Origin of the sequence: Microcystis aeruginosa NIES-4325 (assembly GCF_008974145.1) — a bacterium.
In the GTDB taxonomy this organism is placed as follows: domain Bacteria; phylum Cyanobacteriota; class Cyanobacteriia; order Cyanobacteriales; family Microcystaceae; genus Microcystis; species Microcystis aeruginosa_G.
This window is the reverse complement of the sequence record NZ_BJKP01000012.1, coordinates 1-57,671: the sequence shown is the minus strand read 5'-3', so window position 1 is coordinate 57,671 and position 57,671 is coordinate 1. Positions and strand designations below refer to the sequence as shown.

The following is a 57,671-nucleotide window of genomic DNA, read 5'->3' as shown; positions in this document are numbered from 1 at the left end:
TCAAGTCTTTGTTCAAGACCCACCCCCGCCCATTTTGTCAAGGTTTTTGTTATTTATATTTCTTATGCTTTATCTAGCTATTGATTACTCGATTGGGGATTGAGGGCGATCTCCCAGAGATGCGCGAAGGGGTGCGCTTTTCTGGGGTGCGGGAGGCGATCGGTCAAATTGACATATACTATAATTATTAGAGTGATCAATGTTTATCTGGGTTAAAGAGAACAATAAAACTAGCGATCGATGCGCGTGATCAGTAAAGTCAAATTACGAGAGTTTTGGCAACGCCACTCGGACGCGGAAGACGCTCTTAGCGATTGGTATAACTTCGCTAGTAAGGCTAACTGGAAAAATTTAGTAGAGGTTCAAGGTCGCTACCCGAAAGCGGAGGCGGTGGGAAATTTTACAGTTTTTAATATCAAGGGAAACAAATACCGTTTAATCGCTGACATCAATTATTCTCGTCAAACCATTTTCGTTAAATATATTCTAAGTCACGCTGAATACAATAAGGAGAACTGGAAAAATGATCCCTACTTCTAATCCATTAACCTATGGTGATTTACTCTTGCAGTATCAACCGAAACCGATTAATAACTCGCAAGAATACGAGCGATTTTTAAGCATAATTGAAGGGATGATGTCACGGGAGTTAAGCAATGACGAAGGACTATTATTTGATTTATTGGTGTTATTAGTGGAAGAATACGAGCGGAAACATTATCCGATCGCCCGAACAAATCCTACCGCTACGTTAGAATCTTTACTGCATGAATTCGATATCGATAGGGAGTGTCTTATCGATATTTTCGGTGATCGGGATAGGGTAGAATCGGTGATGCTGGGGAAACAGGCGATCGCTCCCCCTCAAGCCGAGTCTCTAGCCGAATTTTTTAATCGTTTAAGTGCGAAACTGGCGTTAAGCGCCCGTGATTTTCTCTTGTAGCCTCGCTTTTCCTTCGGGGACTGAGGGGGGAAGACCATATAACAAATCCTTACTTTCTTCATAACTTTAGATTAATTAAGGTAATGTTACAAAACTTTATGAAAAAGCCGTAGTATGATAATTTACGCCAGTAAAGCGAACACAATAAGGAGCAACACCCATAATGCAGTCGGCCGAGATGTTGCTGACAGTCCCCAAAGAGTATTTAAAAGCACCGGGGGGCTTCAACCCAAACGTTACCATGTTTTTTAGTGCCTTGAGCCTAATAACCCTATCTACCTGTGGCTATTGGCTATGGTCCTGGCCCGACTGGATTTGTTTTAGTGCTAATGTCCTCGCTTTACATTTATCGGGGACAGTTATCCATGATGCCTCTCATAATTCTGCCCATAGCAATCGGGTATTTAATGCTATTTTAGGTCATGGCAGTGCTTTAATGCTCGGTTTTGCCTTTCCCGTCTTCACAAGAGTCCATCTACAGCACCATGCTCACGTTAACGATCCCGAAAATGATCCGGATCATTTTGTCTCCACTGGTGGACCGTTGTGGATGATTGCGGCCAGATTTTTTTATCACGAAATCTTCTTTTTTAAGCGGCAACTCTGGCGAAAATATGAACTGCTGGAATGGTTCCTCAGTCGTCTTTTTGTTGCTACCATAGTCATCGTCGCCTGTCAATACGGTTTTATTGGCTATGTGATGAATTTTTGGTTTGTTCCCGCTTTAGTGGTGGGAATTGCCCTCGGTTTATTTTTTGATTATCTCCCCCATCGTCCTTTCCAAGAGCGCGATCGTTGGAAAAATGCCCGCGTTTACCCCAGTCCCCTGTTAAATCTGCTGATTTTAGGGCAGAATTATCATCTCGTGCATCATCTCTGGCCCTCGATTCCCTGGTACAAATACCAACCGGCATACTATGCCACTAAACCGCTTTTAGACGCAAAAGAGTGTGAACAGTCTTTAGGTTTACTGCAAGGTAAGAATTTCTGGAGTTTCCTCTACGATGTCTTCCTAGGTATTCGCTTTCACTCCCATTCTTCTAAAACTTCTTGATCTCACTTATCGTAATGATGAGGTACAAAGTTTTCATTTTAGGGAGTCAGTGGTCGATTTTATGAGAAACTCTCTATCTGTAGATGAGGTACAAAGTTTTCATTTTAGGGAGTCATTGGTCGATTTTATGAGAAACTCTCTATCTGTAGGGGTTTCGTTGTCAACCTGATTTTTTGAAGGAGGATTTTATGGGTAAACATTGGGGAAAAGCCTTAATTTTAACAACAACTTTCTTGACAATTAACATCGATTATGCTAAGTCTTTAACCTTTGGTGAGGCTGTTGGTATTGGAGCGGGGGCCTTGTTAATCAATCGAGTGGTACAGGATAATAGACAACGTTATCGATTTGTGCCACCAGAACAAGAATTTCAGCGCGGACTAGAGGACGGTTTTAACTTTGCCCGCTATGATAATCCGCGCAATTCCAGAGACTACGATGACGGTTTTATCGAGGGACGAAGACGGCGGGAGTCGGGTTGGTCTAGTCCTAACCAGAGAAACTAATTATTTTTTTGGTCTGCGTCCCACTTCGGCGGTTTCTTGAATGGAAAAGATCCTCAATTTGCCGTCGATGGGAGCGACTTTAGCGACTGCTGCCGATGCCACTATATAGTTATCACCCTCGGTGTTGGTAATATTGACTACCCGCTCGCGAGTGATAATCGCCATCTCGTCATTAGCAAGAATATCCACGTCCCAATTCTCAGAAAGAACCTCTATACTTTTAATATTTTTGTAGGATTCCTCTAAAAATCTTTTATGTTCCGTGATGCCTTCTAACTCAAAAATTTCGGTACTAGCATCGGTTTTAATGGTCAATTGCGAGGAAATAAACGGGGCATAGTGTTTGAGGATTAGGGCGATATTTTTATCTTTAATAGCGGTTTCAATGTCTTGAATCATTGCTTTAATTTCCGCTTCACTGATTTTTTGTCCCCCATCGCGATTACTCGATTGTTTCACTGGCACTATCGAGGGATTAGCATGGACAAAAGGGGGAGAGATGCCGGGGAGAAGGGATAAACCGAGCAATAGAACAATTAATTGGGGAGAACGCATAATTTAATAAACTTGGTAAATTCAACCCGAATCATAGCATTTTCTCGTTACTGAATAAATCCTCAAGGTGAAAGTCCCTAGTTAGGGAAGCTAAGAGAGCAAAATTCTGGCTGTGCAAAGTCTAGGTTGATCCTTTAGCTATTTTTGCTTGATATTTCCAGAATCACAGGGGTATGATCGCTGGGTTTTTCTTGTTTTCTGGGTTCTCGATCGATTAGACAATTAACGGCCTTTTCGTATAGCTGAGGAGTTAAATAAAGATGATCGATTCGCCAACCTCGGTTACGAGTAAAACCACCGCTGCGATAATCCCACCAACTATAATGTCCCGCTGCTGAGGTGAATTTTCTAAAGGCATCTTGTAAACCAATTTCTAAGACTTTTTCTAAAGCTTCTCTTTCTTTAGCTGAAGACATAATATGATTTTCTTTGCCTTTGGGATCATAAATATCTTTATCTTCTAAGGCAATATTAAAATCACCACAGATACATAATTCTTGGGGTTGAGAATTAATTATTCTATCTAGATATTTCCTGAGAGTTGCTAACCATTTAAGCTTATAAATATACTTGTCACTCTCTAGAGAAGAACCATTAGGAACATAGAGATTAATAATCCTAATATCGTCGATTACTCCAGTAATTAGCCGTTTTTGTTCGTCTAGTTCTCCCGTTACATTTTCACCGATAATGGGACTAAATCCCATAGTGATATCGTCCATGGGTTTTTGGCTAAAAATCGCTACACCATTATAGGCTTTTTGTCCAGAAATATAGAGATGATAACCCAAAGATTCAAAAGCTTCTCTGGGAAAATCTCGATCGATTACCTTGGTTTCTTGCAAGCACAAAACCTCAACGGGATTGAGTTGTAACCAGTTAATTACCTGCTCTTGTCGGCTGCGAATCGAGTTGACATTCCATGTGGCGATTTTCATAGCTAAAAACCGAGAATTTTTCTCACACTTCCTCAGCAAAACTACTGCGACGCACAAACTCAAAGGGACCGGCGATCGAACCCCAGACTAATTGATCGGTTTCCGTATCTAAACCGCGATCAACGCTAATCAATCCCTGTTCACTAATTTCAAAACTATTATCTAAATAAGTCATTTTATCTTTGCGAAAGACTAAACATTGTTTCCCCGGTTTCACCACCCCTTTAAAACTGTTACCTGTCCAGGTGACATTCATATCACAACCCGGCATCGGTTCTAATAGATCTGATCTGAGATTTTTGAGACGCTGGGGTTCTCTAGAAGCACCAAAAAAGTTAGCTTCCTCTTTTACTTTAAAGTTTTCTAGTTCAATATGATCATCGACTACCGACAATTTAAATACTCGTAAACGATAGGGAGTATTGAGCATAAAATCGTAGGCCTGCTCTAAAAATAAACTGGTTCCCTTGAGTAATTCATCGGGTAAAGGACGCATACACACGCGAATATGGGCAAAAAAAGGCGGATTAGCAAAAGCTTGTTCTTGATTACTAAAATCCGCCGCCATCCAGCGTGCTAGGGTTTTTATATCCGTGGAATGAGTCATAGTTTTTGAGATATGAATGGCTATTAGCTATCAGCCATCAGCTAGTTAATGGCTCTGATAAGTTTTCACTGATTACTGATAACTATGGCCCAATAATTGTTATTGTGCAATTACTTTAATTTCGATATCGGCACTAACTTCGGGATGGAGTTTGACTTGTACTTTATAGACTCCCAATTGACCGATATCGGGGACGGTAATACCACGGCGATCAATTTCTAATTTAGCATTTTCTAGAATAACCGTAGCTACATCTTGACTGGTGACAGTACCGAAAATTGCCTCGTTTTCACCCACCTGTTTAGGGATGCTGTAGGGACTGCGTTTTTCGATCGCAGTTTTTCTGGTTTCCGCTTCTTGTTTTTCAGCGAGGAGACGTTGACGCTCTTTTTCTTTCCTAAATTCTGCCTGTTTCATCGCGCCTTTGGTGGCTAAAACGGCGACACCTTGGGGGATAAGGTAATTGCGTGCATAACCGGGGGCCACTTCCACCACATCGCCATTTTCACCTAATTTGCTGACTTTTTGATTGAGGATAACCTGCATTCGTTTCGCCATGATCTTGACCTAAAACAATAGTTCCAAAACCTCTATCATACCATGGAATCGTCAAATCTTGATCACAAGTTAGTTATTGCCGGCGGCAATGATCTGGGTTAATAGGGGACCGATTGCCTGAAAGGCCGAGGGTAAAACCGCTACGGTGGCGGCTGCGATAATAATGGTCGTGGCTAATCTCAGCACTTTCTCGGAGGCTTTTTCGTAGGTGTCAAATTTATAGTCGAGTTTGTCTAATCTTTGGTCTATTTCCTGAAAGCGTTGCCCCATAGCATCAAAACGTTGGTCTATTTCCTGAAAGCGTTGCCCCATAGCATCAAAACGTTGGTCTATTTCCTCAAAACGTTGGTCTATAGCTTCAAAACGTTGATTTACTGCTGTTTGGAAGCTTTTCAATTCGTTGAGAACATCGGTTAGGGTGGGTTCTTGAGTGGACATGGTGACACCTAGGGGAATTTGATCGCCTAGCACAATTATAACCTTAAGTCAAGCTTTTTTGATAAAAATTAACTTTTTTGTCGGTAATATTTTGACCTTGTTCCGGTGTTGGAGACAACCAGTATTTCTATTCTAATAAGGTCTCTTTAATTGTTGTTAAAACTTTGCTATCTTTGACCATCCAAGCATGAAGCAATACGGGAATGGAAATTTCTTTGCCCACCGATAAACGGGAACTATGGGCAGGAAATATCATTAAATCGTAGGGAGTCCAGATAATTGTGGTTTTAATTTTATTTAAAATTTGTTGACAATCTTGATTTAAATCCTCTAGAAATTGACTACCCGGCTGCATTTGTCTAATCCCATCTAAGGGTAAACTATACGCGGTTAAAGTGCCTCGATTCGGGGCAGAAATATTTAGGTAACGTTGCACTCTTGCCACTCCTCCCAATCTTTGCAGGTAGTAGCGGGTAATTAGTCCTCCCATACTAAACCCAATCAGATCTACTTTCTGCTCTTTAGCAAAGTTTTTTTCGATATAATTGTCCACCTGACCCGCTAAAACTTCTAACTTTTCGTAACCATGATTGGGAATTAGATTAAAACTATGAACCTGCCAACCATAATAGTTTAAATACTCACTCATCGGTTTAAAAACAGCAGTAGTGTCCAGAAAACCATGCACCAAAACAACGGGATTCATAGATGAGGTTTTATCCTTGAATTCTGAATCTATTCTAACGGATGATCGGGGTAATGAGCGAAATTTTTTGGGGAGAGCCTATCTACTAGGTACGGCTACCGGCAGCTTCTAAGGATTAGGGAAAAAACCAAAAAGTTTAGCGGCACCTCCTAAAATAGCGACTACCAATGCTATCAGAATCCCTCGATTGGTGAATTCCTGATAGGCAACCCTTGCAGTTAATCCCTCGATTTTTGTGCTTAGTCGTTCATCCAGAGCTTTGATTTCTCCCTTGAGTTCGGCCTGTCCTATTTCTACTTTAGTTAACCGGTCTTCTATCTTGTCAAATCTCTCATCAATACGTTGTTCAAGAGAGTCGATTTTCTCGTCAAGGCGTTTTTCCAGAGAGTCGATTTTCCCCTCAATCCTTGTCAGGACAGCTTCTAGGGAATAAGTGACAGTTTCGTTAGACATTTTAAGCAACTCCAAAAGTCAAATCTTCAGGGCTAAATGCTGGAGGCTATATCTTACCGAAAAATCAGGAGTCTATAGGCGGACACGGACTACCATTATAATAAAATTATAATTCAAGACTTGAGTTTTTGTCAAGCTTTTTGTGACGGCAATCAATGGCCAGAATTTCGGAGAATTATTTAGCCACCGATTCCTAAACGTCCTGCTAAACTAGGGCTTAAAGGAATCAGAGTTGCTAACATTAAAAAGAGCAGTAATAAACCCCAACCGGCGCGGGTGTCATCGGGTTCAGTTAACTCGTTTAAACTAGGTCTTTCCAACTCTCTTTGTAAAAAAGCGACTAAAATTGTCCAATAGAGAGGAATGGGATTGCTAGAATTAACTAAGGAAATAATGCCCAAAATGACCAAAGTGGCCACAGTGGTACGGCGGGCAATTTTGCGACCATAAATAGCCTGAACAATTCTGCCACCATCTAACTGTCCTGCGGGCAGTAAATTAAGGGCAGTAATCACCAATCCTAACCAACCGATAACAGTTAAAGGATGGACGTAGATAACCGCATTTTGTAACTCGTCACCCAAAACTATCCGCGCTAAAGAACCCACTAAAATTGAACTTTGGAAAAAGGTACTAGGGATTTGAAAAAGGCTGGCAGAATTAGATAAAGTCAGTCCAACAATTAACAGGATTAAAGAAACCAAACCTCCCAAAGCGGGGCCAGCGAAAGCTATATCAAATAGGATACTGCGGTTAGGCAATAAAGATTCAAAACGAGTAATCGCCCCAAAAGAACCAATCTGCCAAGTGGGAAGAAAATAGGGTAAGCTGAGACGAACATTATGGCGTTTAGCGATAATTAGATGACCAATTTCGTGGGCAATTAATACCGACCATAAACCCAAACTCAGGGGAATTGCTTCTCTATATCTCTGCCAATTACTAAACAAATCAAAACCCAATAAAATTCCCGCCGCTTCTAAGCTGGTGACAATGGTGGCTACTAACAAAACTAAAGAGAGATTTTTTTGAGCAAGAGTCGCAGGACTAGGATCATTAGTTTTGGGAAGGATAATTACCACCGGTTTTTCCTCGGTTCCTTCCACTAGAAATAAACGATATTTATCGCCAAAATTATCACTTAATTTCTGGGTTAAGCGAGAGTGAACTATATCTGGTTCTCCCCGTAAATTGCCTTTAAAAATTGCCCCTTCCTGAAAAGAAATAGTCTCGGTGGCAAAAAAAGTATCTATCCCAAAAATACTCTGAATAACTTTTAAATCCTGTTCGGAAATTGGCATCACATCCGGCACAATTGCTGTCACCGCTGCCGGGGTTTCTAGAGGAGTAACGGACTGGCTAACTGCTGGGTTAACTTTCGGTTCAATTATCTGATTAGTTTTCAGTAAGCGTAAACGGTTGCCTAAATAAATATAGATAATTGTGGCGGCAACCAGTAAAAAGAGAATTACCGCTAGATTGAGATCAATTCCCGCAGCAAATAGGCCGAAAAAAATTAACCAAGGAGCGATTAGTACCAAGGATTGTAACCAAGCTAAAATTCCCTGTTGGCCGTAGGGTTTAGACCGATAAAAACTCCAAGTCAAGATAGCACCAGCGACGAGGAAAATAACAGCGATTGCAGCAATTTCCAAAGAAATATTAACCATAGGAAAGTCAAAATCAATAGGTTTTTATCAATCAATTTGATTATAAGCTTGCAGAGCGGCCTGTAATTGACCCCGATGCTTTTGTAACAATTCTTGTCCTGCGGCCGCCGAAAGTCCCGTTTTCTGCATTAACAAAGCCAGTTTAACCCGGCGGCCACTTTTTTCCAGTAAAATTGCCGCCTCTTCGCGACTAATATCGCTAAGGTTGCAGATAATCCGCAGGGCGCGGTCATGGAGTTTATGATTAGTAACAGCCACATCGACCATCTGGTTGCCATAAACCTTGCCTAACATTACCATTGTCCCTGTGGAAAGGATATTTAAAGCCATTTTCGTCACCGTTCCCGCTTTCAGTCGGGTGGAGCCGGCCAGAAGTTCTGGTCCAGTCAATAAGCGGATATCCACATCCACAGGGATATCCACTTGTTCGGCGGGGACACAACTAATGGCAATCGTCGTCGCACCTCGCTGTTTTGCCGCCTGTAAAGCCCCGTGAACGTAGGGGGTTGTTCCCCCGGCGGTAATCCCCACTACCACGTCTAATTCGTGAATTTCTCGCTGGGCAATAATCGCCGCCCCATCTTCCGCTTTATCCTCCAAATCTTCGGAACTACGCACCAGTGCCGCTGCCCCACCGGCAATAATTCCCTGTACCAATTCCGGGGGAGTGCAGAAGGTGGGAGGACATTCGGCTGCGTCCAAAACCCCCAGCCGGCCACTGGTTCCCGCCCCAATGTAAAAGAGCCTACCACCTTTAGCCAAGGCTTGACCGGTCAGGGAGATCGCCAGAGCTAATTCTTGTCGGGCCATGGCGATCGCTTTTAGGGTTTGGGCATCCTCGCGATTGAAGAGATCCACCAATTCGAGCGGGTTTAATTGGTCTAAATTTAGGCTGTTTGGGTTAATTTGTTCGGTTAACAGGTGTCCTCTGCTTTCCCACTGTTCCATAACGGTTTAATTGAGCTTTTCGTAAGATTATTTTTAGTATATAGCGAATCGGTGGGCTAAAAGCTTGACAATTGCCACCCGAATATTAGATGATAGTGAATTGTGTCAATTCCTGCTCGGATCAGGTGAAGACATTAGCACAAAAGCTGGAATTTTTTTCAGCTACCTGTACGGCAAAACGAGCGCAGAAAATTCATGAGTTACGCAATTATTGAGACCGGTGGCAAACAGATTCGGGTAGAACCCGGTCGCTATTACGATATCGAACTTCTTCCCGTCGATGAACAAAGTACCCATACCATCGACAAAGTGCTATTAATCCATGATGAGGATGATATTAGCATCGGTCAGCCCTTTATCGAAGGAGCCACCGTGGAAGGGACTGTCATGCAACATCGTCGGGGCAAAAAAGTTATTGTCTATAAAATGCGCCCGAAAAAGAAAACCCGTAAAAAACGCGGTCATCGTCAAGAAATTACCCGTTTTATGATTGATTCAATCAATTATAACGGTAAGACCCTAACTGCTGCCGCTGTTACCTCCGGCGCTGAAGTTGTGGAAGATAGTAGCGACGAAGAAGAATAACTTTTAGAATCAAAAAAGCATTTGGAGAGAAATTATGGCTCATAAGAAAGGTACGGGTAGTACCCGCAACGGACGCGATTCTCGTTCCCAACGCCTAGGCGTTAAGCGCTACGGTGGTCAAGTAGTAAAAGCGGGAAATATTCTCATCCGTCAACGGGGTACTAAAGTTCATCCGGGTAAAAATGTTGGTCGTGGTGGCGATGATACTTTATTCGCTTTAATTGATGGTGTGGTCAAATTTGAATACAAGGATAAAAGTCGCCGTCAAGTTAGCGTTTATCCCGCTGAAGTTAGTGCTAGTTAATCCCATCAACCCTGGTTAATTTTTTACCTATAACCTCCTAATTCATCCTAGGGGGTTTTTAAGATAATTTATATCTGTTGACAGCTTAAATCGATCGCTCATGGATTAAAATAGTCCGAAAGTAGCTCGGAAAAGATGAACTCACCATGATTCTTAAAATTGCCGATATCTTAAAAAATTTGCCCTGGTCTTTCGATTCTACTGCCGAATTACCCTGGTTGGATCGATCGCGAGCCGAAAAATCCCTGCAAAAAGCTCGTCAACAACAGCGAATTTCCGCACGAGAATATCAACTCCTTGACCATTGGCGAGAATTGGGTTATTGTATTGTCAAAGATTTAATTCCCCCAACAGCGATCGATAATTTAGTAGCGGAATTAGCCAATTTATTTTTCCTAGAATCGGCGATTCCTGGATTAAGAATTGAAGGCATTCAAGCAGAAAATCTACCGGCGAGTTTGAATCACGAGCAAGTTTTAGCTCTAGATATGGAGCAAAGAAAAGCCTTAGTTAATTCTATTTGGCGACTCCATGCCTTTCATGAGATTTCCACCGCAGCTCAAGCAATTTTTGACAATCAAAATCTGAGAGATTTAGTTAATTTAATTATTGGCAAATCCTGCGAACCGAGATATTCTATTAACTTTCTGCACGGCACAGAGCAAGGACTGCACGAGGATATGGCAGTTTTTTATGTTCATCCTGCTAATCATTTAGTCGGTGTTTGGATTGCATTGGAAGATATTTCCGCAGATGCTGGCCCACTAATTTTTTATCCTAAATCTCATAAAAATATCAAAGTAACTGACTTTTTTCCAGACTATCCCGCCATCAATCTTAAAAATATTACTCCCGATAAAATTCCCCAATACCAAGATTATGTTAACCAACGCGCCCAGAATTATGACTGTCAATCATTTACTGCTAAAAAAGGAGAGATTCTTCTCTGGCACGGAATGTTAATTCACGGTGGTGGGAAGATTAATAATACCCTGCTAACCCGTAAATCGATGGTCATTCATTTTATTGCCGAAGGTGGCGATTACAACGATCGGGCTTTAGGGCCTTTTAATTGGTAAGATTAATTTACCACTCCTTCTAAAAAGGAAAAAGAGAGCCAACCAGGTGCCACGGATGCCACTTATTCCTAGGCATAACACCCGTGGATGCCATTGCACTTTTGCCCGGGAAAAATCGGGGAAATACGACGTTGGCTAAAACCGATCCGGAAGAAGACCGATCCCGATTAAATCGATTGAAGCTCTAGTTAATTGTCGCAGGATTAGGGTTGCCCTGGTATTTCCAACCAGACTAGAATATTTTTACTGGTTGAAATTGTTCGCCTTCGTCCAGTTGCCAAGCTTGTAAATCGATCGCTCGTCCTGAAACTACGGAGACAATTAAATAAGTATATCCTGACCAGGCTAATTGGCGATCGATTTCCGAGGGAATGGCGGCATGATCGGGATGGGAATGATAGATACCAATAATTTCTAGCTGATTTTCCCGCGCCGATTTTTGAGCTTGTAAAAGCACTTTTGGGGCAATACTAAAGCGGTTTCTCCTATTACCTGACCAATTATTTTCTGTGGCTTGGATGCTGATAACTTCGGCTGCTGTCTCGGTCATTTTTCCCAAGAGTAACCCACAACATTCTTCGGGATAGGTGGATTCTGCGTGGGTAAAAATAGACTGGTAAATTTGGTCTGTAATCAGGATCATAATCGAAAATACCAAACCTATTGATGTTAGTTTGTTTTGGCTATAGGGAACTTTAAAACTAGACCTAGAAGCAATTGTATCTCAATCCCTGAAAATCAATTACTTGCCCAGACTCCGAGGAGAAAAAACGTGAATACAGTATTTATAGCGTTTCCTAAGCTAGTGAGGTACACCTATTTTTCTTCCCTTTTGCCTTTTGCCTCTTGCCTTTTGCCTAAAACCCATAACTTTTGTACCTCAGCAGACTGAAAAACGCTATATCTGATTATGATATAGCGTTTCTGATTCACACGAGGTACATTCTCGATCCTGAACAGCTTAATCAGCAAAGGTTTAAGTGTGCCGCACAGATGGGAGAACCGCTATCAATATCGTAACTCCCTAACGGACGCTAAAACAGGATTCACCTATGGGGATTTTGGGGATGATGGCTAAAGTCCACTTATCCCCTATAATTAGCACCTTTTTTTGCTTCTAGCTGGCTATTTTGTCACCCGCCAACTGAGTTTAAGATTAACCCAAAAGTTCCAAACCGTGACGATAGCAATGGCAATAAAGTTAGCTAGATAGCGATTGATTCCTAAACCATTAAAGAGAAGGTTGAGCAGCAAGACGTTTAAGATTAAACCGGCTAAACAGATCAAATTGAACTTGAAAAATCTTTTCCAGCGTTTATTCCAACCCCGTTGACGAGCGGATAAATCGCCAAAAGTCCAGAGATCATTCCAGATAAAATTATTAATAATTGCTAATTCGGCGGCGATGATTTTACTGCGGGTTAATCCCCAACCCAAAGCGGCGGGATCACTGAGAAGATAGAGAAAGGCCATATCGACAAAAACCCCGGTTAATCCCACTAAACCGAAGCGAATAAATCTATCTAAAGGTAGATTGACAATTGCATCTAAAAACCTTAATGGCTTTTGAGAGCGCAAACGCAGCAGATGGAAGATATATTCTAGCCATTGTTTCCAAGTTACCTTACTTTCCCCCTCCTGTCGCTCTTGGAAGACATAACCCACTTCTCCGATGGTTTCAATGCGGCCTTTGCCGATGACTTCTAGTAAAATTTTGTAACCGGTGGGATTGAGAATCGGACCGGCGATCGCTTGACGGCGGACCATAAAGTAACCGCTCATGGGATCGGAGACGCGACCGACCACCTCTGGCAGTAGAATTAAACCAAGAATTTGGGCGCCGCGGGAGAGAAATCGTCGTAGCAGACTCCACTCGCTCACTCCTCCCCCTTCAACGTGACGACTAGCAAGAGCTAAATCGGCTCCTTTTTCGATAGTTTCGAGGAGATTATAGAGAATTTCGGGAGGATGTTGCAAATCTCCATCGATTACTCCTAGTATCTCACCCCTTGACCCTTGCCAACCCCGCACCACTGCCGACGCTAATCCTTTTTCTCCCTGACGACGCATCACCCGTAGTTGCGGGTAATCCGAGGTTAATTTGCCGGCTAATTCCCACGTGCGATCGGGACTGTCATCATCGACGATAATTAGTTCATACTGATCGGGAATTTTTCGATCGAGTAATTGACTGAGATTCTCGACTAGGGGAATAACGTTATCTCGCTCGTTATAAGTGGGAATAACTAGAGATAATTTGAGTAAGTGGGGTTCATCCTTGAAAATATAACTATTATTGCTAATAATTCCTTCAATTTGCTCTAAAAAAGGAATTTGCAAAGAGCCGACGGGGGTGGTTAAAAAGGGATAGGGTGGAGAGTTGGTCACTCGCTTACACTCACAGACTAAAACAGGTTTAGAGACGCACAATTCACCGGCAAAGTTGTTGAAACCAGAATTTTGAGCTAACTACTGGCGATGCGGAATCCTAATACACTATAGCGATTATCGGGGCTAAATTGGCCCCGACTAGCGGAGCGACATTCCCTCAATTCTGTCCCCCAACCACCTCCGCGCAGGACGCGATAACGATTGCCGGTGGTATCAGGATCGGCCGGCCATACTTGGTCATCGCTGGGAGCATTGTTATAATTGCGATGCCAAGGATCGGCACACCATTCGTATAAACCGCCGTGTAAATCGTATAATCCGAAGGCATTTGGGGGAAAACTGCCGACAGGGGTGGTTTTAGCTCGAAATTCGCTCTCTCTTTCCACTGCGTAGGGAAATTTAAGGGCATAGTAGTTAGCGAATTCACTGGTAAGGGTGGCACCAAAATAAAAGGGTGTGGTAGTGCCGGCACGACAAGCATATTCCCATTGTGCCTCGCTTGGGAGTCGATAGTTTCTCCCGGTGGCCTTGGCAAGTCGATCGCAAAACTCGATCGCATCATACCAAGAGATGCTATCGACGGGTAAGTTATCTCCTTGGAAGTGGGAGGGATTGGGGTTTAAATCGCGGTTAATTTTGGGCAGATTAGCGACAATTTGCCATTGTTTTTGGGTTATCGGGTATTTACTCAGGTAAAAACTGTTCACCTTGACTGAGCGCTGGGGTTTATCACTACCGGTAAAGTCTCCTTTTTCTCCGTCCGGTGTCCCCATGATAAAAGTGCCAGCAGGGATAGCAATCATCTCTAATCCCGCCAGGGTTTCGCTGTAGTATTCGGCACTGCGGGAATTGCGCTCGATCACGAAACCGTTAGGATCGAGAGTGACGGTTTCAAAGGAAAAGCTTTGTCGGGGGGGGAAAGAGGAATTTTGGGGAGGTTGCGGGGGGATGATTGCTGTAGCGGTGGAGGGGGAAAAAATATTTTTTCTGTCTAGAATCGCTGCCAGGCCGACTCCTGCACCGATCAGACTGATCCACTGGCCAAATTTACGTCTGTTTACTTTAATCATCCCGATTTTTCTGTCATTATCACCCCATCTATTATACCATAAAATTCTGACTCTTATTTGGTCACTGCCACTTATCCTTAATAATCGATGCCCAGCTTTTTGACTGTCCATAAATATTGGTTGATTGCAGCAATTATCACCTGCTTAGGTGCTTTTTTGCGAATCTATAATTATGATTCTTTGCCTCCGGATAATTGGACTGCTGACGAATATGCTTTTGCTTGGAGTGGCATGAGTTTATTACAAACGGGTATCCCCACCAGTTGGTCATGGTTGAGTCCGACGGATAATTTTCCTACGGTGGTTTGGGAAGCGAAAAATCTCCGTTATCGTTTGGTAACTCCCTGGTTTGATCATCCTCCTTTATTTGGTTTATTGGTGGGTTTATTTGCTCTTTTAGGAGGAGCAAAGACTTTTTTTGATTGCAGTTTAACTATTATTAGAGTCCCTTCTTTACTCTTAGGTATTGCCTCGATAGTTTTAGTATATTTACTGGCTCTGAAGTTGAGTAATTTATCGATCGCTATTATCGCTAGTTTAATTTATGCCACCAATCCCAATACAGTTTTTCTCTCTCGGTTAGCTATTAGTGAAAATTTAATGATTGTTTTATGCTTGTTGGTCGTCTTACTTTATTGGCAATACTATCAAACTAAGCAGAAAAAATATCTATACATCGCCGCTTGTTTAGCTGGTTTAGCCTGTTTAGTCAAGGTAACGGCTATTTATTTAGTAGTATTATTAATTGTCCTCTTGATTTACGAAAAGCAAGGACGAGAGGCCATTTATGTGACTGTGATCGGTGCTTTCTTTTTTTCTCTCTATTTTCTCTACGGTGCTATCTATGACTACGATTTCTTTCGTAAAATATTTCAAGAACAATCCCTGCGCTTCGAGGACTTTAACTTTGTCAAATATCTAATCACTCCCACGGTATTTTTTGAGGATGGTTGGTTAATTTTTAGCTGGTTAACCCTCTTACCCTTTCTCAGAAAAAATCCCGCTAGTCCCCAAGTTAGATTACTCGCTTTACCAGTAATCCTCTACACCTTAATTTTAGTTTCCACAGGAGCGCAAAGTCACTTTTTTACTTGGTATATGATTCCTTTTTATCCGTTTATGTTTATTATTTTAGGCATCTTTCTCGATGATTTTCGCCAAGAAACGGACGGATTAACTGCCTCAATTATTTTTATCTTTCTGGGAGTTTGGTCGATTCATCTCAATCTGACAGCATGGATTTTAGCCTCTCCCTACGGTCGCTATTATTTTATGATCGGTACGGCAGCCATTCTGGGAGTATTCTATCTCAAGGATATCTTTGGTCTCTTTAAAAAATTCTGGATCGATCGCTTTACTTTCCTGCTCTTCTTGGCCCTGCTGGCAGCTAATATTAATGTGGTATTAACCTATAAGTTTTCTGGTTAAAACTTAGCAATAAGGGAACCGGAAAAGGGATAAATTGGACTGGGAATCGAGAGTAAACTTAACTAGGATCACTGAATCAGGAATAACTTATTCTTGGCCAGTTCCGGTCAATGTTAAATTTATTAATAGACTCTTTAACTTATTGTCCCCTAACCTTTGCACTGAACTGATAAATGTCGATCGATTTTCGCAATCTTAATACACTTTGGGGTTCTATTTTAGTCGAAACATTAGCCCGTTTGGGATTGAAGATAGGGGTGGTTTCTCCCGGATCGCGATCGACTCCTTTAACGGTAGCCTTGGCAAGACATCCCCAGATTGAAGCTATTCCCATCCTAGACGAGCGCTCGGCCGCCTTTTTTGCCCTAGGATTAGCCAAACAATTATATCAACCGGTGGTTTTAGTCTGCACTTCTGGGACCGCCACGGCTAATTTTTATCCCGCAGTCATTGAAGCAAAAGAAAGTCATGTCCCCTTATTAATTCTAACCGCCGATCGCCCCCCAGAATTGCGTCATGCTCATGCCGGCCAAACGATCGATCAAGTCAAACTCTACGGTAATTATCCCAACTGGCAAGCGGAAATTAGCTGTCCTAGTGCCAATATCGAGCGTTTACGCTATCTACGTCAAACCATCATCCACGCGTGGTTGCGCTGTCTCGATCCTGTCCCCGGAGTGGTGCATCTCAACTTACCATTTCGGGATCCCCTCGCACCAACTCCCGATCTAGAAATCAGCAATTTAGAGGCTAATTTTGACCAAGAGGCTTTTTTTAGCCATATATATCGGCAAAATATCTCAATTAACCCCTCAATTCTCGAAATTCCTTCTTTACCCTGCCAAGGAATTATCATCGCCGGATTAGCTTCCCCGCAAAACCCCGAAAGTTACTGTCAGGCGATCGCTAACTTAGCTCGATCGCAACAATATCCCGTCTTAGCGGAAGCTTTATCTCCTCTGCGAAACTATGCAGGCTTAAATCCCCATCTCATCACCACCTATGATTTATTATTGCGGAATCCTGCCCTTAGAACCCAATTAACCCCCGATGTTGTCCTGCAAATTGGGGAATTACCCACCAGCAAAGAATTACGGACCTGGTTAGAAGAAATCGACTGTCCGCGCTGGATTATCGATCCCCATCCCGATAATTACGATCCTCTACAGGGAAAAACCAGACATCTCAGGGGAAATATCGAGCAATTAGGGCATTTATTCCCAGAAAACACCGATAATAACCAAGAATATCGGCAATTATGGCAAAAATTTGACCAGCAAGCTAGATTAACCATCGATCGCCTTTTGGCAGCAGAAACTAAACTGATTGAAGGAAAAATCCCCTGGCTGCTCTCCCAATACCTCCCCCCCCGCACCCCGATCTTTATCTCTAATAGTATGCCTGTTCGCTATGCCGAATTTTTTAACCCGCCTAGCGATCGTCAAATTCGTCCCTATTTTAATCGCGGGGCCAATGGCATCGACGGCAACCTCTCCACTGCCATGGGAATAGCTTATAAAAATCTCCCCAGTCTGCTATTAACGGGAGATTTAGCCCTATTACACGATACAAATGGTTTTTTAATCAAAAAATATTTTGTTGGCTCCTTGACCATAATTTTAATCAATAACAAGGGGGGAGGCATTTTCCAGATGTTGCCGATCGCCAAATTTGACCCTCCCTTTGAAGAATTTTTTGCCACTCCCCAAAATATCGACTTTTGCCAACTCTGTCACACCTACGGTATCGATTACCATTTAATCAGCGATTGGACTGATTTTCAGCAAAAAATCGCAGTTTTACCGGAATCAGGACTAAGATTACTAGAAATATCCTGCGATCGAGCTTTTAATACTCAATGGTTCCTCAGTAATTATGTGTAGAGTGTGGGGTTTTGTGGAACGAACCACAAAAACACAAAGGACACAAAGATTGATCGCTCCTATATAAGTTAAACTGATCGCACAAAGAATAAGAGAGTCCTAAATTTTTCCCCCGACCACTCCAAGGGTCGGTATTTTTTGATTTCCCAAAAGTCTAAAGGTCTTATCCAACAAAGTTTTTAGATTTATTTAGCGGGCCCTAGTTAATTCCCTTTTTCGAGAAAGTGAATACAATGGGTGGAAAGAGTTAAAAGAGTCCGATGAATCGACAAAGACGGCAAAAATTAAGACAATTTTCTTCCCCCAGATATTCTATCTTTCCCCGGGAGCAATGGCGATGGGGAGTGACTTCTCTGGTGATTAGTTTGGTCTTGTCCCTACTGATTTTAAAACTGAATACCTCTAGTCTCTCCACTACAACCATAAATATTTTTAATCCCTCCACTGTCCGGGAGAATTTAGCCGATAAGAGTCTAGATGAGTTAGAAAACCAGAAAATAAATATTTTTAATCCCTCCACTGTGGGGGAGAATTTAGCAGGTAAGAGCCTAGATGAGTTAGAAAACCAGAAAATCGCCGAATTTTTGCAAATTGCTCCGCCAGAAACCCCATTAAACCTCGATCGCACTCCTTTGTTTATTCTCCACGATACAGCTTGGAGTATGACTGCGGGTAACATCGAGGAACAGAAAAAATATGCTCGCGGTCCGATGAAATTGGGTCCCAATGTTTACATCCCCCGCAAACCCCATTCCAGGGATAGAGATATTTTAGACTCGATCGCCCGGCCTTTTTTTGAGCGTCACCGTCCCACGGCCACTTTTTACGAACAAGCGGCCGAAATGCTGCCCGCAGACACCAGGGATCAATTAGTGCGTCAACTGTGGCAAATTACCCCAGAAACTGTCCGCATCAAGGGTTTTGCACTTGCTTTAGAGGGTGTTCCCTTGAGTACGCGATCAGCCCCTGAGTTAGAAAAAAGAGCGAGAATTTGGTTAAATACGCCTTCAGAAGCCGTTTTTAGGCGTTTAGTGAAAAAATATCCCACAAATTACTTTGATGGGGCAAAAAGCACCGCATTATGGGCAACGGAAGCGATTTGTCAGCAGCTATCTCACCCTAATTGCGATCGCTTGCAGCCGGTTTTTGCCGAAAGAAATCGTCGGGTCATCTCCAGTGTTAACATTGAACTGGTACAAGCACCGGGATCCCACTGTTTGACCAAAGGACGCTTGCAACCCCTCCCCGGTTACAGCGATTTTCAATACCAACAAACGGCGAAATATTATCTCCTCGCAGCCCTACAAACGGGACAATTACCGCAAATTGTCAGCCATTTTGCCGTCGATAGTTTTCTGATTAATCAAGGAAAATACCCCCATTGTGACCCCCGGGGTTTTGATCTACAACGTCTCTACAATCTAATCAGTGAAGCTTTAGGTTATGACCCCGGCACTGTTTATGGTATCGTTCCCCGTTACGGTACAAATATTATAGCTGGTGATAATATTTGGTGGCATAATCGAGTTTTTGAGGCGGCCAATTTACCCACAACTTTAAATTAGACCTTATCATTTAAAAATATCCACTTCTCCCAAAGCTTCTAGATAGGCGATCGCCGCTTCTAAAGGAGAATCGTAGCCATAGGAAAACTCCTCAAACCAGCGTCCTTCCTCCGATTTAGCATCCAACTTATCTAACCATTGCTTTGCCTTTCTAGTTAAAGCTTCTCGCTTACGCTGCTTTTTTAATGCCGCCGCTTTTTCTTTTTCCGCTGCCTCCTGTTGTTCCCTTTCTTGGTTTTCTAAGGCTAAAGCTTTTAAAAGCGCATCGGTAGAAGAATCGCCAGCATAATTAACCTTAAATTCGTCTGGGGAACGATCTTTTTCTTGGCGAGAAGAAGGGGACGGCATCGGTTTTTCCTGATCCCGTTTCTGGTATTCTGCCTTCATTTGTGCCAGTAAATCTTCTATTTCTCCCATAATGATCAAGTTAGAAAGTAAAAAGTCAAAAAGCGGGTTCCCTTATTTTTCCAAACGGACCACATACCATTGTAGATAACCCTCCTCACCCAGGTCTAACTCGCAATAATTATCGCGCAGATAGAGAGCTTTTTCCTCAAAACTAGAGAATTTCGTCAATTGTCGGGGACAAATCTCCGGTTTTGCGGTGATTAAATCTTTTAACTTATCCCGTAACTGGTCGGGAGTCTGGAATTGTTCAGGTTGATCGACCTCAAGGACAAGAAAATAGTCCCCTTGATACATAATAGAATCGGGCATCGCTGTTTGATTGTCTCAGTAGGAAAATTTTTTGGCTATCTTTATCACATTATCGCCTCAAAGCTCGATCGACACCACCACTATGACAGACCATCTCACCAATCCCTTTCTCAGTCTCCCTTACGAAAGCGCCATGCAGGACTTGGGGGACCAATACTATGATCAAGTTGCGGCTGCGGATTTTCCCCGTTATACTCTTCGTTTTCGCAATAATGCTTTATTACCTTTGGTGGGAATCCAGCCAGAATTAACCTTAGATGAGCATTTTATCGAGGCTTTTGGTAAATTTCAATCCCTGACCCCTTTTTTAGCCCTGCGTTACCACGGTTATCAATTTGGCGAGTATAATCCTTTCTTGGGAGATGGTCGCGGTTTTCTCTACGGTCAAGTTAGGGGTATTGATGGCAAATTATACGATTTTGGTACGAAAGGATCGGGACGGACCCCCTATTCTCGTCATGCGGACGGTAGGTTAACTCTCAAGGGTGGAGTTAGAGAAGTCTTAGCTGGGGAAGCTTTACGCAGTTTAGGGGTGAATACCTCTCGCTGTCTCAGTTTGGTGGAAACGGGGGAATCCCTCTGGCGCGGTGATGAACCTTCCCCGACGCGATCTTCGGTGATGATTCGAGTTAGTAATTCTCATATTCGTTTCGGGACTTTTGAGCGTTTATTTCATATTAAACGTAGTGATTTAATTAAAAGACTCCTCGATCATGTGATTATTTATTATTATCCTGAAATCGACCCTCAAGATAGCGAGCGCTATTTAAAATTTTACGCCGCTTTGATTGAAAGAACCGCTAAATTAGCAGCCCAATGGATGGCCGCAGGTTTTTGTCATGGGGTTCTCAATACCGATAATATGTCAATTACTGGGGAAAGTTTCGATTATGGTCCCTACGCTTTTATTCCTTCCTATAATCCCCAATTTACGGCGGCTTATTTCGACTACGGCGGCCGTTATAGTTATGGTAATCAGCCTTTTATCTGTCGTTTAAATCTAGAGTTACTGCAATCTCCCCTAGCCATGGTTGTCTCCTTGTTAGAGTTAGATATGGCTTTGGCTAACTATGACCAGCATTACAATTTTTATTATCAAAAAATGATGCTTAAAAAGTTAGGTTTTGAGGATATTTTTACTCCCGAATCTGCTTTACTGGTCAGCAAAACCGTGGAAGTTCTCCAAGAAACTGGCCTCGGTTATCACGAATTTTTCTATCAATTCAGTGAACAATTTAATTACGGTTGGCGAGAAAATAGTTCTCTAATTATTGAAAATATGGATTTACCGAAAGCTGATTGGCAACGTTGGCGAGAATTATATAGTTTGGTCTTAAATCAATTACCCTCAGATTCTTTGGCTCAAATTGGCGATACCTTAACGCATTATAATCCTAAGACCGCTTTACTTAGACCGCTAATCGAATCGGTTTGGGAAGCCATTACATATAAAGACGATTGGCAACCTTTCCACGAATTAGTGATAAAATTACAAAATAGACAGTAATTAAGTAATAAGTAGTGGTGCAAAATTAATTTCTTGGTTAGAATAGGCAACAGGTCGTTAAATATGTGTAATTAATTATGTCTAGCTACTTATTTAGGTCGTTTCCTGAAATGCGTTGGACAAAAATTGACCAGACTTCGCGATCAATGTTTCCCTTCTAACCATTAAGAGTGTCAAAATAATAGTAAAATTTTGTGACAAAGTGCAGTCATATCTAAGAATCTTTGCTAAAATTCTGGAAGGATTCTGTGATCAGTATCCTTAAAGGAGGCTGTTTGCAGTAAGCTAATCTGGCTAACAGGTTTTTGGGCGTAATATAGGGAAAGTTTCTGGCGATTGCGCCTAAATAGAGTGACATACAAAAAGTTGACCCATATCGTTACCCCAGAGAGTGTTATATAGAAAGTTTCCGTGTAATCAATAGTTGTGCTGCTTAGGTTAAGGGTAGCGTTTAGCCAATTGAAAACCTGCCGAATATGATTAATCACGTCAGCCCAAAATCTTGCTCTGTATAAAATCCATGTCCAGTATTTACGACAATATCGAGCAACCCATCCTGCCTGAGTTGCAACATTACCTGAAGCAAGCCTACCGTGCTGATTTCTGTGTGGGCTATTTTAATTTGCGGGGATGGCGACAAATTGATGCCGATATTGAGCGGTTTGAGGGTAGTGAGGGGCAGGCTTGTCGATTGCTGGTGGGGATGTACCGTTTGCCGAAGGAGGAATTACGGCAAGCGGTAGCAATCGGGGTTGAGTCAGATCGGATTGATCAGGGGCAGGCGATTCGGTTACAAACCTTGATGGCACAGGAGTTCCGCGAGCAACTAACCTATGGTGCTCCCAGTGCCGCTGATGAGGAGGGTTTGCATCGGTTGCGATCGCAACTCTTCGCCCACAAATTGCAGGTCAAGTTGTTTTTGCGGCATCCCCTCCATGCCAAGCTGTATCTGATTTATCGCCGAGATCGCGCCACGCCCATCATTGGCTATGTGGGCAGCAGTAATTTGACCCTTTCTGGACTGAGATCTCAGGGTGAGCTAAATGTGGAAGTGGTGGATCGGGATGATACAAGTAAGCTGGAGCAGTGGTTTGAAGAGCGTTGGGATGATCGCTTTTGCTTGGATATTACGGAGCAATTAGCGGAAATTATCGATGAAAGCTGGGCTGGGCGATCGCTCAAACCCTATTTGGTCTATCTAAAAATGGCGTATCACCTGTCCCAGGAAGCACGAGATGGGTTGAGTCAGTATCGCGCTCCTGCCAGTTTTGGACTTTTGCCCTTTCAGGAAGCGGCAGTGCAGATTGCGGCACACCATGTCAGTAAGCGGAATGGGGTGATCATTGGCGATGTGGTGGGGTTGGGTAAAACCTTGGTGGGAACCGCAATCGCCCATCTCTGCGAGGAAGACTACGGCACCAGTACGCTGATTATCTGCCCCAAGAACCTGGAAAAAATGTGGCAGGGTTACATCGATCGCTACGGGTTGCGGGGTAAGGTGGTTCCCATAAGCCGCGTTGAAAAAGAATTGCCCAATGTCCCAGCGCGGTTTCGGTTGGTGTTGATTGATGAAAGTCACAATCTGCGAAACAAAGAGGGCAAGCGGTATCAAGCCATCAAGGATTACATTGAGCAGAGCGGCAGTCGATGTATTTTGTTGACAGCAACCCCCTACAACAAGACCTATCTGGACTTGTCGGCTCAGTTGCAGTTATTTTTGCGTCCCGATGCCGATTTAGGCATTAAGCCAGAAGCTTACATTCGCAGCATTGGCGGTGAGATGCAGTTTCGCCGCAGGCATAACACCAGCCCGGTGCGATCGCTCTTGGCATTTGAGCAAAGTCCAGAGCCGGAGGACTGGCAGCAGTTGATGAGTCGCTACATGGTGCGGCGAACCCGCAGTTTTATCAAAAATACCTATGCCAGACAGGATGGGGAACGGTACTATCTGGAATTTGCCGATGGGCGGCGATCCTATTTCCCGAACCGTCGTCCTCAGACGGTTCGATTCATCATTGGAGAACCCCAGAGCGATCCCTATGCCAGGCTATATGCCGATCGCGTGGTGGATATCATCAACGCTCTCAATTTGCCCCGCTATGGATTGGGGTTATACATTGCGCCCCTAGCCAGTCCGATTGCTAGTGCTGAGGAAGAGCAATTGTTAGCCAATCTTTCCCATGCGGGGCAGCGATTGATGGGCTTTTGCCGCACGAATTTGTTCAAGCGATTAGAGAGTAGCGGTGCTGCCTTTATCCAGTCGTTGGAACGACACATTCTGCGGAATTATGTCTATCTCCATGCGATCGCCCACGATCTTCCTCTGCCGATTGGCACCCAAGATGCCGCATTGCTGGACGAGGTGGGAAACGATGAAGAGGTCGATTCGCTCCTGAATCAGGACTGGGAAAGTTCTGAAGAGACAACTGAGGCTGTGGATGAAGAAGACATTGACCCGCAGCAGAGTTTTACTCAACGGGCAGCGGAGATCTATCGCTTATACCGAGATCAATACCCGCGTCGGTTTAAGTGGATTCGTGCCAATCTGTTTAGTCCAGAGTTGCAGCAGCATCTTGCTGAAGATGCTGCTGCTTTGATTGGAATTTTGCAACTGGCGGGTAGTTGGAACCCAGTTGAGGATGGCAAGCTGGTAGCATTGGTGGATTTGCTTCAACAGCAACATCCTACAGATAAGGTGCTAATTTTCACTCAGTTTGCCGATACCGCTCGGTATCTGGCAAAAGCGCTCGAAGACCAGGGCATTCAGCAAGTGGGCTTAGCAACGGGACAATCGGTTGACCCGACGGCTCTGGCTTGGCGGTTTAGTCCCATCAGTAATGAAAAATCCATCCCAGCAGCCGAGCAATTACGGGTGTTGGTGGCGACGGATGTGTTGAGTGAGGGGCAAAACTTGCAAGATTGTGCCATCATTCTCAACTACGACTTGCCCTGGGCGATTATTCGTCTGATTCAGCGGGCAGGACGGGTAGACCGGATTGGGCAGCAGGCGGACGAAATTCTCTGCTATTCGTTTTTGCCTGCGGAGGGGGTGGAACGGCTGATTAACCTGCGGGGACGTTTGCGCGATCGCCTGAACGAAAATCAAGAAGTGGTAGGCACCGATGAAGCCTTTTTTGAGGATGAACAAGCGCGGGAGATGCTGCTAAATCTTTATAATGAGCGATCGGGGGTGCTGGATGAAGCCGATGAAGGGGAGGTGGATCTAACCTCCGAGGCGTTGCAGATCTGGCAAAGTGCGATCGATGCCAACCCTGCCCTGAAAGGGATGATCGAAAAACTGCCCGATGTGGTGTACTCCACACGGGAGCATGAATCTACAGTATCTGATCCAGAGGGTGTGTTGTTGTACCTCCGCACGGATAGCGGCACCGATGCTTTGGCATGGGTAGACAAAGACGGCAACAGTGTTACCCAGTCGCAAATGCGAATCTTGCGTATGGCGCGATGCAGCATTGATACTCCGCCTTTGCCCCGCCATCCCCAGCACCATGAACTCGTGACACGGGGGGCGGAACTGATCGCGGAGCAAACCAAAACGGTGGCGGGTACTTTGGGCAATAAGCGCAGTGCAGCGGCACGGACTTATGATCGCCTGATGGCCTACACCCAACGGATCCGTGAAACCACGCCTCTACTGGCCATGGGGACGGAATGGGAAAACCGGTCACGGGCGATCGAAGAAATCAACCAGCATCCGTTAAAGCAAAATGCGGTCGCAACGCGCTCGCTACGCGAGATCGCTCGCCTCAACAGGGAACTTAAAGCAGGCATCAGTGATGAGCAGTTGGCAAAACTGGTGACATTTCTGCGGGAGCATGATGCTTTGTGTGTGATCAACCCGGAGGAACGGCAAGACGGAGCACGAATTATCTGTTCGATGGGATTATTTAGAGGCTAAAGTAGAGGCAGGTTCCCAGTATTTCCCCCTGTTGAGAAAACAACCTATGACTGAAACTAAGTAGCTGGTTATAATTAAATTAAAAATGGATTTTGCCTTTAATCCCCCCTTGATCCCCCCTTGATAAGGGGGGTGCCGATCCCCCCTTAGTCCCCCCTTTAATCCCCCCTTAATAAGGGGGGCATCTGACAACTTTTAACGCCTACCTACTTAGGAGAAGAAACAATGCAATCCAACCTCTATGAAACAGATTTTTATGCTTGGACTTTGGAGCAATCTAAGTTACTCCAAATAAGCGATTTTAAGGGATTAGATATTGTGAATTTGGTCGAGGAAATTGAATCTTTGGGTAAACAACAGCGGCAAGAATTAGAGAACCGTTTAGCAATCTTGCTTGGTCATCTTCTTAAGTGGGACTACCAGCCCGAACGCCGTAGCAAAAGCTGGAAAGCTACTATTCGTGAACAACGACGAGCGATTCAAAGACTGATGCAAGCAAACCCTAGCCTCAAGCCTTATCTAGAAGAGGCGATCGCCTACGCTTATCAATCTGGGATTGATCTAGTGGTGCGCGAAACGCCCTTGGACGATCAAGATTTACCCGCCGATTGTCAGTACACACCAGAGCAAATTTTCGACCCTAATTTTCCTCAGACTTTGAACTAGGCTTGACATCATTCATATTTCCAGATGTATTGCTGATTAATTCTCCAAGCCCTTAACTCTATGCCACTGAATCGCCAACGCGCCCAAAAGTATCTCCAGAAGTTTGATTTTGAGTCTCTGTTCATTGAAGAATTGGGCTGGGATACGGTCGATCGCGTCACGTTACCGTTTGAGGTGGATGGCGAACCCTTTGAGGTGGTTTCTATTACTCAAAAGCGCGGCTTCACTGTATTCAAGTGCATCACCCCAGAAATTCCAACCCGTCCAATCCGGGTGAAGCTCGATCGCCAACTGACGGACTACAGCAAATCCCACCTGTTGGTATTTGGTGATGAGGGCAAAACCCAACAAATTTGGATGTGGGTGCGGCAAGAACTGGGAAAACCCCTCGCCCCTCGATTTGAGCAATATCAGGTGGGACAGTCGGCGGAGCGGTTGTTGCAGAAGTTAGAGGCGTTGGCGATCGCCTTTGCGGAAGAGGAAAAGCTAACTCTGGTGGAAGTTGCCCAGCGAGTCAAAAAAGCTTTTGATGTCGAGAAAGTCACCAAGAAATTTTTTACCCGATTTGAAAAGGAACACGGGAAATTTCTTCAATTTATTCAAGGTATTCAGTCAGAATTTGGTCGCACCTGGTATGCTTCGCTGATGCTCAATCGGCTGATGTTTGTTTATTTCATCCAAAAGAAAAACTTTCTGGATGGCGATATTAATTATTTGCGAAATCGGCTCAAGCGGTGTCAGGCAGAATGGGGAACGGATACGTTTCATTCGTTTTATCGACAGTTTTTGCTGAAGCTGTTCCATGAGGGGTTAGGCAAGCCCGATCGCAATCCTGAATTAGAGAAACTCTTGGGCAAAATTCCCTATCTAAATGGCGGCTTGTTTGAAGTCCATCAGTTGGAGGAAAAGTATGACAGCACCCTGCAAATTCCCGATGCAGCGTTTGAGCAGGTCTTTAGTTTTTTTGATGAGTACGACTGGCATTTAGACGACAGACCGCTTCGCAACCAAAACGAAATTAACCCGGATGTACTGGGCTACATCTTTGAGAAGTACATCAACCAGAAGCAAATGGGGGCGTACTACACCAAGGAAGACATCACCGAATACATCAGCAAGAACACGATTCTTCCCTTTTTATTTGATCAGGCAGAGAAGGGCTGTCAGGTTGCGTTTGAGCCAGAAGGGGCGGTATGGGCGTTGCTGCGGGAAAATCCTGACCATTACATCTATCCTGCGGTTCGTCAGGGTGTAGATATCGAACTCCCGACTGAGATTGCCGCTGGTATTGAGGATGTCTCGCAACGAGGCGGCTGGAATAAGCCTGCCGCCGATGGATTTGCCCTACCCACAGAAACCTGGCGGGAGTATGTGGCGCGGCGCAAACGCTGCTTGGAATTGCGGCAAAAACTGGCTGCAGGAGAAGTTACCCAGATCAATGACCTGATTACCTACAACCTAGATATTCGTCAGTTTGCCCAGGATGTGATCACCAGTTGCGAAAGTTCGGATTTGCTGAAGGCATTGTATCAAGCGATCGAGCAGGTTTCAGTGCTTGATCCGACCTGTGGATCGGGGGCGTTTTTGTTTGCGGCGTTGAATATTCTGGAGCCACTCTATACAGCTTGTTTGGAACGGATGCAGGGGTTTGTCGATGAGGATGATCTGAGGCTCTCACAGGAACCAGAGGCAAAACCGCGTTATGAATACTTCCGCAAGGTGTTGGCGGAGATGGCAAAACACCCCAACCCGCGCTATTTTGTGCTGAAGTCGATCATGCTCAACAACCTCTATGGTGTGGACATCATGGAGGAAGCGACGGAAATCTGTAAGCTGCGGCTATTCCTGAAGCTGGTGGCGCAGATGGAACCGCAACCCAAGAAGCAAAACTTTGGACTGGAACCGTTGCCGGATATTGATTTTAATATTCGGCCGGGTAATACGTTGGTGGGGTTTGCGTCGCTGAATGAAGTTTGCGAGGCGATGGCCAGGGATACCCAAACCGGGCAAGGTCGTTTAATTTTTGATGATGGGGTGTTGAATCGGATTGTGCAGGGTGCGGTGGCGGCGGATATGGAGTTTAAGCGGTTTAAGTCGCTGCAAGTGCAAGATTCTATTGCGGGTGCGGATGTTGCAGAATCTAAGCGGTTATTAAAGGCGGCTTTGGCACAATTGCGGGAGGAGTTGGATCGCTATTTAGCGGAAGAATATGAGTTGGGTTTGTCGAAAAAGTCAGGGGCTTTTCAGAAATGGAAGGAAAGTCATCAGCTGTTTCATTGGTTTGTGGAGTTTTACAGCATCATTAATCGCGGTGGCTTTGATGTGATTATCGGTAATCCACCTTATGTTGAGTACAAAAATGTACAGAATACTTACAGGGTTCGAGAGTTTAAGACTATAGACTGCTCGGATTTATATGCATTTACGATCGAGCGTTCTTTAAGTCTTTTATTCAAGAAAGGGCGGATCGGTATGATTGTTCCCATATCTATCGTAAGTACCGATGGATTTGACTCCTTACGAAAGCTCCTTAAGGGGCAGAAATATATATCATGGAACCTGAATTTTGCAGAACGCCCTTCCAAATTATTTACTGGAGTTGAGAAACGTTTGACTATATGGCTTACAAGTAAAATTAGTGAAGAAATACAAACATTATCTTATCTCGAAGGATACAAGCGATGGCTTGCAGAGGAAAGAGACAATCTTTTTGCTCAAATTAAATTTGTAAAGCACAATTATTTATTACATTTAGTCAGTACATCAATCCCTAAAATATCTTCAGCTATAGAGGCTAATATACTGACACGATTGTCTGAACAAAAGCCATTAAAGGCATTCTTTTCAAAGGGTAATCGAAGTATTATTTATTATACAAGAAAACTTCGATACTTTGTTCAATTTTGTGATTTTGTACCCAGAATCGTTAATAGTCAGGGTGAAGTAGTTGAACCATCAGAATTAAAGATGCTCTCTTTTTCATCTAATGTATTAAGGGATGTTGCGATTGCTGCCTTGAATTCCAGCCTGTTCTTCTGGTTTTTTAATTGCTACTCTGACGTTAGGAACGTTAACCGAAGAGAAATTGAAGAATTCAGGCTATCAATGAATGAAATTGAATCTGAGTTGGTACCAACTCTTAGTAGTCTTGCAAATGAATTAATGCAGGATTTTCAGATAAATTCTCAAGACCTAACAAATAATTATGGTAAATATGGTGTTTTGACTATCCAGTCTTTTCAGCCAAGACTCTCAAAACCCATAATTGACGAAATCGATCGCATCCTTGCCCAACACTACGGATTCACCGAGGAAGAACTCGACTTCATCATCAACTACGACATTAAGTACAGAATGGGTCGCGATAGCGGAGGAGAGGATTAGTATCTATGCCAGCCAAAGATATTTATCACGACAACTGCAAACAAGCTCTGATTAAGGATGGTTGGATCATCACCCACGATCCCTACAACCTAAAAATTGGCAGAAAAGATCTGTTCATCGATCTAGCAGGTGAAAAACTCATCACTGCTGAAAAAGACACCCAAAAGATAGCTGTCGAGATCAAAAGCTTTATCAGTCCTTCTGAAATTCGCGATCTTGAAACGGCTCTCGGTCAGTACGTCTTATATCAAAACATTCTGAGCCGAATTGACCCTGAACGCACCCTCTACCTAGCCATCCGTGATGCCAGCTTCTTAAAATTATTTGAACAAGAAGTCGGACAAATTCTTTTAGAGAATCAAGTTTTAAAGCTGTTTACATTTAACCCTGATCAGGAGGTTATCACTCGATGGATCGCTTAAATACTTATCGGCAAATTATCCGTAATGTTCTCAAACCTTACGCTGACATTACCTATGCCAACGTCAACGTCAAAAATCGTGCTGCCTTTGATCCTGAAACTGACCAGTATATTATTTTGTCTGAAGGTTGGGATCACCAGCGCCATTTGCATAGTATTTTACTGCACCTTGAAATTGCCAATGGAAAAGTTTGGGTGCAATATGATGGCACCGAGGATGGTATTACCGATGAACTCCTTAAAGCAGGCATTCCCAAAGAAGATATCGTGCTTGGTTTCCATGAACCCGAAGTTCGACTTCATACGGGGTTTGCAATTGCCTAAACTTAGAATCGATCGCATCCTTGCCCAACACCCAAAAACTGATTGGGGCTTCACCGACGAAGAACAAGGGCGACCTCATCAACTACGACATCAAATACCGCATGGGCAGAGATAGTGAAAGTTAAATGTAACAAGGTAAAAGGTAAAACTATGAGAAAGTTGGATGCACTCAAGCTAGTTAAATCTCACCAAGAGGAGCTACAAAAGTTAGGAGTTAAGTCGCTCAATCTTTTTGGCTCCGTTGCCCGTGATCAAGCCAACTCTCAAAGTGATGTAGATATTTTAGTGGAACTAGATGAATCTATTGGCTTCTTTGATTTTTTTCGCATCAAACATTATCTGGAAGATCTTTTTCAATGTCCTGTTGACTTAGGGACAGTTGACGCTCTCAAGGAACATCTCAGGCAACCGATTTTGGAGGAAGCCATTCATGTCTTCTAGAGCTGCAAAAGAACGAATTCAAGATATTCTCAACGCCATTGATAGCATTCAAAGCCGGACTGCTGACATGAGTTTTAATCAATTTAGTCAAGATGAAACCATCGTTAAAGCCGTGCTTTATGACCTAATTGTTATTGGTGAAGCCGCGATTAATATTCCTGCTGACGTTCAAGCCTTAGCCCCTGAACTTCCCTGGCGGCTAATGAGTGACATGAGAAATATCATGGCTCACGAATATTTTCAAGTAAATCTACGAATTACCTGGTCAACGATTCAAAATAACCTTTCTCCCCTGATGAAACCATTACAACAATTACAAGCAAGTTTATGAATCCATCTATAGCGTTTCCTAAGCTAGTGAGGTACACCTATTTTTCTTCCCTTTTGCCTTTTGCCTCTTGCCTTTTGCCTAAAACCCATAACTTTTGTACCTCAGCAGACTGAAAAACGCTATATATTTTTTCAAAGCCTCTCAAAACCCATTATTGACAAAATCGTTGGCGCAGCCTCTCCTGTGGAGAATCGCGTCCTTGCCCAACACTACTGCTTCACCGACGAAGAACTCGACCTCATCATCAACTACGACATCAAATACCGCATGGGCAGAGACTCAGGGGGTGATGACTGATGAGTAAATTTGAAGTCCTTACTCCCCTCAACTTCACCGTCCGTACCTCAGAAGAATATTGGCAAAAACTAATCGTCAAACATCCAGACATTGCCGACCTCGAAGCCGAAGTCAGACAAGCGCTGAACAGTCCCGATGAAATTCGTCGCAGTAGCCGCGATCCAAACCTGTTGCTATTTTACCTAACTTTGAAGGAAAAGCGATGGGTCGTTGCCGTCGCCCGACGCTTAAATGGAGATGGATTTCTAATCACAGCCTATCAAACCGATGCAATCAAAGAAGGAGAAACCCTATGGCACAGGTAAAAATCTACTACGAACCCGAAATGGAATTGTTAACCGTTTTCTGGCAACCTCCGCGAAAAAATCAAATTGCCACAGAACTGGGTGATGGCGTGATTTTAATTAAAGATGAAACAACAGGCGAACCCATTGGCATGGAACTTTTATCCTATCGTCCTAGCGATAACCGTTTTGATACTGTCAGCGTCGAAATAGGTCGGCAGGCAGCAATATTATGATCGCGTCCTCGAAATTAAAAAACATTGGAGGAACCCATGAAAATCAAATATGACCCCGAAGTAGATGTGATTCGGATTACCCTCAAGGATGTGGAGATTGACGAGAGTGATGAAGAAACCCCCGGCATTATCCTGGACTTTGACTCTAACCGAAATGTCGTTGGCATCGAAATTCTTCAGACTCCCAAACGGATTGATAACCCGCAAGCCATTGACTATATGATTGCTCAAGCGGCGATCGCATCCTGATAAGCTGCCCGCGCATTTAAATTGCTTGTTGAGACGAGGCAAGAGGCAAGAGGCAAGAGGCAACAGTAAAGGGATTGGGGGAGATTCGGCTAATCTTAAGAATAAGTGCTTTAAATGCGTCTTAGCTTATGATTTACCAAACTGATGCAATCAAAGAAGGAGAAACCCTATGGCACAAGTAACAATCTACTACGAACCCGAAATGGAATTGTTAACCGTCTTTTGGCAACCACCGCGAAAAAATCAAAACAACAATACTTAAAAAAAGGCTTAAAGATGATCAGTAACAAGGGTAAAAAAACAAGTCACCCCTGGTGTTTTGCCCGACGATATTGCAGATTATAATTAATGAAACAGGTTTTGTTGCTATGGGGATTAGTTTTGACAAGCCATTACCTATAAAGACGATTGGCAGCCTTGCCAAGAATTAGTGATAAAATTACCAAATAAACAGTAATTTTTCCCCTAACCCTAATCCCTCACCCCCAATAAAATTATGATGCACGGTTTTATTCCCCCTCATCGTTATTTTCCCTATCTTACTTGGACTGATATAGATTCAATGCCAGATAAGGAAAATGTGGTAATTATTCAGCCCATCGGTGCGATCGAACAACACGGACCCCATCTCCCTATTGCCGTCGATGCTGCCATTAGTTTAGGGGTTTTAGGCAAAGCTTTCGAGAAGTTAGATGATAATATTCCTGCCTTTGCTTTACCCTGTCTCTACTACGGAAAATCTAACGAACATTGGTCTTTCCCTGGCACGATTACCCTCTCGGCAGCCACCTTATTAACCCTCATTCAAGATATAGCTGAAAGTCTCTATCGTTCGGGTTTTCGCAAGTTAGTATTAATGAACTCTCACGGCGGACAACCGCAAGTTATGGAAATTGCCGCTAGGGATATTCATCAACAATATCCCGATTTTTTAGTATTTCCTTTTTTCACTTGGCGAGTTCCCCACAACGCAGCTGAATTATTCTCGGAATATGAATTAGAATACGGTATTCACGCAGGAGATGTGGAAACTAGCATTATGTTATCATTACTGCCAGAACAGGTAAAAATTGAGCGCGCCGTCCGAGAATATCCCCAAGGTTTGCCAGAAAATAGTTTGTTAACTATGGAAGGAAAATTACCCTTTGCTTGGTTAACTAAGGAATTAACTAAAAGTGGAGTGATGGGAGATGCTACTAATGCAAGTAAAGCAAAAGGCGATCGATTATTAGAATCCGTTGCTAATGGTTGGGTACAGGCGATCGCTGATGTTTATCAATTCCGTCAACCGAAGTTATAGCAAATTGAACATTCCGACAGCAAAAATTAATTTTTCTCAAGCAAGATCCCAAACCTGTTGATAGCAGTTATCTTAATGATCAGGTAGGAAGTTTTCGTTTTCGGGAGTCGGTCTTCGATACCAAATTAGGTTACACTTCATCTTTAGGAGAAACACTGTAACACACAGAAATTAGCTGTTTCAGTCTACCAGGGCTGCTGACTTAGAAACAATTGCCTGAGAATTAATTAAAGAAATATTACAAGTAATTGACAAAAATGAGCAGACACGATAGGGAAACATCTCCTTACAGCTAGACGGATCTAATTCTCAGGAGCGTTTCCCTGCTTTAGCCGAGTTTTTATTTGCGGTTGAATTTGCGCTTGAGCAAGGAACCGACACCAATAGCGACACCAGCACCAATAAGGGCAGAAAGATTGGAAGGTTCGGGAACTGTAGATGTCCGAGTTATGTAAACCCCAGCCCAACTATCTTCGTCGTTAGCCATACTAGCAGCGAGCGTCAGCCAACCATTACGAAGACCATCCCGTTCGATACCGAGAGAAGTAATGGGCAAACCCGCCGCTTCGGGGTCTAATACCGAGCCATCCATTCCCGTTTCGGCAATAGTCACGATGGGAGTGCCGTCACCAAGTTGAAGATAGATACCATCGGATAAGGGTTGCAAAAATCCCAGATTATCGATTGAACCCTTCGTAGCTTTAAATAAGGTATTGAAACCGTCCACAGCCACAAAAGCGGCGCTGCGCCAGCGCGCTAATTCACCTTCCTCTTCTTCTCCGGGGGCGCGTCCCGAAAAATTCCAAGAGAGAAAGGTAACAAACTCAGGGCCAGTTTGAGCGATTAAGCGAGTTTCCAGAGTTTCAGTATCGGTAACAAAAAAGCCTTGATTGCTGAGAATCTCAAATTTAAATTGACCATTACCGATCGCGTTAGGATTGTTGGGGTTGTTAGACTCCCCTAAACAAAAATTTAGCAGTTCTGGATTACCTTCCTCTGGACAGGAAACAATCTGGGAGAAGGTTTCTGTCCCCCAAGCCCCCCAGTAGGAAACATTTCTGCCATCAAAAGAGAGAGCCTCGCCAATCGCTTTTAGTCCCCCGGGGCCAACTATACTTGATAAACCACCGATACTGACCACATTTTCCAGTTCCGTTGGGTTGTTCAGGAGAGAAGATAAATAAATACCGCCAACAGTGGGACTTCCTTCATTATCGACTCCGAGAAAAACCGCCTTTCCGCCGGCGGCACTTGGAGGAGCGGTAGAACCAAATTTGACAACTTCGCCAGGAATGAGAGTATTGCTATCGGCGATTAATTGTACGGGGGCATTGCCACCATTGGCCACCAGATCACGGAAGTAAACCCCTGTTCTACTTTGCTCTCCTACAGGGGCAGTTAAATCCGTCCAATTACCTTTAAAAACGATGATATTGCCATTCGTTGGCGAGGGCGCGCCGGGAAACTGATCGAATCGGGTTTGAGTGGGCGCACCGGGTACTTGAAAGTATTCAAACCCGGGTACATTCCCCAATTGACTGGCCCCGGTGATTAGCTGACCGTTGGGATTAGTATAAATACCCGCCGTACCAACTCTAGTGTCAACTCCGTTAAGGGAAAATTCCCAAACCGGCCGCGATTGTCCTCTAGTAGCAGCAGTATCGGAGTTGATATCGATGCGCGGAAAGGAAGGGAATTCGTTGAAAATTGCTCCTGTATTATTGGGATTGGGAACAATGCTCCCACGAGTTGTCAGGGAGAAAATTGGGCCAGGATTGACTAAATCAGCCATATCTCTGGTGAAAATTCCTGTGATCGGTTGTCCTTGCCCTCCTTGACTGCGGGCGCGAAATACTACCAATCCATCACTATTGACAGAGGGCTGGTTATAACTATTAAAATTTCGATTTGAATCAGGTATGAGATCCCCATTATTAGCAACCGTGGTGAAGCTAAATATGCTGGATGCTGTTGCTGTTGTTGTTCCTATCGTTCCCAAAAGTAAAACAACAGTGGAAGAAATTTTTACTAGGTTATTTATTGACATTTGTGTTTTTCCTCTTTCTTTATAGATGAGTTGGTTCATGTCGTTAAGTCAACCACATAATTCAATTTATCCTAATCAATCTATCTTTGAACCGAGATTAAGCACATCTTTATATATTTTTACATCCCCCAAAAACTTTTATTTTAGAAAATACCATTGAGAACATTTTTGATACCAGAAAAAACTTGGACATTAAAATTTTTACTGGGAATAATTGTCCATATTTTTGATTTTTAATCGGGATTTTTGGGTAACTTTAGCTCAAAAAAAATTACTCAGATGTTACGCGGAAGACATAAAATCTCCCCAAGAGGATAACTACTTTCCCCACTCTCGTTTCTGAATTGCCAAGAATTGCGTTAGAATTAAAGAAATATTACAAGTAGTTGACAAAAATGAGTAAGCCTGATATAGAAGCGATTGCCCTCCAGCTAGAAAGCAGCAACTCTAAAGACCGTCTGCTGGCCTTGGCATCCCTGCGCGAAGTGACCCCGGAGGAAGCTGTACCCTTGATCAAAAAAGTCCTTTATGATGAAATGCTGCCGGTGCGATCGATGGCTGTCTTTGCTTTGGGGGTCAAACAAACCGAGGAATGCTTTCCTATCCTGGTGGAATTGTTAGCCAATGATGCCGATTATGGCATTCGCGCCGATGCTGCGGGGGCTTTAGGTTATTTAGAAGATATTCGCGCTTTTGAACCCCTACAACGGGCTTTTTACGAAGACACGCAATGGTTAGTCCGCTTCAGTGCTGCCGTCGCTTTGGGCAATTTGCGCGATATTCGGGCTAAACAGGTGTTATTATCGGCTCTCGATAGTAACGAAGCGGTTATTCAACAGGCCGCTATTGCCGCCCTTGGCGAAATCAAAGCAGTGGAAACCGTCGAGAAGCTTTTAACCTTTGTTAACTCCGATGACTGGTTAATCCGGCAGCGATTAGCGGAAGCTTTAGGTCATCTTCCGGCGGAAAAAACGATCGCAGCCTTAAAATTTTTGGTCAAGGACGAACATCCACAAGTGCGCGAAGCTGCCCGTTTATCCTTGCAAAAATTGGCCAACGTCTAGGGATAGGATAGAATAAATAATCTAGTCTTCCAGAGCGATCGATCTTTGCCTACAGCCATTCATGGACATTCAAGAATTTATTAATCTCTGTGCGGGTAAATGGTTTTCCCAGCGCACCAGTTATCAATTAGCCGCCCAAAAAGTTGCCAATAATAAAGCAGAAATCACCATCGATTTGCTGGCTGCCGATGCCGCCGATGTGGTGCAATTATGTTTAGAAAATAACTGTCAGTCCCACACCAGTCTAGGGGGATGGAAAGCGACTTGGGATAATTCTGTGGACTATGGACAACCGAAAAAAATCGGTTCTAGCTATTTAGTTTGGCTACCCTCACAGAATGCTTGGCAAGGAAAATTGATCACATCGGACGGTAAATCGGCATCGCTGGGAGAATATCATCTCAGAAGCGATCAAGCTTTAACTTTGACCATCGAGGACAATCACCATCGTATCGAGGAAAGAATCTGGTTTGCTAGTCCTAATCTGAGATTGCGTACCAGTATTATCCAGTCAGCGTCTGGCGATCGCCAGACGGTTTTCTATTCGGAAATTCGCAAAATGGTTGCTTCTAAGTAGTTGTCATCTCCAATGTCTGAGGTGGGGAAGACAGGGTTAATCTTCCACCACTCCAGTCAAATCCTGCTAACGTCGGCCGCGTCTGCTGCTGCCAAAACCACTGCGAGTAGGGGTACGACGGGAACCGGAGGAACCGAAACTAGGAGAACGTTTGACATTATCAGATTTACCCGAATTCTTCAGGGTACTGGAACCATAACCGGAACCACTGGGTTTTGTGGTGGTGGTGGTACTGCGATTGGGACTAGAGGGAGTATTGCTAGGATAACGACGTAAATTGCCGGTAGAACGGAGAGTTTGCTGATTTTTGACTGCCGGAGGTGGGCTATTATGTTTAGTCTGGTATTGATCTACTGCCTGATTATAGGTGGAACCGTAACCACCAAAACCGGTCATCACACCACCCGGAGTATAGAGGGGAGGAACGTAGTATTGAGGACGAAAAAGCAAACTACCCAAAGCTTGACCAGCAACAGCACCAAAAAAAGGACTCCAAAAACTCGATTCTTGTCGAATCACCACGGTTTCCTGTTGTCCAGTTTGGGGATTGTTCCGCACTTCCGTGACATTATGGACATACTCAATTTTAAAATCTTCGGTCATGTACAGGGTAGCCTGATCGCCGTTGATTTCCACCGCGGTTTTTTCCCCTTTAGCGATAGCTTCATCGCTTAATCTAGCCATTTGCAGGTTAGTGGTGCGAAAGAGGGGAGAAGTTCCCCCAGGGGTGTTTAACAGCATTAGGGTATAAGTGCCATCTCCATCATCGTAGGTAGCTTGTTGTACCTCGTAGCGACCGCTACTAACCTGATTGGATTCTTGTCTTACACTACTGTTATTAGCTGACGGTGACTGAGTTTGATTTGACGAGGAACCACAGGCCACCGTTGTGTAACAAAGGGTAAGAATTAAAAAGATTGTCGTTACTTGGCGCAGCATAAGGGCAAAATTAAGACTATAAAGGCAGCAATTCTGGGAAATTGAGTAATAGTTGCTCATTGGTTAATTCATCTCCCAATTGAGCAGGAGAAAAATGTACCTGAATTGCCCGCAGCCGACCTTGGTAGTGGAGGTTAATTATTGATTTTAAACCATCTTCTAGGGCCTCTCGATCGGCTAGGCTAGTTTCTAAAGCAGCACTCTCACCCTCGAATGCTATTGTGATCATAACAACTAAGTTATCGGTGACGGGTAAAGTTAAGGGTTCTTTTTCCCCCACGTCCGGAGACACCGATTCACTTAGATATCTGGCTGCAGAATCGGTAAACAGTTCGTTAACGTAGTCTCCCGCTTCCCCCTCATTCCAAAAAACATCGCCCTCATTAGCTACAGAAAACCAATAGAGGTTCATCTGCAGCAGATTTTGACAAATTTCTACTAAACCCTCTCCCATGACCTCTAAATCGCCTTCGGAATCGATCGCATCCCGGCCGGTACGATTAAGAATACCGATCAGGGGTGCGATTTCTTGGCCGTAGAGATGCAAAAATAAGCGACAGACCACATAGCGAGTTTTACCCGCAAATTTCTTAAAGCGATCGCCTAAAGAACTCATAATAGACCTCTGGTAAAAATCAAAAATTGTCGTTAAGGTTAGGAGTCAGTAGTCTTGGAGCCATTAGCTGGATCAAGGTGATAATGGCTCATTAAGTGGGATAAATAAAAGCTGATAGCTAAAAAGACTGATCACTGATAGGACTTAATCAGGCAAGGGGTTTAATCTATCCGATAATCAAGTAAACAGCCAAAAAAGCCCTCAGCTTTTATTTATCTTGCCATCTTCTAGGCTCCTATGCCTTGATGCCCTGCTAACAGTCTATAATGACTTAAAATCCTATTGGTGTGAGCAAAAAATGGCTGTCCAACTACAACAAGCTTTAGTGGTTGCTTCCTATATCTTGAAACAGCGTCTAGCAGGAAAAAAGCGTTTTCCTTTAGTTTTAATGCTAGAACCGCTATTTCGCTGTAATTTAGCCTGTACTGGCTGCGGTAAGATTCAACATCCTCCAGAAATCCTCCGCAATCATCTTACCCCAGCAGAATGTTTCGCAGCGGTGGAAGAATGCGGGGTTCCCGTGGTTTCCATCCCCGGGGGCGAGCCGCTTTTACATCCACAAATTGATGAAATTGTCAAGGGGTTAGTGGACAGAAAAAAATTCGTCTATCTCTGCACCAATGCCCTGTTATTGGAAAAAAGCCTAGATAAATTTACTCCTTCCCCCTATCTTACCTTTAGTGTCCATCTGGACGGGTTAAAAGCACATCACGATCGCTGTGTGGATCGGGAGGGAGTATTCGATAAGGCAGTACAAGGGATTAAAGCAGCGAAAGCGAGAGGTTTTCGGGTTACTACTAATACCACGGTTTTTGAAGGCACAGATCCGCGAGAAATGCAGGAATTTTTCGATTTTCTCGCTACTTTGGGTATCGATGGTATGATGATTTCCCCCGGTTATAGTTATGAGTGGGCCCCGGATCAAGATAGTTTCTTAAAACGGGAGCAAACCAGAGCTTTATTCCGAGAAATTCTCTCACCTTGGAAATCAGGTCAGAAAAAGTGGAATTTTAACCATAATCCTCTCTTTCTCGATTTTCTCATCGGTGAACAGGACTATGAATGCACTCCTTGGGGTAGTCCTAGTTATAGTCTTTTAGGATGGCAAAAACCCTGTTATCTGCTCAACGAAGGACATTACAAAAGCTTTCGGGAACTTTTAGAAGAAACCAATTGGGATAACTACGGTCAGGCCAGTGGCAATCCTCAATGTGCCGATTGTATGGTACATTGCGGCTATGAACCGACCGCGGCCATGGCCGCTTTTAAACCGGCTAATATGGGACGTGCCATGCAGAGTTTAATCGGAGTCTAGTCCTAAACTGATTCTAACCAGACGGCGGGGACTTGACTAGGGCGATCGGGTAATTGCATCCATCCCATTTCGCACAGACGAATTACCGAACTTAATTTTTCTACCAAAGCGGGATCGAAACGAATCCCGCTATAATTTTGACAACGCTCTAGAGACTCTCCTAAATCTAGAGCTAGTCGATCGCCTCGCGGTTGAGTTAATTCCTGAAAATAGGCTGATAATCCCAAAATTCTCGACTCTAGGCTGATTTCTTCTCCTTTTAAACCATTGGGAACCCCGCTACCATCCCAGTATTCAAACTCATGGTAAATAATCTGTTGAATTGGAGCTAATTCGGGCATAGTGGCGAGTAATTGTGCGCCTAGCACCGATCGATCCCGCCAAAATAACGCATTTGCTCCCTCTAACTGACTGGCACGCTGTCTAAAAACTTCGATCGGAGCCTCCGCTAGACCGATGCGGTATAATAAACCGGCTAATCGTAAGCGTCGTAATCTCAGGGTGGGTAAATCGAGGAATTGTCCCAACATTTCCGCTAAAGCGGCCACCTGTAGGGAAGCAAGGGGATTATCAATATCTCTTTCATCGACTTTTTGAGCCATTCTTAGAAAAGCTTGCAGTTTATTAGCGGCTAAATTTTTATTTAAACGGGATGCTTGTCCTTCTAAGTCGCTTAATTCCCGCGTTTGTCTGCTGACGGTGACTAACTGCTGTTGACTGGTTTGCAGATAGGTGACAATGCGAGAGACTACTCCGGTTAAATCCGTGGCAATGGGATTAATATTTTGACTAATTTCTTGCTGTTGTCTGCTTAAATCGGCCGCTAGACTGGGATTATAGGGATGGAGACGCTCAATTAATATCCTAGCGGCTTTTTCGACTAAATCGCGATCAAATGTCCATAAACCGTAGAATTTTCGCTCCGTGTCTATTTGGGGTTGACTATCAGACCGGTATTCTTCCGGGGATAACTCATGACAGAGTACCATGGAGGCGTAATCGGGGGAAAGAATGATTAAATTCCACTCATTAACCAAACTATCGCTATTATCTAAGTTCACTAGCGAAACATTCTCTAAACTGCCGGTTTTATGCTCAGAAAAACCGCTATCGGCCACAGCAGCGATCGCAATGTGACGAGAAGAGCGAGCGATATCTAAATAGCGCTCAGCTTCCTGTAAATACCATTTACCCTGTTGAAAGGTGACTAAGACCAGTGGTTTATTTGTACTGTCTGGGCTGCTAGTTTGCAAGATATGATCTTCAAGAGCATGACAGAGAGCCACCAGGGTATTCTTAAAATAGACCCCGTAACTGCTGGGTAATCGTCCCGATGAAGCTCTTTTTAATTGTTGTAAGCTGGATTCTACGGTCATAGGTGGCAAGATTAGGGGAAGTGGGATGTGGGAAGTGGGGAGATGGGGAAGTGGGATGTGGGAAGTGGGGAGATGGGGAAGTGGGGAGATGGGGAAGTGGGGAAGTGGAGCATTTGGATGAAATTTCCCTATCTCCCCAAAACCCTATCACCCCAAAACCCTATCACCCTATCTCCTGACGACCGGCTCCTCATTGCTTTTTACTTAATTTTATGACCTTAGTGATTTGTCCGGGTTTTCATGATTCTAGATTGACGGAGGATTTTTTAGGACACCTGGAGAGCAAATCGGTCAAATTAAGTCCCTATATTATTATTTCTCCTTTTTCTTGCTTAAATGAAGCTTTTTCACCCGGAGAAAACCTAACCTTAATTGGGTTTAGTGCGGGGGTGGTAAATGCGATCGCTTTAGCTCATTATTGGCAAGCTCAAGGGGCAAAAATTGCAGCTTTAATTGCTCTGGACGGGTGGGGAGTGCCATTAATCGGTAATTTTCCCATTTATCGCCTTAGTCACGATTATTTTACCCATTGGAGTTCCTGTTTATTGGGTAGCGGTCAAGAAAATTTTTATGCAGATCCCCCTGTAGATCATCTTAGCCTCTGGTCGTCCCCCGATCGAGTAAATGGTTGGTCTATAAATGGTAATTTTGTCCAACGCACCACAGCGTTAACTTTTTTATCAAATCGGTTAGGCAAGAATCAATTAAGTATAATTAGCTAGTACCCTCCCTATCTTTCCTATTTCTTTACCGCTGCCAACTCATGAGTACATCCGTTACGAGTTCTTCGATTCTCTTGGTGGGAATTGAGGAGAATATCGCTAAACTAGCTAGTGCGGACTTGAAAGAAGCAGGTTATCGTCCCCTGATTGTGCCTAGCATTGATATCGCTTTCCCAGAAGTGAAAAGTTGGCAGCCCGCGATGATTATACTCGATCGCCTCCTCGCAGCGGAGGCCGGTGTGATTTTTTGTCGTCGTTTACGTTCCGAGGGAAGTCGTGTTTATATTATTTTGTTAGTATCTCAAGAAACCCTAGAAGAACGTCTCGCCTGTTTGGAAGCGGGAGCCGACGATTATTTTCTCAAACCCTATAATTCGCAATCTTTTCTTAAATTAATCCGTTTTTACCTGCAACCTCTGGAAACTATCCCCGAACAATTGTGCTTCGGTGACTTAGTATTAGATTTAGCCACTCGTCGTCTCTCCTATAAAAACAAAAATATTGAGTTGACGATGAAGGAATTTGAACTGCTCCGCTACCTCATGATTCACCCGAAAGAAGTATTATCAAGGGATCAAATTCTCGAAAATGTCTGGGGAGATGAATTTCAAGGAGAATCAAACGTTATTGAGGTGTATATTCGTTATTTACGCCTGAAGATGGAAGCTGGTGGTCAAAAACGTCTCATTCATACCGTGCGCGGTGTCGGCTACGTTTTACGGGAATCTTAACAGGAGATAGGAGTCAGGAGACAGTATTCAGGAGACAGTATTCAGGAGACAGGGTGATAGGGATTTAGGGGTTTAGGGAAATTTCAGCCAAATGCTCCACTTCCCCACACCCCACACCCCACCATCCTAGTCAAGGGCTGCTATTCGATCTGGATGGAGGTGGGGGAATCTATAGGAGGGGTGGAACTGCCAGGGGTGATAGTTTGACGGTATTGACTATAAAGACGATCGCGCCAAGCAAAAAAGCCCTCGTAGGCGCTATTATCGGCTAACCCTGGAATCCCCTTGCCCTGCAATTCCCTGGGTAAGTTGAGATAGGAACCCTGGGGAAACTGAAGCAGTACACTTAATCCCGCCACGGCTAAATCGGCTAAAGTGGGCTGATCTCCGACTAAATAGGGACGATTGGTTAAAATGAGGTTTAAAGCCTCTAAGTCTTGTTGTAGCCCCTTTTTTGCGGTATTGATAGCATCTTTTCCCAGACCTACACCCGTCCCCAAAATATCAATTAATTCCCCGGGCAAGGAACCCAGCAACAAGCGCATAAAATCGGGAGTTTCCCGGGGTAAAAAAGCGGTACGAAAGTTTTGATTTTGGGCAAAAGCGCCGAGAAAAGCGGTTCTTCCTTTTAATCCCAAGGATTCATCGGCCCATTCTTCGATTAATAAACATTGACCCCGTTGGAGGGGATCTGTGGGTATAATTGGTTTTTCAGGATACTTGCGATCGAGATAAAAAGCAATCTCCGTCGAGTCAGCGATATAAGTATCACCATCCTTGAGGACGGGAACCTGTCGCTGTCCAGAAAGACGGAATAATTCCAATTGTCCCACTCCCGGCACCACGTCCCTTTTTTTATAGGCAAGTCCTTTATAGTCGAGGATGAGACGGACTTTCTCACAATAGGCGGATAATTCAAATTGGTAAAGCTCTAGCATGGGATGATATGGCCTCTTGATAAATCAGTTTCTATCTGATTACTCTAACCCTATCGGGCATCGATCGCCTAAACTTAAAGACTTTACTCCGATTGTATTCATACATTTGTACTAAAAACGAGAAAGGCGAAAAAATAATCTTGTGCTAATTTTAGGAGTTGGACTGGCTACTCTTAGGGAAGATGGACTAGATTTAGCCCTCCCAACTGAATAGTGCCACGCTTTTAGATTAGAATATCTTCAGGCACCACAAGCCAAGAACAACTTATATTATATTCCTGCAAGCTGACTGGCTAGAGACTAATGGCATACAGCTATAATCATAATAGACGCGTGCGAGGGCGGGCTACTTTCTCGGCTCAGAGGTTACTATGCAATTATCCATCGACATTTTTAATGACGTAGTTCGTTATCTCGACAATCATAAAGAAAAATTACGGATCAAAAAATTAATCTTTTGTATCTGTAAAAAACGTTGGGAAAATGATCCTAATATTTTAAACACTGTGTCGATGCAAGACTTGGTAGAGGAGTTAGTGCAACTCAAACCCAATAAAGAACAATTAACTTTTTCCGTTTATCAATCAGTTAAAAACCTCAATCGGCCTAAAGTTTATGCCGGCGTAGCCACAGTGATTATCGAGCAAATCAGTAAATTATATAGTAATATTGCTGCCGACCAAGACCCCCAATCATTATCAGGAGAACCAGAAGTTAACACCAGCTTTGCTGCCGTTAATAAGCCTGTCAACAACGACGAAGATGATTTATTAAGACAGGTGGTTAGTAGCCTAGAAAATCATCGAGAGACGGCGAGAATTCAAAAATTAATGTTTGCCGCTTCTAAAAATCGTTGGGAAAACGATCAGGGGGTGATTAATAGTTATGGCTTAAAAAATATTATTTTAGAACTACAGCAAAACAATCCTAGTTTCTTGGGCTTGCGACAAAATCTCAACCAGGTTGCCAAAAATATTAATAAAAAAGCTCTGTACCTAGCCCTAGCCGATATTATTCTTACCCAGCTAGAGCCTCTCTACGATACTGATAACGATGACAAAGAGCAGGATAAGGCGTCAAAAACTCAAATCTTGAACAGTCAAATGGTTCATCTGAATAATGATTGTGATTCTGCGGCTGAAACCCCATCTTTCTCCCCCTCTAGAAGTGAAACCGCGGATTTGCCTGCTTCGATCATCGATTTAAATGAACCGCAATTAGTCATAGAATTGCCCTTTGACGAGCCAGCTTCCTTAAATGACAACCCCAGTAATTCCCCACAAATTCCTGCCTACGACCCCTTTGAAATTCGTTTAGAAATTTTCCAGTATGCTAATCCTTTACGAGTCAAAATATTGATTTTCTCGCTACTATTTCATCCTTGGTGTGAGAGCGATGAAGATTGGTCAACCCTGCGACGTTATACCCTAGAAGATTTACTACAAAAACTCATCCAAAGTGGGAAATCTCTCAAGGATATCGAAAGTCAACTGTACAATATTGCTCAAACCCAAATGGATGCAGATGCTAACGTTCAAACTGCCAGTATTCTGGTGCAAGCTTTACAAAGAGTTCTCTAATTTTTTAACCAAATTTATCTGGATATTCTACCTATGAAACCCGCCGAATTAATCGAACGTTATGCCGCAGGAGAAACTCAATTTAGTGGCTTAAGATTATCTGGAGTTAATTTAGTTGGTGCTGACTTAGTTGGCATTGTTTTAAATGAAGCGGATCTGCACGGAGCTAATCTTATCTTTACCTATCTTAACCGGGCTAATCTCGCTCAAGCTAATCTCGTGGCAGCTAATTTAAGCGGTGCTAGTCTCAACCAAGCTGACTTAAATAGGGCAGATTTACGCAGTGCCAATTTACACGGAGCGCTGCTACAAGGGGCTAATCTTCGTGATACCGATATAACCCTAGGTATTTTACTTGATGCTAACTTAATCGGGGCGGATTTACGGGGGGCGGATTTAAGTGGGGCTAACCTCACTGGTGCTTGTTTGCGGGGAACAAATATGCGTCAGGAAACGAAAAATAATAAAACTAAATTACAAACGGCTAATCTCTATCGCGCCGACCTGCAAGGAGCTAATATGAAAGGGGTTGAACTGCTGCGTGCTAATTTAAAGGAGGCTAATTTAAAGGAGGCTAATTTGTGCAATGTTGACCTCAGAAAAGCAGATTTAACTAATGCTAATCTGCAAGGTGCTTTACTTACTGATGCTAATTTAATCGGGGCGCGTTTAGTGGGGGCAAATCTAGCGGGAGCCAATTTAGTGCGGTCAAAAATGAGCGATACGGAAGCAATGGGGGCAAATTTCCATAGTGCAATTATGAATCAAATAAAATTCGATCGAGCTAATCTTAGTCAAGCCAATTTTCAAGCGGCAAGAATGAATCATGCTGACTTAAGAAGGGCTAATCTTTCAGAAGTTAATCTCAGGGAAGCGGATTTAATCGATGCTTTCTTGGCTAGAGCAAATCTTACCGGTGCTGATTTAAGTAATGCTAATCTAACTCGTGCCGAGTTAATGAGTGCTAATCTGATAGGAGTTAACTTCCTCGGTGCAATTATGCCCGATGGCCGGATTAATAATTAAAATTACTGGACAAATTTGTTGGCAATTGTTCTGGTATAATTAGAGGTAGAATTGAGGGTAATATTATGGTTGATCCAGCAATTATTACAGAAGATATGGGCAAAATCTACACCAGCATTACAGTTATCAATCGCGCCGATCAAATTTTAGCAGCAGCGGCTGTAATCTCTCCCGATCAAATTCGCTCTCTTACCCTAGAAAATGTCTTGGTGGATACGGGAGCAACCACTCTTTGTCTGGTGCCAGAAGTCATCTCCCACTTGGGTTTACAGCTTTTAAAAGAAGTAGATGTGGCCACGGCTAAAGGCATAGGAAAAGCGAGAATTTTTCGCGATGCCACCTTGATTATCGCGGGACGGGAGGGAACTTTTGAATGTTTGGAATTACCCGGAGGACAAAACAATTTATTAGGGGTAATTCCCTTAGAAGCTTTGGGATTAGAACCAGATCTTCACAGCCAAAAGTTGCGAGTTTTACCCACGGAATCCCACGAGACTTATTTAACAATTTTATCGAACAAAATAGCTCTATAAAATCACTTTTTGTCTGACTGTTCCGGCTCTTTCAGCTATAGCAATAACCTCGATTTCTTGACCAGAAACTCCCTTAATTACCCATTCCACCGTACAGCGATAATCTAAACCGTGAGCGAGACTACTATATACTTTGTTTGATCGCCCTTCTAAGTGACCGATTTCCTGATCTAATTTTCCCACTATTAAACTCACCTCATCGGCTAAATTTAACTTGACTTGAATGGGACAAACGATCTTTCTTTCCAGTGCTTTTTTACTGGTATAAGTTGGTAAAAATCCCTGATTTTCTAACTGTAAAACCAGATGATAAATACCATTTCCCTCCGACTTAAGATCGAGACGAGAGATAGCTAAAAGAGGTGACATTAAAGCATGGGCAATAGTAAACTGACATTGTTTCTCACATAAATCTGGTAAATACTTGTCGGGGGCATTTTGCCAGACATTTTTAAAGTCCCAACCGCCAATTTCCACCTCTCCCAATTGGGGATGATCAAAACCTTGCCAATTGATAAAACCCTTTCCCGCTAAATTCTCATCATTCCAACGCTGTAATTTCAATTCATCTTCAAAAGGATGCCAGCGAAACCATTGAATATAATCATCTTTTTTCACTCCCGCTTGGGTGGGTGCATCCCATAACTCCACTGTAAAACCATACCAACCAAAATGATCGTAACCATAATCATCCATGGCACCGTTAGTCACTTCTTTGGGATGATAACGAAAATCGTGATAGACAGAAACGCATTCATAACCAGTCATTGCTTTTCCTTTATCAGCAATATATTTATACATTTCTAAGTCTTCCACGGGGAAATATTCATCGGGATGGGTGCTATAGGGACGCAACATTACTGCCGAATAGGTATGATAGGTAACGAAGCCATTAATATTGGTGTTATTTGCCCAAAATTCGGCTTCTGCACGGGTTTCTGGCTCTGAAAATGGAAAATCTCCAGCTCCCTGTTGTTCCCCTTCAGGAACCCAATAAACGGGATAATTGCGGTTAAAATCTAAGCCTTCTAGGGTGGGGGCAGTGGTAAAATTATAGCCATCGTAATCGCGGATTAAACCTTCGGTGAGCAAAGTGTAAAAAGTTCCCTCGAATTCCTCTGGTTCGCGACGCACCATAATGCGAGGATCTTGTTCAGAAATTTTCCAAGCACCACAGGTATCTTTTTGGCGCATTTGTAGGATTAAACCATCGCCGTTAATATCTTCAGGATATAGCCCCGGTTTCTCATCCGTGTGGGGATAGGGGCGAATACTCGATCGTAACAGATAGGGAGTGGTGAGATATTTTTCCGCTCCATCCACGGCTAATCGCGGCAAAATATAGACAGTGTAATGGTCAAGAAGTCTGGTAATTTGGGAATTATGACCGTATTGGCGCAAAAGATGGGAGATAGTGTAGAGAGCTACGGCAGAGCCTGTTACTTCCCCCGCATGGGTGTTAGCATCGATCCAATAGGCAGGTTTTTCTAAATAGGGGCCTGTGGCTTGATTTGTGAGGGTAGTTAACCATATATCTCGATTTTCGTAGCTTTTACCGATCGAGGTGAGGCTAATTAAATTAGGATAGGATGAAGCTAGGTTTTTCAGGAAAGAAACTAATTCTTGGTAGGGGTAATAGTGACTAAAATCAAACATAATCTTCTGCAACTAAAAAAAGGAGTCTCGGGTTAATTTGACGAAATATGGGATAATAGGAGTTACTTAGTCCAAAAATTAAGGATAAACCACAGAGGCACAAAGAACACAGAGAGGAAGACAGATTCGATTCCGGCGTTCCCTAAAAAACTATGAATAGTCAAGATATTGCTCGCTATATTGAAGAAACTAACGGTATTTCTAAGCCTTGGCTGTTGGTGCAATTACGTCTCAAAAAACTGCAAGAACGTCGCGCCAGTCTTTCCCAACAGGAATATATCCAAGAATTGGATGATATTCAGCAAGACTTAATGAAATTGGGCGAATGGTGGCGAGGAATCGAGTCAGAAGTCTTTAAACCCTAAGCGGTGGCGATAATCTGTAATACTCGCGGTAAATCCTCAAATTCGCCGATGATGCGTTTCACCGGTTGCGGCCAAACCCGGACTAAAGTGGGAATAGCAGAGACATGATTGGATTCTGCTTGTTCTGGATGCTTAGAGATATCGATCACTTTCAGGGTATAGGGATGGTGTAATTCTCGTTCTAGAAGCTGATGGATCGATTCTAGGGTGTGCTTAGTATTGGCATTATTACCAGAGACAAATAACCGCAAAACATAACCCTTAGGACTAGGATTGGTATAGTCAGAGTCAGCAGTAATCACTGAAGTAGTTGCGGGGTGCTCCTGATAACGGAGAATCAGATCGTGGGATTGCCAAAGTTGGGGAAACTGCTGACGATAGGTTTCTAAGATAGTGGGATTAGAGGATTGTTCCTGCCAAGGCACAGTAAACCAAGCTCGATCATCCGTGCCGAAAATAGCATTTAATAACGGCTGATAGCGACGGACAAGGGGATAGACTTCGGCGCTGGTATGAATACGGTGACTGTAGGAATCTCGCCAGCGATCGATGGTAGCGGTAAAACTAGGAACTAAAAAATGGGGAGGTTCTGGCAATCCTAAAGCAGACTGGAGAGCAGTGCAGAGATTCAGATGCCAATGAGTTTGTTTATCAGGATCGATACAGTAGATCAGGTCGCCCCCGGGAGTAAACAGGGCGATGCCTTTAAAAATATCGGGCAACACAATCGCGGAAGTAGCCACTTGAGGGGTTCCCGTAGAGAAAAAATAGGAGCTTCTATTGTTCTAGACTACTAAACTCTTGACCCCTCAAGAATTTCCTTCAGGGTTTTTCTAGATTCTACCCCGCAGCATCATCTCCATTTCATTGGGAACTGGGGACATTTCTAGGGCGACCTCCCTGGTAATCCGTCCCTCTTGATAGAGGTTAAATAGAGATTGATTAGTGGTAATCATGCCATAGTATTCGCCATCTTTCATTAATTCGAGAATTTCGTCATTTTTGCCGCTGCGAATGCAATCTTTGACGGTTTCTGTGTTGATGAGAATATCGTGAAAAGCAGCCCGTTTATTGTCGGTGGTACGACATAAACCCTGGGAAATAATACAAACCAAGGATTCTGCGATCGCAACTTGCATCGATTCCCGTTCCTCGGCGGTATAAAGAGTTAAAATCCGCTCCAGGGTTTTTACGGCGCTGTTGGTGTGCAGGGTTCCCATAACTAAGTGACCAGTTTGGGCAGCTTTCAGGGCAGTATTAACGGTGGATTTGTCCCGCATCTCCCCCACCAGAATAATATCTGGGTCTTCCCGCAAAGAGGCTTTTAGGGCATTATCGAACTCGTGGGTGTGCATTCCCACTTCCCGTTGTTTGATCAAACTGCGACGACTTTGATGGACAAATTCGATCGGGTCTTCGATGGTGATAATATGTTTGGGGTGTTCTTTATTGATGTAATCGATCATGGCTGCGAGGGTGGTGGATTTCCCTGAACCCGTCGGACCAGTGATTAAAATCAATCCCTTATGCACATCGCACACATCCCGGAACACCTCTGGTAAGCGCAATTGTTCCATTGTGAGGATTTTCATGGGAATCAGACGCAAAACCATTCCCGGACCGCGCAGACTTTCAAAGATGTTAATCCGCACCCTAGCGAATTCGTACTGAGTTGCACCGTCAAATTCTAGGTCTTTTTGAAAGCGAAGGATTTCTTCTTCACCGAGAATTTCCCGTAACCAACTATAAAAAGTGTTGATGTCAATTTCGGGATAGTCGAGAATAATCATTTCACCACGATCCCGCATCCGGGTTTTTTCTCCAACTCCCAGGTGAACGTCCGAATAACCCCGATCAAAGGCCATCCGGATCAAATGTTCTAAGGTGGGTTGATTGGGATCGCGACCCGGCCGGGGTGGGGTTTGGGGAGAAGCAGCCTGACTGGGAGCGCGATTTTGGGGAGAACTTCGGGCTGGAATTTGACCATTTTGCCGCATATTTGGAGCTTGTTTGGTCTGTATCGCCACTTGTTGGTTTATTTCTTGAGTTATCTCCGTGCTGGTTCCCTTGATTAACTCTGAGGGAGATATCGGGATGGAGGGAACCGGCAGCGGTTGCAGTGGTCGCGAGGAAGAATTGGGATTTTGACTCATGAGAAATAGGGGTTTTTCTTTTACTATTCCCCGATTGTACTAACATCTCATCAAATTATCCTCAATTTCTCAATTGCTGACAGACGTTAGATTGAGTAATAAGCATTCAGTAGTCTCCGAGTCACGAGAATTAAGAGTGAAGGGTAATTAATCTATAGAGATTTTGCCGCTTCCCCCGTTCCCGCAATGCTACCAGTAGATTTTTTATTGATTCTTTAACTAATGCTTCGGTAAACGTAAACCATCCGATCGCATGGGGATTAAAATCTGAGTTAAACTGCGTAATTGTTCGGCCGTTCCCATACAAATTAATAAATCCCCGGCCATTAATTCCGTATCGCCATTCGGTCCCCCTATTAGCGTACCATCAGCGCGACGTATAGCCAAAACTAACGCCCCCGATCGAGATCTTAAATGTGCTTGACTAAGACTTAAACCCACACAGGGACAAGTCCTCGGATCGATTAAAAATTCTTCCATATAAAACGATCGATCGGTTCCTGTTAAAATACCATCAACAAAATCCATAACCTGGGGTCGTAGGGCTGCAGCCGCTAATCTTCTACCACCGGTAATATAGGGAGATACCACCGCGTCGGCCCCGGCCCGTTGTAATTTTTGTACTGCTTCCTCGGTACTGGCCCTAGCAATAGCGCGGATTTTCGGATTAAGAGTTTTAGCAGACAAAACTGTATATAAATTCTCCGCATCGGAAGTTAAAGCGGCCACAATACAAGTAGCGCGTTCAATTCCTGCCATTTGTAAAGATTTATCTAAGGTGGCATCTCCTTGAACAACAATATAATTTAATTCTTTGGCCCGATTTACCTGTAGGGGGTCTGTATCAATAACTACAAAAGGAATATTTTCCGCGTAAAATTCGATCGCTACCTGTCTGCCTGTGCGACCTAAACCACAGATGATATAGTGTTCTGATAGTCGATCGATCAAGCGTTTCTCCTGTCTCTGTTTGAGTCCCTCTTGAAAATAGCCTTGAATTAAAGCTTCGGTCAAGCGATTAACAATATAACCGATGCTGACTACTCCCATCACGATCAAAACCATTGTAAACAGTCGTCCCCGTTCACCTAGGGGATTAATTTCGCCAAAACCGACGGTAGCGAGGGTACTAATCGTCATATAGGCCGAATCTAGCCAACTCCAACCCTCGATCAGATGATACCAAAGCGTACCCAGCAAAAATACCACGATCAGGGCAAAAATTCCCCCGATTAATTCCTGACGCAGACGACGATATTTATCTTCACTGATAGACAAGCAAAATTCACCCCTAAGACTGTCTAGTAAATTACAATAAAATCAGTTTTTAATCTAAATAACCCGTCCTTCTCAGACGGATTTGATTATAATTTCCCCTATGTCTAATCGCGCAGGAGTTCCCCAGTGAGTCCAGAAACCCTTTTAGAACCAACCCTAGTTGATCCCACTTCCAATTTAAACCCGAATCAGACCTTCGATCGAGATAGTTTTAACAGCTATGTGATGAATACTTATGGTCGTTTTCCCATTGCGATCGCCAAGGGATTGGGGTGTCTTCTCTGGGATACTTCCGGTAAACAATACCTTGATTTTGTCGCGGGAATTGCCACCTGTACCCTCGGTCACGCGCATCCCGCTTTAATTGAAGTGGTTAGCCAGCAAATCCAAAAACTCCATCATGTCTCGAATTTATACTATATTCCCGAACAAGGGGAACTAGCTAAATGGATTGTCGATCATTCCTGCGCTGATAAGGTCTTTTTCTGTAATTCTGGTGCGGAAGCGAACGAAGCGGCGATTAAATTAGTACGAAAATATGCCCATACGGTGCTAGATTTCCTCGAACAGCCGGTTATTTTAACCGCTCACGCTAGTTTTCACGGTCGGACTTTAGCTACCATCACCGCAACCGGTCAACCAAAGTATCAAAAAGACTTTGAACCCCTGATGCCGGGGTTTGCCTATATTCCCTATAATGATATCGAAGCGGTGGAAAATGCGATCGCTGATATCGATGAGGGTAATCGTCGGGTGGCCGCGATTATGTTGGAACCGCTGCAGGGTGAAGGGGGAGTTCGTCCGGGAGATATCGAATATTTCCAACGTTTACGGCAAATTTGCGACGAAAATAACATTTTGCTTGTCTTTGATGAAGTACAGGTGGGAGTCGGAAGAACTGGTAAACTCTGGGGTTATGAGAATTTAGGAGTAGAACCAGATATCTTCACTTCTGCCAAGGGTTTAGCGGGGGGTATTCCCATCGGTGCGATGATGTGCAGAAAATTCTGTGATGTGTTTGAACCGGGGAGTCATGCGAGTACCTTTGGGGGTAATCCTTTCGCTTGTGCCTCAGCTTTAACAGTATTACAAACCATTGAACGGGATCATCTTCTCGAAAATGTTCAGCAGCGAGGGGAACAATTACGCAGCCGTTTACGGGTGATTGCTTCTCAATATCCCCATCTATTTGTCGATGTGCGCGGTTGGGGTTTAATTAATGGTCTGGAAATTAATTCAGAAAGTGAGTTGGTTTCATCTACTATTGTTAATGCAGCCTTGACTGAGGGTTTATTAATTGCTCCCGCAGGTCCGAAGGTTCTCCGTTTTGTACCGCCTTTAATTGTCTCGGAAACAGAAGTAGATGAGGCTATGGATAAGCTAGAAGTTGCTATCGCTAAAGTGGTTTAATTTCAGTTATCAGTTATCAGTGATCAGTTATCAGTTATGAGTCAATTCTTTTTGAGCTTTATTCCCCTAACTGTCACTTTTTCACTGATTACTGGTTACTGTTTACTGATAACTGATTTATGTGGCATCCTGACGCTTATCAAGCTTTAATTGCCGAAGATTATCCTCAAGTTGCGGCAATCTACGAGGAACTAATCGATAACAATCCTGAAAGTATTTCTTACTATTGGTACTTGGGAGTTGCCTATCTTCTGCAAAATTTAGAAGCAGAGGCACAGGTGATGTGGCAAAATGTTTTCAGGGGAGGTAATCCGGAAGAAGTTAAGCAATGGCAAGCAGAATTAGAAGCGGTTTTAGACGCGGAAGCGCAACGACAACAAAGAAAAGGTGATCTGGCAGCTGTAGAATATTTTCGCTATCATCTACAGGAAATTGTTCCCAAGTCAATTAATAATTTATTAGCTTTATTCGACTTAGCTTTAGATTTAGAAATATTCGATCCAGGAGAACTACTTAATTATCCTATTCAAGACAATCTCAGATATAATCCTGATCGAGAATTGCTTTTAAATGTAGTTCTCAAAAGTCTTTTATATCCCCACGAATTAACTTTAGATTTAGCTCAAGCAAGTTTACCCTACCTAGAGGAATTAGCCGATAGTTTTATCCCGCAAGCTTTTCAGATAGCAGCACGAGTCACCAACGAGCAACAAAGTCCCGCTTTTGGAGTAGAAATTATTAAACTTTGTCTGCAATTAAGACCAAATGATCTGAGTCTTTTGGAACAGTTAGTTAACCTCTATATTTTAGCCGAAGACTTTGATAATTCTTTAAAAACTGCCTATCAATTGCGAGAATTTTGTCTAACTTCAACTCTAAAATTATACAGCAATTATCTAATTTTGTCAATACTTTTGCGCTGGGGAGTCTGGCAAGAAATTGATCATATTTATCAAGAATATCAGAATTTATTGCAAGAATTAACCCGTCAGAAAAATATTACTTTAGAACCGATTATTAAAACTAGCTTTCTCAATATTTCTAGTCCCCTACCCTACCTAGGCGATCAAGCCTTAGCCAACCGACAATTAACTAATCGCATCACCGAAATTTTCCTTGATAATAATAGTTTACAAACTCCTTTTATTACTATCAAAAAAGTCCCAGAAAAACTTACGATTGGTTATCTTGCCAGTACCTTAAAACATCATTCTGTTGGTTGGTTAAGTCGTTGGTTAATTCACCATCACGATCGAGAAAAATTGCAAATAGCCATCTATACTATTAACCAAGAAGAAGATGAAATTACCCGTCAATGGTTTCGGGATAGCCGAGATATTATCCGTCATTTTCCCTACGCTCAAAATCCCCTAGAAGTTGCCAAACAAATTCAACAAGATCATATAGATATTCTGGTAGATTTAGACAGTTTAACCCATAATCTTACCAATCAGATTATGGCACTGAAACCCGCAGCAAAACAAGTTACTTGGTTAGGTTGGGATGCTTCTGGATTAGCAACTATTGATTACTATATCGCCGATCCCTACGTTTTACCCCAGCAAGCTGAGGAATATTATCGAGAAAAAATCTATCGTTTACCAGAGACATATTTAGCAGTGGATGGTTTTGAAATCGGCACTCCCAATCTACGTCGAGAAGATTTAGAAATTCCCCCCGATGCTACCATCTATTTTTCCGTACAAAGTGGCATGAAACGCCATCCTGATACTATTAAACTTCAGATGAAAATTCTCGCACAAGTACCCAATAGTTATTTTCTGATTAAGGGAGTTGGTAAGACTGAAAAAATTCAAGAATTATTTACTGAAATAGCAATTCAGGAGGGAGTTAATCCCCAAAGATTGCGATTTTTACCGAGAGATATAGATGAATATACCCATCGCGCTAATTTACAGATTGCCGATGTGGTGTTAGATACCTATCCCTACAATGGCGCTACCACCACCTTAGAAGTTTTATGGCAAGGAATCCCTTTAGTGACACTGGTAGGAGAACAATTTTCCGCGCGCAATAGTTATACTTTTATGATTAATGCCGGTATTGAAGCTGGAATTGGCTGGAATGAGGCAGAATATATCCACTGGGGAGTAAAATTAGGACTTGATCGCTCCCTTCGTCAAGAGATCAGCCATCAACTGTTAGGAAATCGTGACACAGCCCCCCTCTGGCAAGGGAAAAAATTCGCTGAAAATATGGAAAATGCCTATCTAAAAATCTGGGAGGGAAGTTGATAATGAGAAAGTTATCCGCAATCAATAAAGTATCGAATCGGGTCCAGAAAAATTCAGCTAATAGGAGTTTAACTGATGACAGCCGCCACTGAAAAAGATTTAAAAAGATTGGAGGATTTAATTATCGGCATTGCCAACGTACAGAAGGCGATCGAAAACCGACTAATACCAAATTTCTAAATCCATGACAGACATCCACGCTCGAATGCTTGCCAAGCCTGCATTCGTTGTGACGCAAATAAAGAAAAATGGTATAACTGTTCCTCCCTACTTAATGTTTCCCCATGACGGATTTAATTCTACAAAATCGTTACAAAGTCTTGCGATTAATTGCCGATGGTGGTTTCGGAGAGACTTTTTTGGCAGAAGATAGCCAAATGCCCTCAAAACGGCTCTGTCTGGTTAAACAGCTAAAACCGATTAATGATAATCCCCAGGTTCACAATCTTGTCAAAGAAAGATTTGATCGAGAAGCCGCTATCCTGGAAAAATTGAGCGAAAATAGTCCTCAAATTCCCAAACTATACGCTTATTTTGAGGAAAATAATCAATTTTATTTAGTCGAGGAATTTATCGAGGGAGAAACTCTCAGCCAAAGAATACAGAGTAAAGGAGTTTTTACCGATGATCAAGTCAAAGAGATTTTAGTTAGTATTCTACAGGTTTTAATTTATGTTCACGGACAAAAAATTATCCATCGAGATATAAAACCCGATAATATCATCCTACGGATTTATGATAATTTACCGATCCTAATTGATTTCGGTGCGGTTAAAGAAACTATGGGAACGGTGGTTTCTAATTCGGGCCATTCTCTTAATTCTATTGTTATCGGTACTCCCGGTTTTATGCCATCAGAACAGGCGATCGGTCGTCCGGTTTATAGTAGTGATCTCTACGCTTTAGGATTGACAGCTATTTATCTACTAACCGGCAAAACTCCTGAAATGTTAGAGAGCGATCCGATGACAGGAAAAATTTATTGGCGGCAGTTCGCTTTAAATACTAATATCAGTTTAGCAGCCGTGCTAGATAAAACTATTTCACTGCGCTCTAACGAACGTTATTTAACTGCAAAAGAGATGTTAGAGGCGCTACAAACTCCCCCATCAATTGTAGCAACAAATATCGTTCTCCCCACTCCTCCCGCTCCTACTCAGGTAATTTCTCCTGTAACTTCAAAACCTGTTTCTAATCCCCGCACTTGGGAGCAAGTCAAAGCTGAAGAACAAATAAACTACTTGACAAAAGCATCAATTGGGTATGGGATAGAGAAAAGAGTAGGGAAAAGACAAAAATGACTCCAGAGCAACAACAAGAACTTAACCAACAT

56 protein-coding genes and 1 pseudogene are annotated in these 57,671 nt (G+C 43.3%); 34 read left to right on the top strand and 23 right to left on the bottom strand.

The features are described from left to right. Nucleotides 1–240: 240 nt before the first annotated feature. From MiAbW_RS08835 to MiAbW_RS08820, 4 genes are all read left to right on the top strand, one after another. Nucleotides 241–540, top strand: coding sequence for a type II toxin-antitoxin system HigB family toxin (locus tag MiAbW_RS08835; RefSeq protein WP_151695811.1), 300 nt, complete (start codon nt 241–243; stop codon nt 538–540). Beyond that, the gene (locus MiAbW_RS08830; RefSeq protein ID WP_151695810.1) at nt 524–943 is read left to right on the top strand and encodes a helix-turn-helix domain-containing protein; all 420 of its coding nucleotides are present in this window, start codon (nt 524–526) and stop codon (nt 941–943) included. The genes MiAbW_RS08835 and MiAbW_RS08830 overlap by 17 nt, the downstream gene beginning before the upstream one ends. A gap of 163 nt (nt 944–1,106) precedes the next feature. Continuing rightward, nucleotides 1,107–1,997, top strand: coding sequence for a beta-carotene hydroxylase (gene crtR / locus MiAbW_RS08825; RefSeq protein WP_151695809.1), 891 nt, complete (start codon nt 1,107–1,109; stop codon nt 1,995–1,997). A gap of 188 nt (nt 1,998–2,185) precedes the next feature. After that, nucleotides 2,186–2,503 carry a hypothetical protein gene (locus tag MiAbW_RS08820; RefSeq protein WP_151695808.1) on the top strand — a complete coding sequence of 106 codons (318 nt, stop codon included), beginning with the start codon at nt 2,186–2,188 and terminating at the stop codon, nt 2,501–2,503. Here the strand turns inward: MiAbW_RS08820 and MiAbW_RS08815 are convergent, their stop codons facing one another. The 9 genes from MiAbW_RS08815 to murQ form a co-directional block, all read right to left on the bottom strand. Continuing rightward, the gene (locus MiAbW_RS08815) at nt 2,504–3,058 is read right to left on the bottom strand and encodes a hypothetical protein (protein WP_151695807.1); all 555 of its coding nucleotides are present in this window, start codon (nt 3,056–3,058) and stop codon (nt 2,504–2,506) included. A gap of 134 nt (nt 3,059–3,192) precedes the next feature. Further along, nucleotides 3,193–3,996 carry an exodeoxyribonuclease III gene (gene xth, locus MiAbW_RS08810; RefSeq protein ID WP_151695806.1) on the bottom strand — a complete coding sequence of 268 codons (804 nt, stop codon included), beginning with the start codon at nt 3,994–3,996 and terminating at the stop codon, nt 3,193–3,195. A gap of 22 nt (nt 3,997–4,018) precedes the next feature. Further along, the gene (locus tag MiAbW_RS08805; RefSeq protein WP_151695805.1) at nt 4,019–4,603 is read right to left on the bottom strand and encodes a chromophore lyase CpcT/CpeT; all 585 of its coding nucleotides are present in this window, start codon (nt 4,601–4,603) and stop codon (nt 4,019–4,021) included. A gap of 99 nt (nt 4,604–4,702) precedes the next feature. Beyond that, nucleotides 4,703–5,161, bottom strand: coding sequence for a 50S ribosomal protein L9 (gene rplI / locus MiAbW_RS08800; protein WP_151695804.1), 459 nt, complete (start codon nt 5,159–5,161; stop codon nt 4,703–4,705). Nucleotides 5,162–5,230: 69 nt separating this feature from the next. Then, the gene (locus MiAbW_RS08795; protein ID WP_151695803.1) at nt 5,231–5,632 is read right to left on the bottom strand and encodes a hypothetical protein; all 402 of its coding nucleotides are present in this window, start codon (nt 5,630–5,632) and stop codon (nt 5,231–5,233) included. Nucleotides 5,633–5,726: 94 nt separating this feature from the next. Continuing rightward, nucleotides 5,727–6,305 carry an esterase/lipase family protein gene (locus MiAbW_RS08790; protein WP_151695802.1) on the bottom strand — a complete coding sequence of 193 codons (579 nt, stop codon included), beginning with the start codon at nt 6,303–6,305 and terminating at the stop codon, nt 5,727–5,729. A gap of 108 nt (nt 6,306–6,413) precedes the next feature. After that, the gene (locus tag MiAbW_RS08785; RefSeq protein WP_151695801.1) at nt 6,414–6,758 is read right to left on the bottom strand and encodes a DUF4164 family protein; all 345 of its coding nucleotides are present in this window, start codon (nt 6,756–6,758) and stop codon (nt 6,414–6,416) included. A 179-nt stretch (nt 6,759–6,937) separates the two neighbouring features. Next, nucleotides 6,938–8,428 (bottom strand): site-2 protease family protein, encoded by a 1,491-nt coding sequence (locus MiAbW_RS08780; protein ID WP_151695800.1) that lies wholly within the window; start codon nt 8,426–8,428, stop codon nt 6,938–6,940. A 27-nt stretch (nt 8,429–8,455) separates the two neighbouring features. Further along, nucleotides 8,456–9,376, bottom strand: coding sequence for an N-acetylmuramic acid 6-phosphate etherase (gene murQ, locus MiAbW_RS08775; RefSeq protein WP_151695799.1), 921 nt, complete (start codon nt 9,374–9,376; stop codon nt 8,456–8,458). Nucleotides 9,377–9,571: 195 nt separating this feature from the next. Here murQ and rplU point away from each other — a divergent pair, with 195 nt between their 5' ends. The 3 genes from rplU to MiAbW_RS08760 all read left to right on the top strand — a co-directional run bounded on the left by rplU (nt 9,572) and on the right by MiAbW_RS08760 (nt 11,344). Beyond that, nucleotides 9,572–9,961, top strand: a complete 390-nt coding sequence (gene rplU, locus MiAbW_RS08770) for a 50S ribosomal protein L21 (protein ID WP_151695798.1) — start codon at nt 9,572–9,574, stop codon at nt 9,959–9,961. A 34-nt stretch (nt 9,962–9,995) separates the two neighbouring features. Continuing rightward, nucleotides 9,996–10,265 (top strand): 50S ribosomal protein L27, encoded by a 270-nt coding sequence (gene rpmA, locus MiAbW_RS08765; RefSeq protein ID WP_002744094.1) that lies wholly within the window; start codon nt 9,996–9,998, stop codon nt 10,263–10,265. 146 nt (nt 10,266–10,411) lie between these two features. Further along, nucleotides 10,412–11,344 carry a phytanoyl-CoA dioxygenase family protein gene (locus tag MiAbW_RS08760; RefSeq protein WP_151695797.1) on the top strand — a complete coding sequence of 311 codons (933 nt, stop codon included), beginning with the start codon at nt 10,412–10,414 and terminating at the stop codon, nt 11,342–11,344. Nucleotides 11,345–11,576: 232 nt separating this feature from the next. Here the strand turns inward: MiAbW_RS08760 and MiAbW_RS08755 are convergent, their stop codons facing one another. From MiAbW_RS08755 to MiAbW_RS08745, 3 genes are all read right to left on the bottom strand, one after another. Beyond that, complete coding sequence (locus MiAbW_RS08755) at nt 11,577–11,987, bottom strand: Mov34/MPN/PAD-1 family protein (protein WP_151695796.1); 411 nt, start codon at nt 11,985–11,987, stop codon at nt 11,577–11,579. A gap of 482 nt (nt 11,988–12,469) precedes the next feature. Further along, nucleotides 12,470–13,732 (bottom strand): glycosyltransferase, encoded by a 1,263-nt coding sequence (locus MiAbW_RS08750; RefSeq protein WP_151695795.1) that lies wholly within the window; start codon nt 13,730–13,732, stop codon nt 12,470–12,472. 77 nt (nt 13,733–13,809) lie between these two features. Next, nucleotides 13,810–14,805 (bottom strand): formylglycine-generating enzyme family protein, encoded by a 996-nt coding sequence (locus tag MiAbW_RS08745; RefSeq protein ID WP_151695794.1) that lies wholly within the window; start codon nt 14,803–14,805, stop codon nt 13,810–13,812. 87 nt (nt 14,806–14,892) lie between these two features. Between MiAbW_RS08745 and MiAbW_RS08740 the strand changes: the two genes are divergently transcribed. The 3 genes from MiAbW_RS08740 (at nt 14,893) to MiAbW_RS08730 (ending at nt 19,681) form a co-directional block, all read left to right on the top strand. Then, nucleotides 14,893–16,233, top strand: a complete 1,341-nt coding sequence (locus tag MiAbW_RS08740) for an ArnT family glycosyltransferase (RefSeq protein WP_151695793.1) — start codon at nt 14,893–14,895, stop codon at nt 16,231–16,233. Nucleotides 16,234–16,406: 173 nt separating this feature from the next. Further along, complete coding sequence (menD, locus tag MiAbW_RS08735; protein WP_151695792.1) at nt 16,407–18,116, top strand: 2-succinyl-5-enolpyruvyl-6-hydroxy-3-cyclohexene-1-carboxylic-acid synthase; 1,710 nt, start codon at nt 16,407–16,409, stop codon at nt 18,114–18,116. Between the two features lie 260 nt (nt 18,117–18,376). Beyond that, entirely contained in the window at nt 18,377–19,681 is a 1,305-nt protein-coding gene (locus MiAbW_RS08730; RefSeq protein WP_151695791.1) for a hypothetical protein, read from the top strand. Nucleotides 19,682–19,687: 6 nt separating this feature from the next. On the opposite strand, the gene MiAbW_RS08725 is transcribed toward MiAbW_RS08730, so the two are convergent. Both MiAbW_RS08725 and MiAbW_RS08720 read right to left on the bottom strand, forming a co-directional pair. Then, nucleotides 19,688–20,098: a salt stress protein, Slr1339 family gene (locus MiAbW_RS08725; RefSeq protein WP_151695790.1), complete on the bottom strand. Its 411-nt coding sequence runs from the start codon at nt 20,096–20,098 to the stop codon at nt 19,688–19,690. Nucleotides 20,099–20,140: 42 nt separating this feature from the next. Further along, nucleotides 20,141–20,398 carry a chlororespiratory reduction protein 7 gene (locus tag MiAbW_RS08720; RefSeq protein ID WP_151695789.1) on the bottom strand — a complete coding sequence of 86 codons (258 nt, stop codon included), beginning with the start codon at nt 20,396–20,398 and terminating at the stop codon, nt 20,141–20,143. Between the two features lie 31 nt (nt 20,399–20,429). Here MiAbW_RS08720 and MiAbW_RS08715 point away from each other — a divergent pair, with 31 nt between their 5' ends. The 12 genes from MiAbW_RS08715 (at nt 20,430) to MiAbW_RS08650 (ending at nt 33,757) form a co-directional block, all read left to right on the top strand. Further along, nucleotides 20,430–21,905 carry a protein adenylyltransferase SelO gene (locus tag MiAbW_RS08715; protein WP_172967355.1) on the top strand — a complete coding sequence of 492 codons (1,476 nt, stop codon included), beginning with the start codon at nt 20,430–20,432 and terminating at the stop codon, nt 21,903–21,905. Between the two features lie 520 nt (nt 21,906–22,425). Next, entirely contained in the window at nt 22,426–25,824 is a 3,399-nt protein-coding gene (locus tag MiAbW_RS08705; protein ID WP_151695788.1) for a helicase-related protein, read from the top strand. A gap of 225 nt (nt 25,825–26,049) precedes the next feature. Beyond that, on the top strand, nt 26,050–26,490 hold the full coding sequence (locus tag MiAbW_RS08695) for a DUF29 domain-containing protein (RefSeq protein WP_002781855.1): 441 nt from the start codon (nt 26,050–26,052) through the stop codon (nt 26,488–26,490). A 60-nt stretch (nt 26,491–26,550) separates the two neighbouring features. After that, entirely contained in the window at nt 26,551–29,874 is a 3,324-nt protein-coding gene (locus MiAbW_RS08690; RefSeq protein WP_151695787.1) for an Eco57I restriction-modification methylase domain-containing protein, read from the top strand. A gap of 5 nt (nt 29,875–29,879) precedes the next feature. Further along, nucleotides 29,880–30,296 (top strand): XisH family protein, encoded by a 417-nt coding sequence (locus MiAbW_RS08685; RefSeq protein ID WP_151695786.1) that lies wholly within the window; start codon nt 29,880–29,882, stop codon nt 30,294–30,296. Next, complete coding sequence (locus tag MiAbW_RS08680) at nt 30,284–30,619, top strand: XisI protein (protein ID WP_002799944.1); 336 nt, start codon at nt 30,284–30,286, stop codon at nt 30,617–30,619. Before MiAbW_RS08685 ends, MiAbW_RS08680 begins: the two co-directional genes overlap by 13 nt. Nucleotides 30,620–30,769: 150 nt before the next feature. Further along, nucleotides 30,770–31,060 (top strand): nucleotidyltransferase family protein, encoded by a 291-nt coding sequence (locus tag MiAbW_RS08675; protein WP_151695785.1) that lies wholly within the window; start codon nt 30,770–30,772, stop codon nt 31,058–31,060. Then, nucleotides 31,050–31,391: a HepT-like ribonuclease domain-containing protein gene (locus MiAbW_RS08670; protein ID WP_151695784.1), complete on the top strand. Its 342-nt coding sequence runs from the start codon at nt 31,050–31,052 to the stop codon at nt 31,389–31,391. Before MiAbW_RS08675 ends, MiAbW_RS08670 begins: the two co-directional genes overlap by 11 nt. 296 nt (nt 31,392–31,687) lie before the next feature. Next, the gene (locus tag MiAbW_RS08665) at nt 31,688–31,993 is read left to right on the top strand and encodes a hypothetical protein (protein ID WP_151695783.1); all 306 of its coding nucleotides are present in this window, start codon (nt 31,688–31,690) and stop codon (nt 31,991–31,993) included. Then, entirely contained in the window at nt 31,981–32,208 is a 228-nt protein-coding gene (locus tag MiAbW_RS08660; RefSeq protein ID WP_151695782.1) for a hypothetical protein, read from the top strand. Before MiAbW_RS08665 ends, MiAbW_RS08660 begins: the two co-directional genes overlap by 13 nt. 36 nt (nt 32,209–32,244) lie before the next feature. Continuing rightward, a complete protein-coding gene (locus MiAbW_RS08655) occupies nt 32,245–32,457 on the top strand; it encodes a DUF2283 domain-containing protein (protein WP_151695781.1) in 213 nt (70 codons plus the stop codon). A gap of 496 nt (nt 32,458–32,953) precedes the next feature. Beyond that, on the top strand, nt 32,954–33,757 hold the full coding sequence (locus MiAbW_RS08650) for a creatininase family protein (protein ID WP_151695780.1): 804 nt from the start codon (nt 32,954–32,956) through the stop codon (nt 33,755–33,757). A 340-nt stretch (nt 33,758–34,097) separates the two neighbouring features. On the opposite strand, the gene MiAbW_RS08645 is transcribed toward MiAbW_RS08650, so the two are convergent. After that, nucleotides 34,098–35,618 (bottom strand): PEP-CTERM sorting domain-containing protein, encoded by a 1,521-nt coding sequence (locus MiAbW_RS08645; RefSeq protein WP_238707226.1) that lies wholly within the window; start codon nt 35,616–35,618, stop codon nt 34,098–34,100. Nucleotides 35,619–36,199: 581 nt separating this feature from the next. Between MiAbW_RS08645 and MiAbW_RS08640 the strand changes: the two genes are divergently transcribed. Both MiAbW_RS08640 and MiAbW_RS08635 read left to right on the top strand, forming a co-directional pair. Beyond that, on the top strand, nt 36,200–36,868 hold the full coding sequence (locus tag MiAbW_RS08640) for a HEAT repeat domain-containing protein (RefSeq protein WP_151695778.1): 669 nt from the start codon (nt 36,200–36,202) through the stop codon (nt 36,866–36,868). 61 nt (nt 36,869–36,929) lie between these two features. Beyond that, complete coding sequence (locus tag MiAbW_RS08635; protein ID WP_151695777.1) at nt 36,930–37,445, top strand: phycobiliprotein lyase; 516 nt, start codon at nt 36,930–36,932, stop codon at nt 37,443–37,445. 66 nt (nt 37,446–37,511) lie between these two features. Here MiAbW_RS08635 and MiAbW_RS08630 read toward each other — a convergent pair whose 3' ends face one another. After that, on the bottom strand, nt 37,512–38,444 hold the full coding sequence (locus MiAbW_RS08630; RefSeq protein ID WP_151695776.1) for a hypothetical protein: 933 nt from the start codon (nt 38,442–38,444) through the stop codon (nt 37,512–37,514). Continuing rightward, the gene (locus MiAbW_RS08625; RefSeq protein ID WP_151695775.1) at nt 38,401–39,000 is read right to left on the bottom strand and encodes a DUF1517 domain-containing protein; all 600 of its coding nucleotides are present in this window, start codon (nt 38,998–39,000) and stop codon (nt 38,401–38,403) included. Before MiAbW_RS08625 ends, MiAbW_RS08630 begins: the two co-directional genes overlap by 44 nt. 298 nt (nt 39,001–39,298) lie before the next feature. Between MiAbW_RS08625 and hpnH the strand changes: the two genes are divergently transcribed. Next, nucleotides 39,299–40,315, top strand: coding sequence for an adenosyl-hopene transferase HpnH (gene hpnH / locus MiAbW_RS08620; protein WP_151695774.1), 1,017 nt, complete (start codon nt 39,299–39,301; stop codon nt 40,313–40,315). A gap of 2 nt (nt 40,316–40,317) precedes the next feature. Here hpnH and MiAbW_RS08615 read toward each other — a convergent pair whose 3' ends face one another. Beyond that, nucleotides 40,318–41,691 carry a DICT sensory domain-containing protein gene (locus MiAbW_RS08615; RefSeq protein ID WP_151695773.1) on the bottom strand — a complete coding sequence of 458 codons (1,374 nt, stop codon included), beginning with the start codon at nt 41,689–41,691 and terminating at the stop codon, nt 40,318–40,320. Between the two features lie 212 nt (nt 41,692–41,903). Between MiAbW_RS08615 and MiAbW_RS08610 the strand changes: the two genes are divergently transcribed. Both MiAbW_RS08610 and nblR read left to right on the top strand, forming a co-directional pair. After that, nucleotides 41,904–42,413, top strand: a complete 510-nt coding sequence (locus tag MiAbW_RS08610; RefSeq protein ID WP_151695772.1) for a hypothetical protein — start codon at nt 41,904–41,906, stop codon at nt 42,411–42,413. A 41-nt stretch (nt 42,414–42,454) separates the two neighbouring features. Beyond that, nucleotides 42,455–43,144 (top strand): response regulator transcription factor NblR, encoded by a 690-nt coding sequence (gene nblR, locus MiAbW_RS08605; protein ID WP_151695771.1) that lies wholly within the window; start codon nt 42,455–42,457, stop codon nt 43,142–43,144. Between the two features lie 140 nt (nt 43,145–43,284). On the opposite strand, the gene MiAbW_RS08600 is transcribed toward nblR, so the two are convergent. Further along, nucleotides 43,285–44,082 (bottom strand): glutathione S-transferase, encoded by a 798-nt coding sequence (locus MiAbW_RS08600; protein ID WP_151695770.1) that lies wholly within the window; start codon nt 44,080–44,082, stop codon nt 43,285–43,287. A 371-nt stretch (nt 44,083–44,453) separates the two neighbouring features. On the opposite strand from MiAbW_RS08600, the gene MiAbW_RS08595 reads away from it, so the two are divergent. The 3 genes from MiAbW_RS08595 to MiAbW_RS08585 all read left to right on the top strand — a co-directional run bounded on the left by MiAbW_RS08595 (nt 44,454) and on the right by MiAbW_RS08585 (nt 47,221). Further along, complete coding sequence (locus tag MiAbW_RS08595; protein WP_151695769.1) at nt 44,454–45,662, top strand: hypothetical protein; 1,209 nt, start codon at nt 44,454–44,456, stop codon at nt 45,660–45,662. A gap of 33 nt (nt 45,663–45,695) precedes the next feature. Continuing rightward, nucleotides 45,696–46,688 (top strand): pentapeptide repeat-containing protein, encoded by a 993-nt coding sequence (locus MiAbW_RS08590; protein ID WP_151695768.1) that lies wholly within the window; start codon nt 45,696–45,698, stop codon nt 46,686–46,688. 65 nt (nt 46,689–46,753) lie between these two features. Next, a complete protein-coding gene (locus MiAbW_RS08585) occupies nt 46,754–47,221 on the top strand; it encodes an aspartyl protease (RefSeq protein ID WP_151695767.1) in 468 nt (155 codons plus the stop codon). Here the strand turns inward: MiAbW_RS08585 and MiAbW_RS08580 are convergent. Then, complete coding sequence (locus MiAbW_RS08580) at nt 47,216–48,877, bottom strand: M14 family metallopeptidase (protein ID WP_151695766.1); 1,662 nt, start codon at nt 48,875–48,877, stop codon at nt 47,216–47,218. The genes MiAbW_RS08585 and MiAbW_RS08580 overlap by 6 nt on opposite strands. A 152-nt stretch (nt 48,878–49,029) precedes the next feature. Between MiAbW_RS08580 and MiAbW_RS08575 the strand changes: the two genes are divergently transcribed. After that, nucleotides 49,030–49,242: a hypothetical protein gene (locus MiAbW_RS08575; protein ID WP_151695765.1), complete on the top strand. Its 213-nt coding sequence runs from the start codon at nt 49,030–49,032 to the stop codon at nt 49,240–49,242. Here MiAbW_RS08575 and MiAbW_RS08570 read toward each other — a convergent pair. The 3 genes from MiAbW_RS08570 to MiAbW_RS08560 all read right to left on the bottom strand — a co-directional run bounded on the left by MiAbW_RS08570 (nt 49,239) and on the right by MiAbW_RS08560 (nt 52,673). Beyond that, nucleotides 49,239–49,985 carry a circadian clock KaiB family protein gene (locus MiAbW_RS08570; protein WP_151695764.1) on the bottom strand — a complete coding sequence of 249 codons (747 nt, stop codon included), beginning with the start codon at nt 49,983–49,985 and terminating at the stop codon, nt 49,239–49,241. The two genes, MiAbW_RS08575 and MiAbW_RS08570, sit on opposite strands and share 4 nt — an antisense overlap. Before the next feature lie 90 nt (nt 49,986–50,075). Beyond that, nucleotides 50,076–51,395: a type IV pilus twitching motility protein PilT gene (locus tag MiAbW_RS08565; RefSeq protein WP_151695763.1), complete on the bottom strand. Its 1,320-nt coding sequence runs from the start codon at nt 51,393–51,395 to the stop codon at nt 50,076–50,078. 219 nt (nt 51,396–51,614) lie between these two features. Then, a complete protein-coding gene (locus tag MiAbW_RS08560; protein WP_151695762.1) occupies nt 51,615–52,673 on the bottom strand; it encodes a potassium channel family protein in 1,059 nt (352 codons plus the stop codon). 126 nt (nt 52,674–52,799) lie between these two features. Here MiAbW_RS08560 and MiAbW_RS08555 point away from each other — a divergent pair, with 126 nt between their 5' ends. The 3 genes and pseudogenes from MiAbW_RS08555 to MiAbW_RS08545 all read left to right on the top strand — a co-directional run. After that, nucleotides 52,800–54,083 carry an aspartate aminotransferase family protein gene (locus MiAbW_RS08555; RefSeq protein ID WP_151695761.1) on the top strand — a complete coding sequence of 428 codons (1,284 nt, stop codon included), beginning with the start codon at nt 52,800–52,802 and terminating at the stop codon, nt 54,081–54,083. Nucleotides 54,084–54,202: 119 nt separating this feature from the next. Then, the gene (locus MiAbW_RS08550) at nt 54,203–56,338 is read left to right on the top strand and encodes an O-linked N-acetylglucosamine transferase, SPINDLY family protein (protein WP_151695760.1); all 2,136 of its coding nucleotides are present in this window, start codon (nt 54,203–54,205) and stop codon (nt 56,336–56,338) included. Between the two features lie 284 nt (nt 56,339–56,622). Continuing rightward, nucleotides 56,623–57,561, top strand: a pseudogene (locus tag MiAbW_RS08545) (protein kinase domain-containing protein); the annotation flags it as partial. Nucleotides 57,562–57,671 lie beyond the last annotated feature (110 nt).

Coding starts and splice junctions, on each gene's coding strand:
- MiAbW_RS08835 (WP_151695811.1), top strand. CDS start 241: ATGCGCGTGATCAGTAAAGTCAAATTACGAGAGTTTTGGCAACGCCAC.
- MiAbW_RS08830 (WP_151695810.1), top strand. CDS start 524: ATGATCCCTACTTCTAATCCATTAACCTATGGTGATTTACTCTTGCAG.
- crtR (WP_151695809.1), top strand. CDS start 1,107: ATGCAGTCGGCCGAGATGTTGCTGACAGTCCCCAAAGAGTATTTAAAA.
- MiAbW_RS08820 (WP_151695808.1), top strand. CDS start 2,186: ATGGGTAAACATTGGGGAAAAGCCTTAATTTTAACAACAACTTTCTTG.
- MiAbW_RS08815 (WP_151695807.1), bottom strand. CDS start 3,058: ATGCGTTCTCCCCAATTAATTGTTCTATTGCTCGGTTTATCCCTTCTC.
- xth (WP_151695806.1), bottom strand. CDS start 3,996: ATGAAAATCGCCACATGGAATGTCAACTCGATTCGCAGCCGACAAGAG.
- MiAbW_RS08805 (WP_151695805.1), bottom strand. CDS start 4,603: ATGACTCATTCCACGGATATAAAAACCCTAGCACGCTGGATGGCGGCG.
- rplI (WP_151695804.1), bottom strand. CDS start 5,161: ATGGCGAAACGAATGCAGGTTATCCTCAATCAAAAAGTCAGCAAATTA.
- MiAbW_RS08790 (WP_151695802.1), bottom strand. CDS start 6,305: ATGAATCCCGTTGTTTTGGTGCATGGTTTTCTGGACACTACTGCTGTT.
- MiAbW_RS08785 (WP_151695801.1), bottom strand. CDS start 6,758: ATGTCTAACGAAACTGTCACTTATTCCCTAGAAGCTGTCCTGACAAGG.
- MiAbW_RS08780 (WP_151695800.1), bottom strand. CDS start 8,428: ATGGTTAATATTTCTTTGGAAATTGCTGCAATCGCTGTTATTTTCCTC.
- murQ (WP_151695799.1), bottom strand. CDS start 9,376: ATGGAACAGTGGGAAAGCAGAGGACACCTGTTAACCGAACAAATTAAC.
- rplU (WP_151695798.1), top strand. CDS start 9,572: ATGAGTTACGCAATTATTGAGACCGGTGGCAAACAGATTCGGGTAGAA.
- rpmA (WP_002744094.1), top strand. CDS start 9,996: ATGGCTCATAAGAAAGGTACGGGTAGTACCCGCAACGGACGCGATTCT.
- MiAbW_RS08760 (WP_151695797.1), top strand. CDS start 10,412: ATGATTCTTAAAATTGCCGATATCTTAAAAAATTTGCCCTGGTCTTTC.
- MiAbW_RS08755 (WP_151695796.1), bottom strand. CDS start 11,987: ATGATCCTGATTACAGACCAAATTTACCAGTCTATTTTTACCCACGCA.
- MiAbW_RS08745 (WP_151695794.1), bottom strand. CDS start 14,805: ATGATTAAAGTAAACAGACGTAAATTTGGCCAGTGGATCAGTCTGATC.
- MiAbW_RS08740 (WP_151695793.1), top strand. CDS start 14,893: ATGCCCAGCTTTTTGACTGTCCATAAATATTGGTTGATTGCAGCAATT.
- menD (WP_151695792.1), top strand. CDS start 16,407: ATGTCGATCGATTTTCGCAATCTTAATACACTTTGGGGTTCTATTTTA.
- MiAbW_RS08730 (WP_151695791.1), top strand. CDS start 18,377: ATGAATCGACAAAGACGGCAAAAATTAAGACAATTTTCTTCCCCCAGA.
- MiAbW_RS08725 (WP_151695790.1), bottom strand. CDS start 20,098: ATGGGAGAAATAGAAGATTTACTGGCACAAATGAAGGCAGAATACCAG.
- MiAbW_RS08720 (WP_151695789.1), bottom strand. CDS start 20,398: ATGCCCGATTCTATTATGTATCAAGGGGACTATTTTCTTGTCCTTGAG.
- MiAbW_RS08705 (WP_151695788.1), top strand. CDS start 22,426: ATGTCCAGTATTTACGACAATATCGAGCAACCCATCCTGCCTGAGTTG.
- MiAbW_RS08695 (WP_002781855.1), top strand. CDS start 26,050: ATGCAATCCAACCTCTATGAAACAGATTTTTATGCTTGGACTTTGGAG.
- MiAbW_RS08690 (WP_151695787.1), top strand. CDS start 26,551: ATGCCACTGAATCGCCAACGCGCCCAAAAGTATCTCCAGAAGTTTGAT.
- MiAbW_RS08685 (WP_151695786.1), top strand. CDS start 29,880: ATGCCAGCCAAAGATATTTATCACGACAACTGCAAACAAGCTCTGATT.
- MiAbW_RS08680 (WP_002799944.1), top strand. CDS start 30,284: ATGGATCGCTTAAATACTTATCGGCAAATTATCCGTAATGTTCTCAAA.
- MiAbW_RS08675 (WP_151695785.1), top strand. CDS start 30,770: ATGAGAAAGTTGGATGCACTCAAGCTAGTTAAATCTCACCAAGAGGAG.
- MiAbW_RS08670 (WP_151695784.1), top strand. CDS start 31,050: ATGTCTTCTAGAGCTGCAAAAGAACGAATTCAAGATATTCTCAACGCC.
- MiAbW_RS08665 (WP_151695783.1), top strand. CDS start 31,688: ATGAGTAAATTTGAAGTCCTTACTCCCCTCAACTTCACCGTCCGTACC.
- MiAbW_RS08660 (WP_151695782.1), top strand. CDS start 31,981: ATGGCACAGGTAAAAATCTACTACGAACCCGAAATGGAATTGTTAACC.
- MiAbW_RS08655 (WP_151695781.1), top strand. CDS start 32,245: ATGAAAATCAAATATGACCCCGAAGTAGATGTGATTCGGATTACCCTC.
- MiAbW_RS08650 (WP_151695780.1), top strand. CDS start 32,954: ATGATGCACGGTTTTATTCCCCCTCATCGTTATTTTCCCTATCTTACT.
- MiAbW_RS08640 (WP_151695778.1), top strand. CDS start 36,200: ATGAGTAAGCCTGATATAGAAGCGATTGCCCTCCAGCTAGAAAGCAGC.
- MiAbW_RS08635 (WP_151695777.1), top strand. CDS start 36,930: ATGGACATTCAAGAATTTATTAATCTCTGTGCGGGTAAATGGTTTTCC.
- MiAbW_RS08630 (WP_151695776.1), bottom strand. CDS start 38,444: ATGAGCAACTATTACTCAATTTCCCAGAATTGCTGCCTTTATAGTCTT.
- MiAbW_RS08625 (WP_151695775.1), bottom strand. CDS start 39,000: ATGAGTTCTTTAGGCGATCGCTTTAAGAAATTTGCGGGTAAAACTCGC.
- hpnH (WP_151695774.1), top strand. CDS start 39,299: ATGGCTGTCCAACTACAACAAGCTTTAGTGGTTGCTTCCTATATCTTG.
- MiAbW_RS08615 (WP_151695773.1), bottom strand. CDS start 41,691: ATGACCGTAGAATCCAGCTTACAACAATTAAAAAGAGCTTCATCGGGA.
- MiAbW_RS08610 (WP_151695772.1), top strand. CDS start 41,904: ATGACCTTAGTGATTTGTCCGGGTTTTCATGATTCTAGATTGACGGAG.
- nblR (WP_151695771.1), top strand. CDS start 42,455: ATGAGTACATCCGTTACGAGTTCTTCGATTCTCTTGGTGGGAATTGAG.
- MiAbW_RS08600 (WP_151695770.1), bottom strand. CDS start 44,082: ATGCTAGAGCTTTACCAATTTGAATTATCCGCCTATTGTGAGAAAGTC.
- MiAbW_RS08595 (WP_151695769.1), top strand. CDS start 44,454: ATGCAATTATCCATCGACATTTTTAATGACGTAGTTCGTTATCTCGAC.
- MiAbW_RS08590 (WP_151695768.1), top strand. CDS start 45,696: ATGAAACCCGCCGAATTAATCGAACGTTATGCCGCAGGAGAAACTCAA.
- MiAbW_RS08585 (WP_151695767.1), top strand. CDS start 46,754: ATGGTTGATCCAGCAATTATTACAGAAGATATGGGCAAAATCTACACC.
- MiAbW_RS08580 (WP_151695766.1), bottom strand. CDS start 48,877: ATGTTTGATTTTAGTCACTATTACCCCTACCAAGAATTAGTTTCTTTC.
- MiAbW_RS08575 (WP_151695765.1), top strand. CDS start 49,030: ATGAATAGTCAAGATATTGCTCGCTATATTGAAGAAACTAACGGTATT.
- MiAbW_RS08565 (WP_151695763.1), bottom strand. CDS start 51,395: ATGAGTCAAAATCCCAATTCTTCCTCGCGACCACTGCAACCGCTGCCG.
- MiAbW_RS08550 (WP_151695760.1), top strand. CDS start 54,203: ATGTGGCATCCTGACGCTTATCAAGCTTTAATTGCCGAAGATTATCCT.